At 32.0% G+C, this 50407-nt stretch carries 49 protein-coding genes; 13 read left to right on the plus strand and 36 right to left on the minus strand.

The features are described 5' to 3' along the window. Window positions 1–207 precede the first annotated feature (207 nt). The 5 genes from COE53_RS21370 to COE53_RS21390 all read right to left on the minus strand — a co-directional run bounded on the left by COE53_RS21370 (window position 208) and on the right by COE53_RS21390 (window position 4498). Entirely contained in the window at window positions 208–771 is a 564-nt protein-coding gene (locus COE53_RS21370; protein WP_091024045.1) for a GNAT family N-acetyltransferase, read from the minus strand. Between the two features lie 336 nt (window positions 772–1107). Further along, complete coding sequence (locus COE53_RS21375; protein WP_098948692.1) at window positions 1108–1740, minus strand: LysE family translocator; 633 nt, start codon at window positions 1738–1740, stop codon at window positions 1108–1110. Window positions 1741–2058: 318 nt separating this feature from the next. Beyond that, complete coding sequence (locus COE53_RS21380; protein WP_353616547.1) at window positions 2059–3522, minus strand: flavin monoamine oxidase family protein; 1464 nt, start codon at window positions 3520–3522, stop codon at window positions 2059–2061. A gap of 456 nt (window positions 3523–3978) precedes the next feature. Continuing rightward, a complete protein-coding gene (locus COE53_RS21385; protein ID WP_069032946.1) occupies window positions 3979–4251 on the minus strand; it encodes a GNAT family N-acetyltransferase in 273 nt (90 codons plus the stop codon). A gap of 1 nt (window position 4252) precedes the next feature. Further along, window positions 4253–4498 carry a (4Fe-4S)-binding protein gene (locus tag COE53_RS21390; protein ID WP_084006805.1) on the minus strand — a complete coding sequence of 82 codons (246 nt, stop codon included), beginning with the start codon at window positions 4496–4498 and terminating at the stop codon, window positions 4253–4255. A 545-nt stretch (window positions 4499–5043) separates the two neighbouring features. On the opposite strand from COE53_RS21390, the gene COE53_RS21395 reads away from it, so the two are divergent. After that, the gene (locus COE53_RS21395) at window positions 5044–5541 is read left to right on the plus strand and encodes a DinB family protein (RefSeq protein WP_091024049.1); all 498 of its coding nucleotides are present in this window, start codon (window positions 5044–5046) and stop codon (window positions 5539–5541) included. Window positions 5542–5708: 167 nt separating this feature from the next. On the opposite strand, the gene COE53_RS21400 is transcribed toward COE53_RS21395, so the two are convergent. The 8 genes from COE53_RS21400 to COE53_RS21435 all read right to left on the minus strand — a co-directional run bounded on the left by COE53_RS21400 (window position 5709) and on the right by COE53_RS21435 (window position 15602). Then, window positions 5709–5945: a hypothetical protein gene (locus COE53_RS21400; protein ID WP_069032943.1), complete on the minus strand. Its 237-nt coding sequence runs from the start codon at window positions 5943–5945 to the stop codon at window positions 5709–5711. A gap of 240 nt (window positions 5946–6185) precedes the next feature. After that, complete coding sequence (locus tag COE53_RS21405) at window positions 6186–6761, minus strand: competence protein ComK (RefSeq protein ID WP_098948693.1); 576 nt, start codon at window positions 6759–6761, stop codon at window positions 6186–6188. Between the two features lie 292 nt (window positions 6762–7053). Beyond that, window positions 7054–8343, minus strand: a complete 1290-nt coding sequence (gene aceA / locus COE53_RS21410) for an isocitrate lyase (RefSeq protein WP_091024148.1) — start codon at window positions 8341–8343, stop codon at window positions 7054–7056. A gap of 18 nt (window positions 8344–8361) precedes the next feature. Next, the gene (gene aceB / locus COE53_RS21415) at window positions 8362–9948 is read right to left on the minus strand and encodes a malate synthase A (RefSeq protein ID WP_098948694.1); all 1587 of its coding nucleotides are present in this window, start codon (window positions 9946–9948) and stop codon (window positions 8362–8364) included. Between the two features lie 414 nt (window positions 9949–10362). Continuing rightward, the gene (locus COE53_RS21420) at window positions 10363–11640 is read right to left on the minus strand and encodes a M48 family metallopeptidase (RefSeq protein WP_069032939.1); all 1278 of its coding nucleotides are present in this window, start codon (window positions 11638–11640) and stop codon (window positions 10363–10365) included. A gap of 546 nt (window positions 11641–12186) precedes the next feature. Next, a complete protein-coding gene (locus COE53_RS21425) occupies window positions 12187–13719 on the minus strand; it encodes a fatty acid--CoA ligase family protein (protein ID WP_098948695.1) in 1533 nt (510 codons plus the stop codon). Between the two features lie 148 nt (window positions 13720–13867). Continuing rightward, window positions 13868–14857 carry a lipoate--protein ligase gene (gene lplA, locus COE53_RS21430; RefSeq protein WP_069032937.1) on the minus strand — a complete coding sequence of 330 codons (990 nt, stop codon included), beginning with the start codon at window positions 14855–14857 and terminating at the stop codon, window positions 13868–13870. Window positions 14858–14870: 13 nt separating this feature from the next. After that, complete coding sequence (locus COE53_RS21435; protein ID WP_098948696.1) at window positions 14871–15602, minus strand: MBL fold metallo-hydrolase; 732 nt, start codon at window positions 15600–15602, stop codon at window positions 14871–14873. 192 nt (window positions 15603–15794) lie between these two features. Between COE53_RS21435 and yhfH the strand changes: the two genes are divergently transcribed. Then, window positions 15795–15914, plus strand: a complete 120-nt coding sequence (yhfH, locus tag COE53_RS21440) for a protein YhfH (protein ID WP_407920504.1) — start codon at window positions 15795–15797, stop codon at window positions 15912–15914. Window positions 15915–16055: 141 nt separating this feature from the next. On the opposite strand, the gene hemY is transcribed toward yhfH, so the two are convergent. The 4 genes from hemY to COE53_RS21460 form a co-directional block, all read right to left on the minus strand. Continuing rightward, window positions 16056–17477 (minus strand): protoporphyrinogen oxidase, encoded by a 1422-nt coding sequence (gene hemY, locus COE53_RS21445; RefSeq protein WP_069032935.1) that lies wholly within the window; start codon window positions 17475–17477, stop codon window positions 16056–16058. Between the two features lie 27 nt (window positions 17478–17504). Beyond that, the gene (gene hemH, locus COE53_RS21450; RefSeq protein WP_098948697.1) at window positions 17505–18437 is read right to left on the minus strand and encodes a ferrochelatase; all 933 of its coding nucleotides are present in this window, start codon (window positions 18435–18437) and stop codon (window positions 17505–17507) included. Window positions 18438–18460: 23 nt separating this feature from the next. Then, window positions 18461–19504: a uroporphyrinogen decarboxylase gene (hemE, locus tag COE53_RS21455; protein WP_091024159.1), complete on the minus strand. Its 1044-nt coding sequence runs from the start codon at window positions 19502–19504 to the stop codon at window positions 18461–18463. Between the two features lie 403 nt (window positions 19505–19907). Beyond that, a complete protein-coding gene (locus COE53_RS21460) occupies window positions 19908–22043 on the minus strand; it encodes a transglycosylase domain-containing protein (RefSeq protein ID WP_098948698.1) in 2136 nt (711 codons plus the stop codon). A 197-nt stretch (window positions 22044–22240) separates the two neighbouring features. Between COE53_RS21460 and COE53_RS21465 the strand changes: the two genes are divergently transcribed. After that, entirely contained in the window at window positions 22241–23440 is a 1200-nt protein-coding gene (locus COE53_RS21465) for a M20 family metallopeptidase (RefSeq protein ID WP_098948699.1), read from the plus strand. A 42-nt stretch (window positions 23441–23482) separates the two neighbouring features. Here COE53_RS21465 and COE53_RS21470 read toward each other — a convergent pair whose 3' ends face one another. Genes COE53_RS21470 through COE53_RS21480 form a run of 3 tightly spaced genes read right to left on the minus strand, consistent with a single transcriptional unit; the run spans window position 23483 to window position 26178 of the window. Next, window positions 23483–24211 carry an EcsC family protein gene (locus COE53_RS21470; RefSeq protein WP_098948700.1) on the minus strand — a complete coding sequence of 243 codons (729 nt, stop codon included), beginning with the start codon at window positions 24209–24211 and terminating at the stop codon, window positions 23483–23485. A gap of 12 nt (window positions 24212–24223) precedes the next feature. Further along, complete coding sequence (locus tag COE53_RS21475) at window positions 24224–25444, minus strand: ABC transporter permease (protein WP_098948701.1); 1221 nt, start codon at window positions 25442–25444, stop codon at window positions 24224–24226. Beyond that, complete coding sequence (locus tag COE53_RS21480) at window positions 25441–26178, minus strand: ABC transporter ATP-binding protein (protein ID WP_098948702.1); 738 nt, start codon at window positions 26176–26178, stop codon at window positions 25441–25443. The genes COE53_RS21475 and COE53_RS21480 overlap by 4 nt, the downstream gene beginning before the upstream one ends. 1898 nt (window positions 26179–28076) lie before the next feature. Here COE53_RS21480 and COE53_RS21485 point away from each other — a divergent pair. Beyond that, window positions 28077–28514, plus strand: a complete 438-nt coding sequence (locus tag COE53_RS21485; RefSeq protein ID WP_069033845.1) for an HIT family protein — start codon at window positions 28077–28079, stop codon at window positions 28512–28514. A gap of 353 nt (window positions 28515–28867) precedes the next feature. Next, window positions 28868–29428, plus strand: a complete 561-nt coding sequence (locus COE53_RS21490; protein ID WP_069033846.1) for an HTH-type transcriptional regulator Hpr — start codon at window positions 28868–28870, stop codon at window positions 29426–29428. A 283-nt stretch (window positions 29429–29711) separates the two neighbouring features. Here the strand turns inward: COE53_RS21490 and COE53_RS21495 are convergent, their stop codons facing one another. Together COE53_RS21495 and COE53_RS24530 are read right to left on the minus strand one after the other, a co-directional pair. Beyond that, on the minus strand, window positions 29712–29801 hold the full coding sequence (locus tag COE53_RS21495; RefSeq protein ID WP_097973758.1) for a YjcZ family sporulation protein: 90 nt from the start codon (window positions 29799–29801) through the stop codon (window positions 29712–29714). A gap of 98 nt (window positions 29802–29899) precedes the next feature. Continuing rightward, complete coding sequence (locus COE53_RS24530) at window positions 29900–29983, minus strand: YjcZ family sporulation protein (RefSeq protein ID WP_084006891.1); 84 nt, start codon at window positions 29981–29983, stop codon at window positions 29900–29902. A gap of 430 nt (window positions 29984–30413) precedes the next feature. Here COE53_RS24530 and COE53_RS21505 point away from each other — a divergent pair, with 430 nt between their 5' ends. Continuing rightward, a complete protein-coding gene (locus tag COE53_RS21505) occupies window positions 30414–31235 on the plus strand; it encodes a peptidylprolyl isomerase (RefSeq protein WP_069033847.1) in 822 nt (273 codons plus the stop codon). Window positions 31236–31263: 28 nt separating this feature from the next. Here COE53_RS21505 and COE53_RS21510 read toward each other — a convergent pair whose 3' ends face one another. Together COE53_RS21510 and yhaM are read right to left on the minus strand one after the other, a co-directional pair. Beyond that, entirely contained in the window at window positions 31264–31467 is a 204-nt protein-coding gene (locus tag COE53_RS21510) for a sporulation YhaL family protein (RefSeq protein WP_056472082.1), read from the minus strand. Between the two features lie 68 nt (window positions 31468–31535). Then, the gene (gene yhaM, locus COE53_RS21515; protein WP_069033848.1) at window positions 31536–32474 is read right to left on the minus strand and encodes a 3'-5' exoribonuclease YhaM; all 939 of its coding nucleotides are present in this window, start codon (window positions 32472–32474) and stop codon (window positions 31536–31538) included. A gap of 338 nt (window positions 32475–32812) precedes the next feature. Here yhaM and COE53_RS21520 point away from each other — a divergent pair, with 338 nt between their 5' ends. Beyond that, window positions 32813–32998, plus strand: a complete 186-nt coding sequence (locus COE53_RS21520; protein ID WP_069033849.1) for a YhzD family protein — start codon at window positions 32813–32815, stop codon at window positions 32996–32998. Here the strand turns inward: COE53_RS21520 and COE53_RS24160 are convergent. From COE53_RS24160 to COE53_RS21545, 6 genes are all read right to left on the minus strand, one after another. Beyond that, the gene (locus tag COE53_RS24160; RefSeq protein WP_175403491.1) at window positions 32984–33151 is read right to left on the minus strand and encodes a hypothetical protein; all 168 of its coding nucleotides are present in this window, start codon (window positions 33149–33151) and stop codon (window positions 32984–32986) included. The two genes, COE53_RS21520 and COE53_RS24160, sit on opposite strands and share 15 nt — an antisense overlap. Window positions 33152–33183: 32 nt before the next feature. Continuing rightward, on the minus strand, window positions 33184–33732 hold the full coding sequence (locus COE53_RS21525; protein ID WP_254664595.1) for a YrrS family protein: 549 nt from the start codon (window positions 33730–33732) through the stop codon (window positions 33184–33186). Window positions 33733–34105: 373 nt separating this feature from the next. Continuing rightward, window positions 34106–34894: an enoyl-CoA hydratase gene (locus COE53_RS21530; protein WP_098948703.1), complete on the minus strand. Its 789-nt coding sequence runs from the start codon at window positions 34892–34894 to the stop codon at window positions 34106–34108. Window positions 34895–34966: 72 nt separating this feature from the next. Then, window positions 34967–36454 carry a coproporphyrinogen III oxidase gene (locus COE53_RS21535; protein WP_098948704.1) on the minus strand — a complete coding sequence of 496 codons (1488 nt, stop codon included), beginning with the start codon at window positions 36452–36454 and terminating at the stop codon, window positions 34967–34969. 124 nt (window positions 36455–36578) lie between these two features. Continuing rightward, the gene (locus COE53_RS21540) at window positions 36579–37448 is read right to left on the minus strand and encodes a Cof-type HAD-IIB family hydrolase (RefSeq protein ID WP_069033853.1); all 870 of its coding nucleotides are present in this window, start codon (window positions 37446–37448) and stop codon (window positions 36579–36581) included. 381 nt (window positions 37449–37829) lie between these two features. Further along, window positions 37830–38186: a YlbF/YmcA family competence regulator gene (locus COE53_RS21545; protein WP_069033854.1), complete on the minus strand. Its 357-nt coding sequence runs from the start codon at window positions 38184–38186 to the stop codon at window positions 37830–37832. A 173-nt stretch (window positions 38187–38359) separates the two neighbouring features. On the opposite strand from COE53_RS21545, the gene COE53_RS21550 reads away from it, so the two are divergent. The 6 genes from COE53_RS21550 (at window position 38360) to COE53_RS21575 (ending at window position 45480) form a co-directional block, all read left to right on the plus strand. Further along, on the plus strand, window positions 38360–39454 hold the full coding sequence (locus tag COE53_RS21550; RefSeq protein WP_091024169.1) for a YheC/YheD family endospore coat-associated protein: 1095 nt from the start codon (window positions 38360–38362) through the stop codon (window positions 39452–39454). A gap of 18 nt (window positions 39455–39472) precedes the next feature. After that, entirely contained in the window at window positions 39473–40558 is a 1086-nt protein-coding gene (locus tag COE53_RS21555) for a YheC/YheD family endospore coat-associated protein (protein ID WP_069033856.1), read from the plus strand. Continuing rightward, entirely contained in the window at window positions 40558–41913 is a 1356-nt protein-coding gene (locus COE53_RS21560; protein ID WP_049813562.1) for a YheC/YheD family endospore coat-associated protein, read from the plus strand. Before COE53_RS21555 ends, COE53_RS21560 begins: the two co-directional genes overlap by 1 nt. Then, complete coding sequence (locus COE53_RS21565; RefSeq protein ID WP_098948705.1) at window positions 41910–43085, plus strand: YheC/YheD family protein; 1176 nt, start codon at window positions 41910–41912, stop codon at window positions 43083–43085. Before COE53_RS21560 ends, COE53_RS21565 begins: the two co-directional genes overlap by 4 nt. A 236-nt stretch (window positions 43086–43321) precedes the next feature. Beyond that, window positions 43322–44251: a PucR family transcriptional regulator gene (locus COE53_RS21570; RefSeq protein ID WP_069033858.1), complete on the plus strand. Its 930-nt coding sequence runs from the start codon at window positions 43322–43324 to the stop codon at window positions 44249–44251. A 131-nt stretch (window positions 44252–44382) separates the two neighbouring features. Further along, a complete protein-coding gene (locus tag COE53_RS21575; RefSeq protein WP_025568535.1) occupies window positions 44383–45480 on the plus strand; it encodes an ABC transporter ATP-binding protein in 1098 nt (365 codons plus the stop codon). A 48-nt stretch (window positions 45481–45528) separates the two neighbouring features. Here COE53_RS21575 and COE53_RS21580 read toward each other — a convergent pair whose 3' ends face one another. The 6 genes from COE53_RS21580 to COE53_RS21605 all read right to left on the minus strand — a co-directional run bounded on the left by COE53_RS21580 (window position 45529) and on the right by COE53_RS21605 (window position 49974). Then, complete coding sequence (locus COE53_RS21580; protein WP_025568534.1) at window positions 45529–45780, minus strand: hypothetical protein; 252 nt, start codon at window positions 45778–45780, stop codon at window positions 45529–45531. Between the two features lie 77 nt (window positions 45781–45857). Further along, window positions 45858–46067, minus strand: a complete 210-nt coding sequence (locus tag COE53_RS21585) for an alpha/beta-type small acid-soluble spore protein (protein ID WP_025568533.1) — start codon at window positions 46065–46067, stop codon at window positions 45858–45860. A 190-nt stretch (window positions 46068–46257) separates the two neighbouring features. Next, a complete protein-coding gene (locus COE53_RS21590; protein WP_025568532.1) occupies window positions 46258–46992 on the minus strand; it encodes an amino acid ABC transporter ATP-binding protein in 735 nt (244 codons plus the stop codon). Window positions 46993–47006: 14 nt separating this feature from the next. Next, complete coding sequence (locus COE53_RS21595) at window positions 47007–47693, minus strand: amino acid ABC transporter permease (RefSeq protein WP_098948706.1); 687 nt, start codon at window positions 47691–47693, stop codon at window positions 47007–47009. After that, window positions 47680–48477, minus strand: coding sequence for a transporter substrate-binding domain-containing protein (locus COE53_RS21600; RefSeq protein WP_025568530.1), 798 nt, complete (start codon window positions 48475–48477; stop codon window positions 47680–47682). Before COE53_RS21600 ends, COE53_RS21595 begins: the two co-directional genes overlap by 14 nt. A 615-nt stretch (window positions 48478–49092) precedes the next feature. Next, window positions 49093–49974: a hemolysin family protein gene (locus COE53_RS21605; protein ID WP_142350427.1), complete on the minus strand. Its 882-nt coding sequence runs from the start codon at window positions 49972–49974 to the stop codon at window positions 49093–49095. Window positions 49975–50407 lie beyond the last annotated feature (433 nt).

Here is a 50407-nt window from a genome sequence, read left to right on the forward strand (position 1 = left end):
AAAATTGCTCGAACATATTAACATTTAAAACCATGAAAAGATCATCCAGAAAAATGATAATTTCATCATTAATTATTTTTCTTATTGGCTCTGTTAAATTAAAATGTTGATTTTTGAAATTAAAAAAGGCTATCAAATAGACAACCTCTAGGAACTCTTATCTAACTATCGCTGTAATAGTTGTGCAGGGGATTTTAAAAATTAAGTCTAATTTACCTTTGCATAGATACAAGTATCAACTAGATTTTTACCGTCAGCTGAAAGATCTTCATTACGTAATATCCCTTCAAGCTCAAAACCTAGTTTTTCAGGGATCGAACGACTTTTAGTGTTTTTAGATTCACATCGTATTTCAACCCTTCTAAATTTGAATAGTTGAAAACCAAGGTTTATTAACTCACTTACTACTTCTGTCATATACCCATTGCCACTAAATTGCGTGTTAATCCAGTATCCAATTTCACATTTAGAAACCTTCCAATTAATTCCGTGAAGACTAGCAGTTCCAATAAAATCGTTAGTATCCTTATGATAGATAAGATAGCGAAAGCTTTCTCTTTTCAAAAAATCTATATGGGCATTTCTAAGGAGAATTTCCGTTTCTTCAACAGTAGGAATTGACTGGAATAATTGCAACCATTGCTTTAACTCGCTAATTGAATCCTTAATAGCTTGGTTTACTACATTCCCTTCACCAGCCTGAAGTGGTGCTCGAAGAATTAATCTGTCTGTTTCTATTTGTAACGGAACATCTAATAAAATAGGATTCATATAATTTCCCCTCTCGAAAATGCATACCAAGTATATCCGGTATTACAACATATTCTTACAACGAAGTAATCTTTTACTTGATATACAGTAATACAGTAAATCTTATCTTCCAAAAATTGGTTAATAATAAATATATATTCAATTAATCACCTAGAAATCCTTTTAATATTGAGAACTAAACTACCAGTTGGTAAAATAAATAGGCTACCGAAGCAGCCATCTAGTTGCATAACAAATATGAAAAAATTCCTTCAGATATCGTTTCTGAAGGAATTCTTTATATTTTTATTCGACATAAACTCATATATTTTAGGGGGCATCAGGTATTTAATAAGTTTAGTTAGGAGCTTTTATTTGAAGTAGCTTAATCCCCATGCCAATAAAGATTATTCCAGTTACTTTGTTTAAAACCCTTCCAATTTTCTGGTTTCCTCTTAGTTTCTTTGTTACATAAGAAGAAAAATAAGCAACAAATAAACACCATAACAACCCTGTTGCTGTAAAAGTGAGTCCTAAGATCAGAAAAGGAATCGGACCAGAAGCCTTTGTATCGATGAATTGTGGAAGGAACGAAAGAAAAAATAAAGATACTTTGGGATTTGTTAGGCTCGTTAAAATACCTTGCACATATACTTTGGATATATTTAATTTATCAACTTCGGTTGTTCGAAACGCAGCATTTGATTTATCTAGTAGCATACGTATCCCTAAGTATACCAAATAGATAACACCTAAAATCTTAATCGTATTAAATAAGAAAACAGATTTTAATAGTATAAGGGATAATCCAAACGCAACCAAAAGCGTATGAATTAATGAGCCTGAAATGATTCCTAAAACGGAAAATACTCCTGCTTTTCTCCCTTGAGAAATACTTCTACCTACGATATACATCGTATCTGCACCTGGAATTAAATTTAACAAAATTCCTGTTATTAAAAATACTTCGAAATGAATAATACCATACACTTTTATGCACCCTTTCTTTTTTTAAGGTGCCCTTATCGATATTACAGTATCATGTATGATTTTGAAACTATTTTTTTCTATTTTGTGGTAATTTCAAAATAAAAAGGAAAAACTTCTGATTTGTTTATTGAACTAACGCACTGCGTTAGCCATCCATGAATCCACAGATTCACAACAGTGAATGGTAGTTTATTTCGTACTCCCATGGTAGTTGAATAATGATGATTAAATATTCGGTAATTTTTTTTAAAATAATTCCACTAAAAGTAAATAAAAGATAACCTTTTAGGGGAAATCATCCTTTAATGTTTAAAAAATTTACCTATTATTAACTTCATAAGCTGTTCTAACTCCTGCTTCAATCGCACCTTGAATCCAACCTGGTGTAGTAGAAGAATGTGATCCCGCGAAATGAATTCTCCCTTCTGGTGTACCAATATATTGACCAAATTCTTTTAATTGGTCGGGTTTATACATGACAAAAGCTCCTCCAGAAAAAGGAAATTGAGACCAATTATGTGAATATCCAATTAAAAACTCTGAAAACACCACATTTCCAAATATTTGTGAGAGATCATTCAAAGCAATTTTAATCCGTTCTGCTTGTGTCATATTATCCCAGATACTAGAATCGTCTTCCCATGTGTAGCTAGCTAATATGATCCCTGTGTTGTCTGACGCTTCTTGACCATGACTAGGAAAATACGCAAACTTGATTGGTAGATCAGTAGTTATTTTCCCACCATTTAATCCATATTTTTCCCAAAATCTCGTTTTAAACTGAAGACCTATTTTAGTTGAATTTGCATAATGTATCTGTCTTATGACTTTCCGCTTATTATATGAAACAGACTCATAGGGAAGTAACTCTACGAAATTCAATAAAGTGTAAGGAATTGTTGAAATTACAAAATCGCTTGTAAGGCGATGCTCAGTATTAAGTATATAATTTTCTGAATAGATCGTTACGTTTGATTCATTTTGTATAATTTTTTTCACTCTTTGATTCGAAATAATATTATCTTTTAGTTGTGGTAAAAACCCATTAATAAGATAATCTGTGCCTCCTGTAATTTCATAAAGTTTTAAATCCTTTGTTAGAAGTACTAAAACTTCTCTTAATATTGCAGTAAATGCAAGTTCAACAAACCCTTCTAATCCAACCATTGTTTCTATAAAGTTGATTGCTTCAATTGATAATGATACACCAACAGGATTATATTTTAAAAAGTTATACATTGAATAATGATCATACATATTAATAACTATTTCCCAATTTTTTTCAGGATTTTGATTTATAAAATCAATTACTGGACCAACTGCTAATAATAGTAACTCTGTTGCTGTTTTTCCTTTTTCACTTGGGGAGACATTAAACTTTAATTGGTCTGGATTTGTTTTATAATTTTTTTCATCTGTTAATACATTATTAATGAAAATTAGATCATTAGGAGTACTATTAATAAATTCATTTACTTGTAAATTGAATTTTTTTATATATTCAAAAACTAAATAGTGAAAAGAAGGTATCCGCATTGCACCAAGATCTATATATTCATGATTAATAAAAGGTTCCCTTTTTGTGTAAATTCTCCCCCCTATTCTGTTATTTGCTTCTATAATAGTAACTTGATGTCCAGCTTCTTTTAAGAGTGAGGCAGCTACTAAGCCAGATATTCCTGCCCCTATAATAGTTACATGTTTTGGTGAATTAGTTTTTTGCAAACCATTTTGAATTATGTATATCATTTGATCCTTTGAAAGAAGTAATTTTTGAATCAAAGATATCCCCCTCCTTGCAAAAAATAACTATCAATAAAATGTTATTCGATTTCAAGTTGAAGTAGAATGTTGACTGTGATTAATTTAATTAAGATACAAATTAAAAGTAAAAACTTATTGAACTAACCTGACATTTAGTGCAATAAAAAAGAGTTGCCGAAGCAACTCTTTTTGTACAACTAATGCATTGTTATTGAACAAGGATATTTAATAAATTCTGCAAAAACTAATAGCTCCATTGTATAGCTTATATCTTTCTATAAGCCACGCCCAAGCTGTGAATCCCAAATTATAATGCTTAAATGTCCATCTAATTTATTCTATCATTAATCATTTTAACTCCCCTGACTTTTCTATACATCCCTTTTTGATACTCATATGTAATGATGTTAACATGATGGATAGAAAAAAATGTAAAAAGGGTCGATTGTTACCACCATTTAATAATGTGTATATTTACGCAAGCATATCTTGATATTCCTTTTTGCGTTCGAATTCAGCCTTAGCAAATGGACAAAGTGGCACAATCTTTTTGTCTTGTTCTCTCATCTCTTCTACAACAGAAGCAACAAGTTTACTGGCAATTTTTTGTCCTCGCAAGGATTCATCGACAAAAGTATGATCAATGATCACTCTTGATACTCCAGCATGTACAAATGTAATTTCAGCGACGATTTTCCCTTCTTCATTCTCAATGAAGTGTTTTTTCTCTGTCTTTTCAATATTCATATTATTTATCATCCTTTTTATAAATATATTGTAGTGCGCCACTTGGACATAAATCGATCGTTTTCATAGCTGAATCTACTTCTCCATTATCAGCAAGAATCCATGGCTTTCTTTTTGTATCAAACACTGTCGGCATTGTCCTTACACAATTACCTGAATGTGTACAGATATCTTTGCTGAAATAAACTTCAATCTCTTCTCCTGAATATTTCCGATATCCTTTATTTAGTAGGTCTTCTTTATTCATTTCATTCTCTCTTTTCATTTTGTACCTCCAAATTGTCGATAATTATTTATACGACTTTTGGGGTGTTTTTTCCTTTGTCTGAGTTTTTTTTTTGACCGGAACCAATACTATATAAGAATTTAGCTTGCTAAAACAGTTATAATAATTGACTCTACAGAGAGCATTAAACAAAAAAAGAAATGTAATCATTTTAAATTTATTTTTTGGTTTAGTAGTTGTTAATTCTTTATAGTCCTAACGCAATGCGTTAGTTGAATCAGAGTACAAGTCTCTGAACTGGCTTTTTATATTGGATTATTTGGCAGAGTAGTTAAAGAAGAAGTAAGAGCTTTTAATCATTCATTTATCTATTGACTTAGAGTTTACTCTAATCAGTATAATTAAAAAAAATGAAGATGTACTGTAATCAGTTAAAGATTGGTTGCTTTATCTTCAAATGATTTAGATGAAAAATTAGAGTTGACTAATGTGAACAGTGATTTTTTCGATAATAGAAAGTAAAAAAAATTCAGTGAATTTGAACTAGAATGTTGGGAGTCGGTTTTATGGAGCAATCAAATAAAGCGTTTAGTGACACATTAATAAAATCATTAAGAGGAGAACGTGGTCATCTTCCTATCAAGAATGCTTTGTTGGATATAAACATGGATCTTGCAGGGAAAAGAATAGAAGAGTTACCTTATACTATTTATCAATTAGTCAAACACATGACATACTGGCAAGAATTTCTCTTATTATTCGCACAAGGGGAGAAACCAGAATTACCTTCCGATGTAAAAGAAAGCTGGCCTATTGAAGAGGGGCCAAGTAATGAGGAAGAGTGGAAACAAGTTATTCAGCATTTTCTTCAAGGGATAGAACAGGCATGTTCGATTGCCCAAACTGTTCAATTAGACAAATCATTGGAGAAATGGCCAGGCGAATCACCAGGTGGTGTGCTACGCAATATTGCATCTCACAACTCCTATCATTTAGGTGAAATCGTACTAATACGCAGATTATTTAGCGCTTGGCCACCACCAACCGGAGGATATCCAGCCTAAACTTTGGATCAATAGTAATTTCATAACACATGGGAGTCAATGAGGCTCCTATTTTTCCTGTTTGCCCTTTTTTGAATAAGAAGTGATATAAGTGTTTATAGAAATTTAATTAAAAGTAGTAGAAATTCTTATATAACTAATGAATCGTTAGTTGAATAAACAATCCATTACGAAAAAATAAAATAACAAATACAAAATATGCATAATCCCAAGAAAAGAAGCATAATAAATAGCTTTTTTAAATACCAAGGTAAGAAATCAATGATATTTAATAATATATCTCCTAAAACATCTGAAGTGCCTACATCGATACTTTCATTTTGATAAAACTCTTTATTTTTAAATGAAAAAAATATCAAACCAAAAAATGAAAAAACAGCAAAAATATACATAAAAATAGTCATGTTGACTCCTCTATGATTCCCTCTTTTTCACATTATTTTATCATATTTATTCAACTAAACTGCCAGCTAGTTGAATAAGAAATCAACAATCTACTTTAAAAGCTCCTTCTAATTAAGAATCAAAAGGACTAAATTTCTGAACTTCTCAATAATCTTTTCTTCTACATATTTTACAAATAATCCCCATAAAAAAACTACTTTACTAAAATGTTAAGTAGTCAAAATTTTAATCTTTCATTTTTATTTTTCGTGTATTGAAATTCCTTTTATATAGGAGGTAATTTCGTTATCAGGGATTAATTTATAAGATTTCTGTTGGGTATTTTCAGGATTTAGTCGGTCTTCATAAATAGCTCTTAAATGTGCAGTTCGGTATAATTGGTTTTCAAATGAACCACGAGATATTTCTAATGGAAGTTCAACACCATTGAAAAATTCAACGACTGAACGATTGTATTTACCGCCTCTGAAATTAGCAACATGATTGTAGGAGATCCAAGAACATTCTACTTTTAAAGAAGATGAAGTGGGGAAAAAGAAAATTTGATTCATTGAGCTGATTGCTATTGGTGGTTTATGAGTGATGGAAATCATTTGTTTCGTTCCTTCACGCCTACCCCGGTAACTACTTCCGAAGTAAGCACAGCTTCTTTCAATAATTTCAATCGGTTTCATTAAAACATAAAAATTATCATCTGTTTCGTATACCTTTGAAATCACAACTAAATCGACCGTAAATTCCGGAATGATTGCCATTGTTGACTTATTAATCTCGTACTCATTTAATACTTTAACTTGTCCTTTCACATGATTCATCTTTACAACTCCTTCTGTTATTAGTATTGAAATGTTAAATTTTGTTGGCTTCAAGAATATTTTTTAAAGTTAATTTAAGACCAACAATTAAGTTTAACAACATCAGATAAAGAAATTTTTAACATGAAGTATAGTAGCAACATTGATGTTAGAGAAATAATATCATAAATCTTTATTTGTAAAATCATTTTTTAAATACTTTAACAAAAGTGTCATTGTTTACTAAATTTTAGGATAAAAGCCAATAGAAAAACCACCTTTCTCACAAGTGAAAAAAGTGGTTTTTTACTAATTAATTAGATGAAAATTGTTGTTCTTCAGTAGAGCCTTTAAGAGCTGTTGTTGAAGAAGTTCCTCCAGTAATAATTTGAGCTACTTGATCAAAATATCCTGTTCCAACTTCGCGTTGATGTCTTGTTGCAGTGTATCCAAATTGTTCACTTGCAAATTCAGCTTGTTGAAGTTCTGAATATGCTCCCATTCCACGATCTTTGTAATTTCTAGCTAATTCAAACATGCCAAAGTTTAATGCGTGGAAACCAGCAAGGGTAACGAATTGGAATTTATAACCCATTGCTGCAATTTGTTGTTGGAATGTCTCGATTGTTTCGTCATCTAGTTTCTTCTTCCAGTTAAATGAAGGTGAACAGTTATAAGCTAGTAATTTACCTGGGAATTTAGCATGAATAGCGTCTGCAAAACGTTTTGCATCTTCTAGGTTTGGCTCTGACGTCTCACACCAAACTAAGTCTGCATACGGTGCATAAGCAAGACCACGAGCAATTGCTTGATCTAACCCCGCTTTCGTACGATAAAAACCTTCAGGTGTTCTTTCACCTGTAATAAATTGTTTGTCGACTGGATCAATATCACTTGTAATTAAATCTGCTGCATCTGCATCAGTTCGTGCAACAATAAGTGTAGGGACTCCCATTACATCCGCTGCTAAACGCGCAGAGATTAAGTTACGAACCGCCGTTTGTGTTGGTAATAATACTTTCCCACCTAAATGGCCACATTTTTTCTCCGAAGACAATTGATCTTCAAAATGTACACCTGCCGCTCCCGCTTCGATCATACTTTTCATTAGTTCAAATACATTTAATTGCCCACCGAAGCCAGCCTCTGCATCTGCCATAATCGGTGCGAAGTAGTCGATTTCTTCTCCACCTTCAACATATTGAATTTGATCTGCACGTTGGAAAGCCTGATTAATTCGTTTTACAACTGCTGGTACAGAATTTGCCGGATATAAGCTTTGATCTGGATACATTTGACCGGAAAGATTCGCATCAGCAGCTACTTGCCAACCACTTAAATAAATAGCCTTCAAACCTGCTTTTACTTGTTGGATTGCTTGATTTCCAGTTAATGCTCCAAGTGCATTAACATAACTTTCTTCATTTAAAAGCTTCCATAATTTTTCCGCGCCTTTTTTTGCCAGTGTTTGTTCAATATCGATTGATCCTCTTAATTTAATTACATCTTCAGCAGTGTATGTTCTTGTAATGCCATTCCATCTAGAATCAAGCTCCCAGCTTTCTTGTAATTCAGCAATACGCTTTTCACGATTTTTCGTCATATTCAATTCCTCCTAATTTTATAAAAAGTTATATCCTTTTAAAGTCAGAAAGTCAGCAAATTCATCGTTGCTAATTAACTCATCAAATAATTCAATTGCTTCATTAAATCGTTTTGCTTCAAATTGTTCTCTCCCAATTTCTAGTTGAAGCTTCATCATTTCTTCATTTTTTAATGAATCCACTAACTGTAAAGTAATGTTTGTACCATCCTCTAATACACCTTTTTCATGACGCACCCATTGCCAAATTTGCGCACGCGAAATTTCAGCAGTCGCAGCATCCTCCATTAAATTGTATAGCGGCACCGCACCTCGACCACTTATCCATGCTTCAATATATTGAATCGCAACTGTTATATTTGTTCTGAGACCTTGTTCAGTAATAACCCCACTAGGAATCTCTAAAAGATCGGCCTCCGTTACATTAACATCCTCACGTTTTCTATGAATCTGGTTTGGTGTAGGCATATATCGATTAAACTGTTCAAGAGCTACAGCTACTAAACCAGGATGAGCTACCCAAGTACCATCGTGTCCATCCTTTGCTTCACGCTCTTTATCTTTTCTTACCTTCTCAAACGCAACATCATTTCGCTCTTTATCATCTTTAATTGGAATTTGAGCTGCCATTCCTCCAATTGCTGGAGCATTTCTACGATGACAAGTTTGAATAACTTTTTGAGAATATGAACGCATAAAAGGTACTTCCATCGTCACAACAGATCGATCAGGTAAAATAATTGATTTGTCGTATCGCATCATTTTGATAAAGCTAAAAATATAATCCCATCTGCCGCAATTAAATCCTGCTGAATGATCCTTTAATTCATAAAGTATTTCATCCATTTCAAATGAAGCAGCAATTGTTTCGATTAATACAGTTGCTTTAATCGTTCCAACAGGTATATTCAATTCATTTTGAGCAAATAAAAAAACATCATTCCATAGTCTTGCTTCCAAATAACTTTCCATTTTTGGTAAATAAAAATAAGGTCCTGAGCCGTTTTCTATTGCTTGTTTCGCATTATGAAAGAAATAAAGTCCAAAATCTACTAAGCTACCAGACATATTTTCACCATTTACAGTGATATGTTTTTCTTCTAAATGCCAGCCTCTTGGTCGTACTAATAGTACAGCTGGCTTCTCTTTTAACTTATATGTTTTTCCATTTGAATGAAGTGAAATTGTTCGGTTCACAGCATCTCTTAAATTAACCTGACCTGAAATGATATTTTCCCAAGTTGGAGAAGTAGCATCTTCAAAATCAGCCATGAAAACAAACGCATCAGAATTCAATGCATTAATAATCATTTTTCGATCAACTGGTCCTGTTATCTCTACTCTTCGATCTTGTAAATCCGTTGGAATAGGTGCAATTGTCCATTCACTTTCACGAATGTGTTTTGTCTCTTTTAAAAATTGGAGCTTACCCCCATTTTGTAAAAAACTCATTCTTTCTTTTCTGTTTAATAACAGCTGTTGTCTACGTTGATCAAATTTCAGATGTAATTGCTCTAAAAAACTTAATGCTTCGGTCGTAAGAATGTCAGTTGAACCCTCTACATGATTACCTAAAACTTTGATTTTTGAAAGTTCAGTTGTCATATGATCCCTCCATTCAGTTATATAACAGATATTGTTTACTTATGTTATTATATAACAGTATATTCGGATTTGATATTAAATTCTGAAAATATTTCCAAAAGAATTTTCGACAGCTCAACTATTTAAATAATGGATGTTTATATCAATTATTTAAAAAAACACCCCTTAAGGATGTTTTTAGACGAGTGTCTATCTTATCTCGGTAATCCACTGATACCCAAATTATTTTATTTAAATCGAGAGGTCCCACCCATTGTCTTTAATAAAGTTTAGTAAAAGTATAATAAATGAATATGACACATTTATAGTAGTTGATCCTATTTATAATTAAGACAAATGAAGGGCTTTTCTATAATACAAAAAAAGCTTGTAGATATTGGTACAATACCAATCAATCTACAAGCTAATTTTAATCTATTTATTATTGTTTCTTTTTTCAGCAGCTTCTAAATACTGCATTCTTTCCAACATTGTCGGATGATCATATCTAAACAATTTCACTAAAAATGGTGGATTTACTTGAGACAAACTGTTTTTGGATAACTTTTGAAACGCTATAATCCCTGCCTCTGGATCATGTGTTAGCTTAACTGCATATAAATCTGCTCTTTTCTCGGCACTTCTAGAAAATGCATTTGATATCGGATCAGAAATAAAGCTTACAATTCCACTAATGATTAAAAATAAGGTTAGGATGACCGCCATTTTTTCGTTTGAATGACTGCTCCTACTCTTTGATAGTACATACTTCATCAATAAATGAATGATATATAGACCGACTAAACTACCTGCTAATATACCAAACATTGATTTATAGATGTCTTTATGGACGTAATGTGACATTTCATGCGCCATGATGAACATAATTTCATCTTCAGTAAGCCCTTTGAGAGTTGTATCCCATAATACAATCCTAGCGTTTTTACCTATACCAGTAACATATGCATTATATGTAGTTGTCTTAGTGGACATATTTACTTCATATACCCGATGTGCAGGAATATTTGCTTCTTTAGCAAGGGTAATAATTTTCTTTTCTAAATTTTTATCTTTTAGTGGATAAAAATCATTATATAAGGGATCAATTACTACAGGCTGAATAAACGTTAAGAAAATCGTAAAAGGAATACTTAATAGCCATGCAGTTAGCCACCATTTCTTTGGTTGTTTTTTGATTAATAAATATACAACATACATTACAAAAAACATCATTGCAAAATTTATCCAAAAACTAATCATTTCATCCTTCATCCACGCATTAAATGATTGAACAGATAATCCGTATTTCGTCGATAATTTAAAACGATATAAATCAATTGGAAATGAAACGATATATGTAGCGACCGATACAAAGAAGAAATATAAAAAAACTTGTATAAACTTAAATCTAGTCAATTTAGATAATGAGTCACCTAATCTTTCAATTGATCCACTTAATAATAAAAGTGATAATACAATCCAATCAATCGGTAAGCTAATAAAGTAAAGTACATTTTTTAAAGTGCTATAACTAGAGCTTAAATTAGCTTCCTTATGATTCATGAATGTATGTGGATCAACGAATGTTCCTTTATATTTTGAAGGTAGGTCAGAAGTCGTAAAAACATAAAAGTATAACAGGACTAAAATGATATAAATGAGATAACCTAGACAGATGAATTTTGTTAATTTAGATTTAGTTGCTTTTTTCATAAAATCTCCCCCCATTCTATATTATCAACTTTGTCCAATTTTTTAGAACTTCAACCTATTATATTTTTTAAATACTTCTTTCTCTTATGCTCTATTAAATTAAAGATGTGTCCTTTATCAGACGTACAAAGATTCGTCCAGTTCTTGGGTGAAAATTTGAGTTATATTCTTTCAGAGTTAGGTGATGAATAGTCCTGTATCAATTTTTCATTTAATTTTACAAGAATTATTGCTATTTGCTAGATTTTCATTTGAAAGGATCAACTTATGTCCCATTTTTAATGTGTAATACCTTTACTGGTATGGGTTATCGTTTATCTTAATTGCGGTTTTCTTGATTTTAATTGCTGTTTTGACAATTTTTATTGCAGATTTACTATTTTTATTTGCAGTTTTAATAATTTTATTTGCAGATTTCCTATTTTTATTTCCAGTTGCCTTTTATTTGCAGTATTTACTTGTTTATTTGCAATTTAGATTTTATATACTAATTTCCAATGCAAAAAGAGAGAGCATCAAAAAGAGCTCTCTCCTCTATACCACGATTTATTGTCTAACGGAATCTTTCAATGCTCTTCTAAGTATTTTACCAGTTGCATTTTTTGGTAGCTCTGGAATGAACTCTATTGATCTTGGTATTTTATATTTTGCTAAGTGCGCCTTGCAGTACTCTGCCAAGGTTTCCACACTTAATGATGGATTTTTTGAAACAACATAGGCTTTTACACTTTCTCCAAAATTATCGTCTGGTAGCCCAATCACCGCACATTCAACAACATCTGGATGATTGTAAATTACCTCTTCGACCTCACGAGGGTATACATTATAGCCGCCAACAAGAATCAATTCTTTTTTTCGATCGACGATATAGAAATAACCATCTTCGTCAATTCTTGCTAGGTCACCAGTATATAACCAGCCATCTCGAATGGTCATTGCCGTTTCTTCTGGCATATTATAATAGCCTTTCATTATATTTGGTCCACGGACGATTAATTCACCCACTTCACCAACTGCTACTTCTTCACCAAGAGCATTTACAACTTTATTTTCTACATTGCTAATATTTGTCCCAATTGATCCTGCTTTTCTAGGACGGTCTAATGGATTAAACGTCGTAACAGGTGAGGCTTCTGATAATCCATAACCTTCAGAAATAATAACTTTAAATTTCTTCTCAAAATTCTCTAATAATGCAACCGGCAAAGATGAACCACCTGAAACGCATAGTCGGATTGACTCAAAGTCTTCTGTCTTTCCTTCAGGGAATTGATATAAGAAATTATACATTGTCGGCACACCTGCAAATACAGTTGCTTTGTATGTACGAATAATATCAAATATTTCTTTTGGGCTAAATTTAGGCACTAAAATAACAGTAGCTCCATACATTAAAGGCGCGTTTAAAGCTACAGTTAAACAAAATACATGGAAAGCTGGTAAAGTTGCAATAACCTTTTCTGTATTTGAAAAACTTAAGAAGTGTCCAGCATCCATAGCATTCGAATATAAGTTTTTATGCGTTAACATAGCTCCTTTTGGTTTTCCTGTTGTACCAGAAGTATATAAAATGACTGCTAAATCATCTTCATGTAATTCAGGTCCTTTGAAGTCTATATCTCCAAGTCCAACTACATTTGTAAACGATTTCAATTTATTGTTCTCAAATTCATAAGGATTTTCTTGTTTTGTTTCACAAATAATGAAGTGATCGATATTAGGAAGAATCGGTGAAGCTTTTTCTACTAGTGGAAGAAATAAGTCTAAGGTGATAACTGCTTTTGCGTCGCCGTTTGTTAATATGTATACTAATTCATCTGGTGCATATAGAGGATTGACCGGTATTACAGCCGCTCCAACCTTCAGGGCACCATATAGTGCTATAATAAAATGAGGAGAATTACCAACAACTAGAGCTACTTTATCTCCTTTTTCAATCCCTAATTTTGAGAGGCCACTCGCAAATTTTGTAATATAAGTCTCAAGTCTTGAGTATGAAAATGTCTGCGCTTCAAAGATAATAGCAGAATGTTCAGGATGCCTTAAAGCTGATTGTGACAGTGTTTCAACTAAATTCAATAAAAACTACCCCCTTTAAATATAAAAATTTAAAATATTCTAAATATATTATATTGCTAGAATACAATTCTGACAAGTGAGAAAACTAGCACTTTTTAGACTTCTAATTTTTTAACAAACAAAAAAAGAGTAGTTCCCTACTCCTTTTTTAAAATAATAAACTCATAAATTCTTCTTTCGTTACATTACCAAAGTAATGGGTAAAATTCACTTCATTTAGTTTATTTTCAATCTCTTGTTGATCAAATTTACTACCAATCAGAAGCTGTTCTATATCAGACACATCCCCTACCCCAAAGAAATCACCATAAATTTTAACGTTCTCAATGATTCCTTTGTTTACATCTAGACGAATGTCAATTGAACCAGCTGTAAATCTTTTACTTTGTTGAATATTGCATTTAGGAGATTTCCCAAAATTCCAATCCCAATTTCGGTATCTACTTTCAGCAAGTTCTTTAATATTTTTTAAATCCTCATCTGTCCATTCATATCGTTCTATTTTTCCATGTTCTTTAAAAATAGATTGCAAAATTAAATCTTTAAATTCTAGGATTGTTAAATCGTCTTTTAAAAATTCCTTAATGTTTGCCACTCTACTTCGGACTGATTTAATTCCTTTAGATTGGATTTTTTCTAGCTTTACGTTTAATGCATTGACAACTTCATCTATATCACTATCAAACAATAATGTACCGTGGCTAAACATTCTACCTTTAGTAGAAAATTGTGCATTACCTGAGATTTTCCTACCTTCTGCTAATATATCATTTCTTCCACTAAGTTCAGCATTCACACCGAGTTCCTTTAATGCCTCGATTACCGGCTCAGTAAACTTTCTAAAATTATGAAAGCTGTCACCATCATCTTTTGTAATAAAACTAAAGTTAAGATTTCCTAAATCATGATATACCGCTCCACCACCAGATAATCTACGTACTACATGAATATTATGTTCATTTACATATGAGGCATTAATCTCCTCGGCTGTATTTTGATTTTTACCAATAATGATTGATGGCTCATTAATATAAAATAAAAAGTATGTATTTTCAGGATCTAGGCTTTTTAGCGCATATTCTTCCATCGCTAAATTTAATGTTGGATCCGTTATTCCCCTATTATCTAAAAATTGCATGTGTATCCTCCTATCATTTCGATTTCCATTCAAATCCTGTATAAGCTAAATGAACAAGTCCATTATAATACTTTTGGGCCTCACTTATTAAATCTTTTGTATTTCCGCTATGAGGAAGATGTGATAATAATAATTCTTTTACGTTCGCCTCACTTGCAATTGTTGCAGCATCTTTGCTACTCATATGGCCCACTTTGGCTCCATCTTGATTTTCAAACAGATTACAATCACTTATAAGCAAATCCGCGTTGGAAGAAAACGGTATGAAGTCTTCTGTAAAGCTTGAATCAGCTGTATAGACTACTGAGTAAGTTGCTGTTTCAATTCGCATGGCAAAACAATCTACGGGATGAACTGTCTTAATAAATCGAATCGTAAATGGACCTAGGTCGAGAGCTTCATTTGGATGATATTCATATCCTTTTGTTGCTTCTTTATATGTTAACGAATTAAATTTTACATTATCAAAGTTATGTCCGTATATAGGTAAAGCAAACTTATCCTTTCCAGCATTTACAAGTTTGAAGTATTGTAGTACTCCTATATCTGCAATATGATCATGATGATAATGTGACAGGATTACAGCATTTAAGCTATTAGGATCTATGAAATTTTGTAATGTAGCTAATGCTCCTGAACCACAATCAACCAATAGATTAAAATTTTTGGATTTAAATAAATAACATGAAGTTGCTTCACCTTTACCTGGATAGCCGCCCCAATAACCAATAACGGTTACTTTCATAAAACAAACACACTCCTTTATACTTATTATTTCTATGAAAATTTAAATTTATAAGCTTGTCCATACTGTTTTAAAAAAATAGGCGTTTAGATTATTTTTTAAAAATTGTACTAATACAGATTGACACAAAATAAGTTGTAGTAATACAATACTAATAAGTTAACTAAAGGAGAGGGTAACATGCTTGTAAAAATGTCCGAATTTTTGAAACTATTACCAAAGAAATTATGTAAACACTGTAATTCGACGATTGAAGAACAACATGATTGCTATAGTAACACTTGTTCAAATTGCTTAAAAGATAGTTTTTAAGTGAAGTCTTTTAGGATCAGCAATTTTTCTTAACGAAATTATTAGACATAGAATTAGTACAGAGACATAATAAAAAGAGCAACCTAAAAGTATCGATCTACTTTTTTGGTTGCTCTAATCTTTACTAATTGTTTAAAAGCCTTAATAGCTCCGAACAGCTTGTTCTTCATGTGAGAACAAGTATTCAATTGTATCTGAAACTGCTTTTTCACCTTGATCTATACAGTCTGGTAAGCCCGACCCATAAAATGAGCAACCGATTACTGATACACCAGGCATTTCTTTTTGTAAATATTGTTCCATATTTTTCGTACGCTCTTTATGATTAATCGTATATTGAGGCATAGCATCTTTCCATCTTGAAACAATATAAAACTCTGGTTTCTCAGTGATATCCATCGTTTTTCTTAAATCTTCTAAAACTATTTCAACAAGTTCTTCATCCGTTTTATCGACTATTTCCTTATTGTATGGTCGTCCAACGTAACAACGTAATAGAACCTTACCTTTTGGACATGCATGTGCCCATTTTTTATGTGTCCAAGTACATGCTGTTATATTATAGTCATTATTACGTGAAACAACAAAGCCTGTACCATTTATATCCTTCTTAATTGCATGCTCTGGAAATGCAAGTGCAACATTCGCGACTGATGTAGAAGGAACTTTTTTGAAAGGCTCAAATACAGGTTTATTATTAAATAGTTGTGGAATGAAACGATGAGGTACAGTAACGATGATTGAATCTGATTCGATTTTTTCATTATTGCTAAGTAGTAACTCATATTTTTTTCCAATTTTATTTATATTAACTACTTGTACACCTTTTAAAACTTCCTCTTGATCTAACTCTTCTTCAATTCGTTCTACAATTGTTTGAAGACCTGTACTTACAGTCTGGAAAATTCCTTTTCTCGGACCTTTTGATTTCTTCACAGGCATCTCTTTTTTCATACCAAGAACAATACTTTGATGTTTTTGTTCAATTTGGAAGAATTGAGGGAACGTTGCCATTAAACTCATTTGGTCAATGTCGCCTGAATAAATACCTGATAAAAGGGGCTCAATTAGATTCTCAACTACTTCATTACCTAGTCTTCTTCTAAAAAATTTACCTAGTGACATATCCCCTTGGACATGCGTTTTTGGTAAAACAAAATCTAAACCTGCACGGATTTTTCCTGCTGGTGAAAATAGACCTGAAAAAATAAAAGGCTTGATTTGTGTAGGAATCCCCATGTTTGAACCTTCTGGCATACCATGTAATTTATTATGGGCTAATACATATGATTTTCCTGCAGAGTTAAAAACGATTTGATCTTGGATACCTAAGTTTTCAGCTAATCGATATGCACTCTTTTTCCTTGCCAAAAACGAGTCAGGGCCACGTTCTATTACGAATCCATCTTTTCGAATTGTTTGGATTTTTCCTCCAAGCCTTGATGAACCTTCAATTAATTGAATATCAATTGGAAGATTATTTTTTAATTTTTCTTGTTTTAAATAGTAGGCAGATGTCAATCCAGTAATACCGCCACCAATAATGACAACCTTCTTATTCACTTCTTTACCTCCTATTTCAAAACCATATTATTGTTCGTTTAATTTTCTTAATACAACCGTACTAAGTCCACTAATAAATAATGGGGCCGTATTAGGCATCGGTGGACGAACATATGCTTTTTGAATTTCATCCGTTACTTGTTTACATTCTATATCATTATCGTACAGTACTTCTAAATGCTCACTTACAAATCCTAATGGTAAGTAGACGTAAGTTTCAAAATCATAATTTTCATCTAACTCACGTGTTAAATCTTGTACATCAGGTCCAAGCCAAGGGTCTGGTGTGTTACCAGCACTTTGCCATCCTAGAAAATAATGACGAATATCAGACTGCTGAACGACTAACTCGGCAGTTTCCTTAAGTTGCTCTGGGTATGGATCACCATAAGTAAGAATTTTTTCAGGTAAACTATGCGCTGAAAAAATAAACGCCGTTTTCACACGTTGCTCTTCATTCATTGGTTCAAGAATTGCTTCTACTTCACGAACCCAATATTGAATAAATCGTTCTTCTTTATACCAGTCATCTACATGAATAATTGTTGGTCCGTCAATTTTTTCTGAATGATTTGTAGCACGTTCGTTATATGACTTTACACTAAACGTAGAATAATGTGGTGCAAGTACGATACTAACTGCTTTTGTTATACCATCTTTTTTCATTTCATCTACTGCATCTTCAATGAATGGTTCAATATGCTTCAATCCAATGTACATTTTGAATTCTACTTTGTCTTGGATCTTATTTAAATCTTCTTCTAATGCTTTTGCTTGTTCAATTGTTATTTTTGCTAAAGGAGAGATACCTCCAATTGCACGATATCGTTCTGTCAGTTCTTCCAGCGCCTCTTGTGAAGGCTTTCTACCTCTACGAATATCTGTATAATAACGCTCAATATCTGATTCTTTATATGGCGTGCCGTAAGCCATAACTAATAAACCGATTTTTTCTTTCATGTCATCACCATAGTCCTTTTATATTAAGCTTTAACCCTTGATGAATACTCATGTACAAAACTTGTTAATCGTTTAAGAGTATCAGGATTTACTTCAGGGAATACCCCATGACCTAAGTTGAAAATATGACCTGGATTTGCCATACCCTCATCTAATATTTCTTTCGCACGTTTCTCAATAACTTCCCATGGTGCTAATAAAAATGCAGGATCTAAATTACCTTGAAGTGTTTTCGTAATCCCTAAAGAGCGAGCTTCAGCAATAGAAGTTCTCCAATCAAGACCAATTACATCTACAGGAAGTTCATTCCATTCATGAATTAAATGGCTTGCTCCAATTCCAAACATCGTTGTTGGAATATGGTCTGCTTTAAGTGCTGCAAAAATCTTTTCCATGCAAGGTTTAATATAAATGCGATAATCATTTGCATTCAAAGCACCAACCCATGAATCAAATAATTGAATTGCACTTGCCCCTGCTTTAACTTGTGCTTTTACGTATTTGATTGTCATGTCTGCTAAATGATCCATTAAAGCAAACCATGCTTCTGGCTCTGCGTACATAAATGATTTGGTTTTATTATAGTTTCTAGAAGGTCTACCTTCGATCATATAACTAGCAACTGTAAAAGGTGCACCTGCAAATCCAATTAATGGAACAGAAAGAACCTCTGTTGTTAATAATTTAATCGTTTCATAGATATATGGAAGTTGCTCTTCTGGATGAATATCAGTTAACTTTTTTACATCTGCTAATGAACGGATAGGATTGCTTATTACCGGTCCTACTCCTGATTGAATTTCTACGTCTACTCCAATTGCAGGAAGTGGAGACATAATATCTTTATATAAAATAGCTGCATCAACATTATATTGGTCTACTGGAAGCGCTGTTACGTAAGCGCATAATTCAGGTTGATGAGTAATTTCAAATAAAGAATATTTTTCTTTTATTTTTCGGTATTCTGGCTGAGAACGCCCTGCTTGTCTCATATACCAAACTGGTGTATGCGTTACTTCTTCTCCTCTAATCGCTTTAAGAAATGTATCGTTAAAATCTTTTTTCATCCTTCAAAGTCTCCCTTTCACTTTTCCAAACTCTACTATTAAATATACTGATTGAACCATTAATTGTATAGAAAACTCGAATTTTGACACATAATGTTCACTGATTTTACAATTTTTCTCAATTAATAGGCCTATTTTACTACCAGACTTTTCCCATTAAAAATTATATCAAAATATGTCTAAAATATCGAATTAATAATCTTTATTTATTAATACTTTTTATTAAATAAAGGAGTTTTATTATTCTTTTTTTAATGTTTGATTAATCGTTATCTAATCGTTCGAAATTCTTAATCTCTTTACTATTCTTTTTTAAGAGATACAGTTTTTACGCTCATAGTTTTAATAGGAAATAAAAAACTCCCCTTCAAATCATTTGATAAGAAGGAGAGCCTTAAAATGTCTATTCCTTATTTCTTATGTTGGGTTTGACAAGTTTAGACCTATCACCTTCTTCTTTTGTTTGAGGATTGTACGGTACTACATAATAAGAAGGGACATTAAATACATTTACAAAGGAATCTTTGTACTCATCTAAACCAGTAACAGTATCTATTAATTTCTCTTTGCCATTTTTCACTCGATAGATTCGATATTGTTGTCTGTGGTCAGTTGGTGCATTCCAATTAATGACGACAGTGAATAATCCAAATGGAGAAAATGATACTTTTGATTGAACATTTGAAATAGGCTCTAAATTTATCGGTGATTCTAGATCGTCTATATTTTTTGGCTTTTTAAATTTGGTAGATGGTTCTCTTCCTGCTTCACTTAAAATCTTTTTAAATAAAATGGTTGGATATGTACTACCATTTCTTAAAAAATGGTCCGAATCTGTCTTATCATATCCCATCCAAATTGCGCCTACAACGTCTGGTGTATAGCCTACAAACCATGCATCTTTGTTTCCATTTGTTTGGCCAGGTATATTTGTAGATCCTGTTTTACCAGCTAAATCGCCAGTAAAACTTCCTCTACTAGCAGTCCCTTCATTTACAACACCTTTAAGCATTTTTGTCATATACCAAGAGGTTTGTGATGAAAACACTTTATATTCCTTAATTTTCGCTTCGGCAACTAATTCATTGTTCCGATCATAAATTGCATTAATAACAAAAGGTTCTAATGCATCTCCATCATGATCAAAAGCACTATATGCTTTTACTAGCTCTAATGGTGTTAAACCAATCTTAAGTCCTCCTAGCGCCATACTTAAACCTTGATCGGGGATATTCAAATCCATTTTTTCTAGATACTCTTTTGCATTATCAATCCCAATATCATTTAATAACCAAACTGCCGGCACATTTGCTGACTGTATTAATGCATTAAACATCGAAATCGTTTTCGTATAAACGCCATTATAATTTTTCGGTTTATAGTCTCCTAACGCACTCTGTTCATTTGGTAATAAAGAATACGGATTGTAGTTTCCTGTTTCAAGCGCTGGCGAATAGACAAGTAAAGGCTTCATTGTTGAACCAGGTTGTCTTTTCACGTTAATACGATTTAAACCTTGAAAATAATAATTTCTGCCTCCAATTGCCGCCTCTACACCGCCTGTTTCAGAGTTTATTAATACGAATGCTCCTTCAGCATTTTGATCAGTTCCCGGAAAATAGTTTCCATTTTTAAAATATTTATAGGCGGTTAATTGTGTCTTTTTATGAATTGGTACAACAACTTTGTATCCACCATTTAAAAGTTGGTCATATGATATGCCATATTTCTCTTTTGCTTCTTTTATAACCATATCAATATATGTAGCGTATCCGTTTTCAAATTTTTGTTCTGTAATATGTAATACTGTTGGTTTGCTTTTAGCTTTCTGATACTCTGATTCAGTTATATAATGCGTATCTAGCATTTTATAAAGAACTAGATTCCTACGCTCTAAAGATCGCACTGGTTGTGTGACAGGATCATAATGTGATGGTGCTTTTAATAAGGCTGCTAACGAAGCACTTTCCTCAATAGATAAATTTTTAACATCTTTCCCGAAATAATATTTTGCCGCTCCGCCTATGCCATATACCCCGTGACCGAAATAAACCTGATTTAAATACATTTCTAGTATTTGATCTTTTGTATACTTTCTTTCTAGATTAATTGCTATAATTACTTCCTTTGTTTTTCTCATAAATGTTTTGTCGTTCGTCAAAAAAACATTCTTTGCAAGTTGTTGAGTAAGCGTACTCGCACCTTGTACTTTACTAAATGCTTTTATATCATTTACTATAGCCCGAAAGATCGATTGTGTATCAATTCCATGGTGCTTATAGAAACGTTCATCTTCAATTGAAACGACTGCTTGTTTAGTATAATCAGGTATATCATTAATTGAAACGATTTGATGATTTTCATTATATAGCTTTGATACAAAATTCCCCTCTAAATCTACCATTTCCGATGATGAATGGACGACTAACTTATCTTCATCTATCACATAATTACCTAAGAAAACGATTAGTAAAAATCCAACAAAGCTAATTAACAGGACACTTAACAGTCCTATTGCTAAATATCCCCATTTTTTCAATTATTTCACCTTCATTTCTCTTACCATATAACAAATAGTATATCCATTTATTCCCATGAATAAGTCATTATTTCCTTTTTTTCGATGTATATTTCCTTGGAAATACATTTTTCGTCATTTCTTAATTGAAGTTAATTTTGAAGGATATCAATTACATTTCTTGAATAGGTTATATAGATAGTAAGTAGGAGGGTGAAATAATGGCAGATTTATTTTCTTTATTAGATTCATATTATCCGGAAATGATATCTACACGTAGATACCTACATGAAAATCCTGAGCTTTCATTTAAAGAATACGAGACAGCAAAATTCATTCAAAACTTTTATCAACAATTAAATATCCCATTCAAATCAAATGTCGGTGGAAATGGTGTTGTTGCCACAATTAATGGTCGTAATCCTGGAAAAACAATCGCACTGCGAGCTGATTTTGACGCACTACCTATTCAAGATGAGAAAAATGTTCCTTATTCCTCAAAAGTGCCTGGCGTTATGCATGCATGTGGTCATGATGGTCACACTTCTACACTTTTATATTTAGCAAAGGCACTTCATGAGCAAAAAGATTCATGGGACGGTAAGGTAGTGTTACTTCACCAACATGCAGAGGAATATGCACCTGGTGGAGCAATTTCTATGATTGCTGATGGCTGTTTAGACGGTGTTGATGAGGTTTATGGAACCCATTTGTGGGCAATTGAAGAATTAGGTACAATTGGTTATCGTAAAGGACCAATCATGGCAGCAGCTGATCGCTTTTCAATCACAATCCAGGGCCAAGGCGGTCATGGTGCAGAACCCCATCGAACAAAGGACAGCATTGTAATTGCTAGTCAACTTGTTATGGCACTTCAACAAGTAGTTAGTCGAGAAACAAATCCAATTGACACTGTAGTGTTATCGATTGGAAGTTTCGAAGCTAAAAATGCTTTTAATGTAATCGCCGATCGAGCAACTTTAATAGGAACGGTTCGTACGTTCAAAAAGGAAACACAGGAAAAAGTAAAAAAACAAATAGCTAGAATCATTAAAGGGATTTGTCTAGCAAATGATGTTACATACGAATATAAGTACGATGATGGATATCCGCCAGTAGTAAATCATGAAAAAGAAACCGATTTATTAGTTAAAGTAGCCGAATCAATTGATGAAGTTAGTCTATTAAAAGAAATGGACCCTAAAATGGGCGGAGAAGATTTCGCATACTACTTACAAAAAGTACCAGGAACGTTCTTCTTCACAGGAGCTAAACCACCTCATGTTACAGATGCATACCCTCATCACCATCCAAAATTTGATTTTGACGAAAAAGCAATGCTAATTGCAGCAAAAACACTAGGGTCTGTGACATTAGCTTCATTAAAACAATCACAAAAATTAGTTGAGCAAAAATAAAAAAAGGAGAACTTTTTAGTTCTCCTTTTAGTATGTAACTTCTTAGATGATATCTTCCTTTTTCTTCATATACCTCATTCGATAAGCATTTTTAGCTGTTTCACCTAATTGTTCAAGAAGTTGATAATTTACATAAGCTCCAACCGGTGCTCCAATAATAGGGACTAATTGCAGAAGTTTTGCTAAATCGATATGATCTCGATATTCTAGTTGTAATTGCTCCCAATTGACTTGGGGATTTTCATCTACTTTATCTTCCCACTTTTCAATAACTTGGAATACTTTTTTCCGATGGGTATCACTTGAAAAAGCAAGTTGAAAAATATACAGCATAAACTGTCTTTCGAGCTCATCTTTAGGTGAGTAACCATATATTTTGGCTGCCTCAACTAAAAATCTAATTTTTATTCCAAGTAGTAACGGAAAATCGGCAAGACCGAGTAAAATTCCACCCGCTCCTGTACCAGCACCTTCTACAGCTGAAATCTTTTTGTACTCGTTTAACTTTTTATCTAAAATTAAATCTCTTTCTCTAAGTGTTAATGCTTCATACTCCTCACCACTGCCATTAAATACAGTGGACCCTCCAATAAATAAAACCATCATATTTTTAACGGTTTTTGTAAGCAGATCTTGGATTTGTTCTGGTAATAATGATTGAAGCTTTAATTGAACTTTTTTTGCAGAAGTTTGAAAAATATTTGAATCGGACATTACTTTTTGTTTCCATCTAGATAGTTCGTACTGAATACGAAGTTCATAAGAATCCATTTTGTCCACCCTTTACAATTTTTGTGGCTTACTTAACCTTTTATGCACATAAAATTTAATTAACCACATTGAAAATAAAGTATACACAACAATTGCCATAATAAAGTTAAAAATTGACAAGCCCTTTATTAAACCAATAATACTAAAAACTAGACTACATATTATCAGTAGTATATACAAAAGTGTCGAAATAGATTTTTTATTTTCTTCATTTATATAAGGATAAATTTTCCACAACAAATGATAGTTATACTGTTTTAAAATTGACATATTCTGTAAGGAAATTACATAAAGAAATAAAATGCCAATCAATATTTTCCCAATTGTAGTTGGCACTAAGTAAACTACAAATCCTCCTACGAACAGTTGTCTTAAAAACATACTTAAAAAGTTACCATTCCTGATGAATGTACGAACTAGTAAATAATTCGCAGCATTTCTCATTTTAATTTTATTAATGATTGGATCCGCCCATTTTCTTCGCTTAACTTGTTGTTGAATAGACGGCACATCAGTAAACATATTCGCAAATCGATAAAAAGTCGCTAATCTTGAAGTGTCAAGTTTAACATTTCTTTCCCATTGCACTCTTTTATTTTTACTACCTATTTGAATAGATAATGCATAAACTGCTAAGATTACGATGATTATTACAAGGAAAAAACTGCTCCATTTACTTAATAAACCATAAATAAATAAGAAAGTACCTAGCAACCTAAAACAATAATCAAATGCTCGGTTTAAAACACCGCTATTTGTAAGGTGTAAGAATGAAACAAAGAGATTGTATCCTTTTAATAAGAAAATTATTACCATAAAGACGATAAAACTTGTTGTTTGTCCTAGTGAAAATTTCTTATAAATTGGATAAATCACACCTAACATCATTAACATTAAATATACTTGAAAGATGTACGTAATTAAAAAGGAGCGGACAAAGTAACTTTTCATCTTTTTTTCTAATGGTAATAAGTAATGTAAATCAGGTCCTTTAAAAAAAGTAGTTACTTGACCTGTTACAACAAGAAAACTAAAAAGAATAGCGATTAGTAAAATAGCTGGAAAGTCTGGAGAAATTGTTTTTAGCATTTGTTGATAATAATATGCTCCTCCTCCAAATCCAAAAACAATTACAAATTTTATATGATCATTAAAGATATACCGACCATATTTACTCATTTCTTTAATGAAGCTCCTAAACCGTGCTAACCATAATTCTTTTATCGTACTCATATTTCTTTTTCCTTCGTTGCAAAAATATAAATTTCATCTAATGAAGCATTTGGCATATTATATTGAGTTTGTAATTCGTTTAATGTACCTTTTGCAATAATTACTCCTTCATGCAAAATAATAAATGAATCACAATAAATTTGAGCAGTCGATAAAATATGAGTAGACATTAAAATGCCTGCTCCTTTTTCTTTTTCATTGTTCAAAATCTCAAGTAAATCATTTATCGCGATTGGATCTAGTCCTAAAAAAGGTTCATCTATTATGTATAACTGTGGTTGGACAATAAGGGCACAAATGATCATTACTTTTTGTTTCATCCCTTTAGAGAAGGTCGAAGGAAAATATTTTCTTTTGTCATATAATCTAAATGTTTTTAATAGCTCTTCACTACGTTTTTTAAAATCTATTTCTGGAATATTATATGCCAAGGCTGTTATTTCAAGATGTTCCTGTAAAGTTAATTCATCATAAATCATCGGTGTTTCAGGAACATATGATATGCTAGCACGATATGCAGTTGGATCTTTCTCAAATGATTCACCATTAATTAATATGTCGCCTTTAGATGGTTTCAAAAGTCCTAATATATGTTTTATAGTCGTACTCTTACCGGCACCATTTAACCCGATTAACCCAACAAGCTCATTTCTATTAATCGTAAATGAGACATCTTTAATGACAGGCTGTCTAGTGTATCCACCTGTGACATCTTTTACATGCAATAAAGTCATTCTTTACAAATCCTTTCAAATGTACTTTTCCTATAAATTTTATTGTATCAAATAATATTCTTAACTTCCTTATTATCCTATTTATGGAATACTAAAAAAAAATCCTTCTTTTTTTGAATACTATTTTAGGTTAAGGGTATTATAATTCATGAAGGGAAAGCAACACACTTTCTTAGTTCAAAATTTGAAATGAGGTGTGTGTTAAAGGAAATTTAATTTGCGTTCAAACCTAAGTCGGATAATTGTTTAAGTGAAATGAGGTATCTCCAAAGATTAACATCGTTGTCATATACAGCAATGCAAAAATCTAAGGAGATGGTGCGCTTGAACAGGATCTATAAAAACAAAGGTCATTAGTATACCAATTTGTAAATGAGGTGTCTCGAGCAGAACATATAATTTATTTATAGGTGTACCAATTTATTGAACATTAAAGCAAATGAGGTGTCTGTTAAAGACAATTTAACTTATTAACCTAAAATCTTTTCTAAAATCTTTCCCCTTCATCAAGGAGCAACTATTGGTTGCTCCTTGTTTTATTTTGTTGATGTCACGTGGTCATTAACTTCTTGTATCTCGCCCATAGTTAATCTTTTTTTTAACTACTTCCTTCTATTATCTATACTTTTTATGGTCCCAATTTCCACATTAACTGGGATCTCTTCCAAACATCTTCTACTTTCCTGTTTTAATTATCTCTCCCTGTCTTAACTACTTTATAAATTTTTTTATTGTTTTTGCATACTTTCTTTACCGCAGGGCATCATAATTCTTGAAGGGAAAGCAACACACTTTCTAATTCAAAAATTTGAAATGAGGTGTGTGTTAAAGGTAATTTAATTTGCGTTCAAACCTGTGCAAGGTAACTGTTAAAGTGATTGTCTCACAAGATAATTCATCGTTGTATAAAACAGCAGTGAAAATATCAAGGGAGATGGTTAGCTTGAACATTATTACTTAAAAACAAAGGTTTTAGTATACCAATTTGTAAATGAGGTGTCTCGAGCAGAGCATATATATTTATTTTAAGGTGTACCAATTTATTGAACATTAAAGCAAATGAGGTGTCTGTTAAAGACGATTTATAATTACTCCATTAATCTTTCCTCTTCATCAAGAAGCAACTTAGGTTGCTTCTTGTTTTATGTTGTTGAAAAGAAGTTGTAATTTAAATTAGTAATGTCAAGATGATTGCTCCACCTAGGTTTGTTCCTACGAGCGCTCGGCCTTCCCGTTCCCCCTGAAAACATTTTTTAAAAATATAACTTCAATTATCTATACTCTTGATGATCCAAAATAAATTTAGTCTTAACTTCCACTTAAATCCTCATTATTAAGCTTGTGTTTTTGTTTTGTTTCTGAAATTTCCTGATCTTTAATATTCTCTCTCTGCTTTTCAAAGTTTTTTATTGTTTTTGCATACTTTCTTTAATACAGGGCATCATAATTCTTGAAGGGAAAGCAACACACTTTCCAGTTCAAAATTTGAAATGAGGTGTGTGTTAAAGGTAATTTAATTTGCGTTCAAACCAATGCAAGGGTAGTTGTTGAAGTGAAGTTTCTCCATAGATAAAACATCGTTGTATAAAACAGCAGTGAAAACATCAAAGGAGATGGTTAGCTTGAACATTATCACTTTTAAACAAAGGTTTTAGTATACCAATTTGTAAATGAGGTGTCTCGACCAGAGCATATAAATTTCTTATAAGGTGTACCAATTTATTGAACATTTAAGCAAATGAGGTGTCTGTTAAAGACAATTTATAATTACTCCATTAGTTTTCCCCTTCATCAAGAAGCAACATAGGTTGCTTCTTGTTTATTTTCCCCTGCCCCTATTTCCCCTTTAACATACGCCTATGTTAAAATAAGGAAAAAAGTGAAAGGAAGTATAAAAAATGGCACATGACGCTAATTGTATTTTCTGTAAAATTGTTGAAGGTAGCATTCCAGCATCAAAGGTATACGAGGATGATGATATTTTAGCTTTTTTAGATCTAAGTCAAGTTACAAAAGGACACACATTAGTCATTCCAAAGGATCATGTTGAAAACATATTCGAAATGAGTGAAGAGACAGCTAGTACATACTTCCGAAAAGTACCTCACATTGCTAATGCAATGAAAGAAACTTTTAATGTTCAAGGAGTAAATATTTTAAATAATAGTGGTGAAGTTTCAGGTCAAACTGTATTTCATTATCATATGCATATTTTACCACGATACGGAAATAATGATGGCTTTGATGTAAAATGGCTTTCAAACCAAAATCAATACACAAATGAAACGCTACAAGAGATTGCAAAATCTATCGAAAATAACATTATTAAAAAATAATAAAACCATCCCTTTTAAATACGAAAACAGGAGAGTGCATATCTCCTGTTTTTGTTTTTTTTATGTAATTTTAATCTAAATCCTGCATTTTACACTATATTTTTATAGATTTATATTATATATTTACTATATTACCAATAATATTTTATCGACAATCACTCTATAGTTTCGTTAAAATTATTATATAAACATAATTTTCACAACCCGCAACACTTAATTATAATATAAAAATGTAGAATTTTATTAACTACTTTGTGAAAATTTTTAAAAATTCTAACTAAAAGTTCTTTATTTCTTCACATATTATTGGCATAATAATAAATAGATAGTTAAATAGAAAAGAAGGTGAATTGATGAAAACTGAACAAAAATTATACACAATGAAAGAAGCTTTGATTTTTAGTCAAAGAATTGCCCAAATTTCCAAAGCATTATGGAAGTCAGTTGAAAAGGACTGGCAACAATGGATTAAGCCCTATGATTTAAATATCAATGAACATCATATTTTAATGATCGCCTTCCACTTAAAGGGTGCGTCTATTTCTGAAATTGCTAAATTTGGTGTAATGCACGTATCAACTGCTTTTAACTTCTCTAAAAAGCTAGAAGAACGTGGTTTATTAGTGTTTTCTAAAAAAGTAGAAGATAAACGTAATACGTATATTGAATTAACAGAAAAAGGTAAAGAAATGCTATTAGAGATTCTAGGTGAATTTGATCCAGAGACAAATTCAGTTTTTCAAGGTACCTTACCATTAAAAGAATTTTATGGTAAATTTCCAGAAAATATGGAAATTATGGCTATTTTACGTAATATTTATGGAAAAGATTTTATGGATATATTTGAAACAACGTTAGGTAACATAGATAAAGAATTCATCGAAGAAGATAATCGTTTAATTAAGAAACCTTAATATCTTCTTTAAAGCTACAATTTCAGTTTATATGTCATTTGAAATTGTACAAATAAATAGAAGCGGGGTAAGATTAATTAAATCCTTCCGCTTTTTATTTCGGCCACTTTTGTTCAAAATTTCACATAAATACCTCTTTGAAACCCTCAGGTTCATTTTCCTTTTCATTTATTTCTAAATTTCAATAGACAAAGAATATGTACATCATTAATTATTTCAATCTGGAATAAAAACTCAACCGGAGGTACAATACCTCCGGTCGAATATTTGTCTTATTTACAAATTAGATGCAAGCTGCTCCTACGATAATTAATAAGATGAACAATACAACGATTAACGCAAATCCTCCACCATGGAATCCTACGCCCATCATTCACACCTCCTTTTGCTACATATCTTATCTTATGCGTGTAGTAAAAAATGGTCTGGGCAAATGTATAAATAACCTTCATTTTTGAAGATTCATACTACTTATATAAATGAACACCCAATAATGATTAACAAAATAAACAGGATCACGATTAATACAAATTCACGCGATGCTTTCCCCTCCATTTTTCCACCCTCCTAACAGTAATCCATAATAATATATAGACGAATGCCTTAAATGATTGGGCGAATGTCACGATTGACAAGTTTTTAATTTGCTGGATAAGCATGGTTTTTAGGCAAAGTCAGGTGTTAAAATATAAAAAATAGAAATCTCCATTCATTTATTACCTCATCTCATAGTGCCTACATTTCATTTAAAACTAGTTCAAGTTTCCTTAAAATTAATTAATTTTTTATTAAAAAGCATACCAAATTATTCTTTTTTTGGATAAACTTTGTCACATTGTAGAAAAATATGTTATATTAAGTGAAGTAATTTCCAGTAAAAGGTATGTCTAAATACAGGAAAAATTAAGATTTAAGCTCCATACTTTAATATGTAAAATTTTTCTTTATAAGAAATCATTTTAAATTTTTATTAGGAGATGTTTAAATGAAAAAGTTAATCGTATCTGCAGTTTTAGCTACCTCAGTATTCGGACTAGCAGCATGTGGATCTGCTGGTGTTAGTAACGATGTTGTTGCTACATCTAATGCTGGAGATATCACATCTAAAGATTTATATAATAAGATGAAGGATACAGCAGGATTAGCAATGCTTAAGCAAATGGCTATTGAAGATTATTTAAAGAAAAACTACAAAGTTAGTGATAAAGATGTTGATGCTAAGTTCAATGAGTATAAAACACAAAATGGTGACCAATTTAAAGCTTTCTTAGCACAGTACGGATTTAAAGATGAAGCAGCATTTAAAGATCGTGTTAAAATCGATTTATTAACTGAAAAAGCTGCTGAAGCTTCAGTAACAAAAGCTGACCTTGCAAAATACAAACCAGAAATTAGAGCTAGCCATATTCTAGTAAAAGATGAAGCTACAGCTAAAAAAGTCGAAGATGAATTAGCTAAAGGTGCAGATTTTGCAGCAGAAGCAAAAAAATATTCTACTGACACTGGTTCAAAAGATAAAGGTGGAGATTTAGGCTATTTTGGAGAAGGTGCTATGGTACCTGAATTCGAAGCAGCTGCTTATAAATTAAAAGTTGGAGAAATTAGCCAACCAGTTAAATCACAATTTGGATACCATGTTATTAAATTAACTGGCAAAAAGACTGCTAACGAAAAAGATGCTCGCAAAAAAATTGCTGAGTCTAAGTTAAGTCAAGAAAACTTCCAAGCATTCTCTGATGAACTTCTTAAAAAAGCTAAATTTAAAGTAAAAGATAAAGACTTACAAAGCCAAGAGAAAAAATCATAAAAAAAAACCTGCCTTAATGGCAGGTTTTTTAATTAGATGAAATCTCAGAGTTAATAAGCAATTGTTCTCTTCGTTCTCTTTCTTCTTTAATTCTTTGTAAGTAAATTTCTCCCTCTTTTTCAATGAATGCTTCATCAGCATCTCTTTCTTGTTTCGAGGTATAAAGCACCATAAATCCACTTACAAAAATTCCTAAAATCACAATATACATCCAAAATGGTAAAATTGGCATTGATTTTCCTCCTTAGTAGACAAGCATTTGCTTCATTATATGGCTAATAAAGAGGAAGTATGATTAATTTAAAATTTTGGTTTGTAAAAACTACGATTTTCTAATGGGAAAATACGCTCTGTATATTCTCCTGGTTCGACTCTTTCAAGTGCGCGGTCTAACATATTCATTTTTGCATCAATATTATCAATATAATGTAAAATTTCCGCTTCTTTAATTAAAGGTAGTTTTGGACTACCGTACTCATACTTACCATGATGACTTAAAATAAGATGCTGCAGAACAGTAACCTCTTCTCCCTCAATACCTAGTTCAATTGAGGCGTTTCCAATTTCAATTGCCATAAGCGAGATATGGCCTAACAAATTACCTTCTACAGTGTACTTTGTTGAAACTGGACCAGATAATTCTCTAACTTTTCCTAAATCATGTAGGATGATTCCAGCATACAGTAAATCCTTATTGATCGAAGGATATAAATTCGCAATTGATTCACCTAATTTCAACATACAAAAAACATGGTATGCTAAACCAGAAACAAATTCATGGTGATTCTTAGTTGCCGCTGGATAATCAAGAAAATCCTCTTGATTTTTTAATACTAGATACTCAGTAAGCTTTTTAAGTTTTTCATTGGTCATATTATTTATATATGAAGTAATTTTCTCATATAATTCTTCTTTAGAAACTGGTGCTCTTGCGAAAAAATCTTCTGGATTAACTTCGTCTGTATCTTTAGTTGGACGAATTTGGCGTAATTTAAGTTGAAGTTTTCCTCTATAGTCGTGTAGCTCCCCTTCAACTTTTACAACAGTACCTTCTACATATGCTTCTTCTTGCTCTGAAGAAATATCCCAAAGCTTCGCCTCAATATCTCCACTTTGATCTTGTAAAGTTAAAGATAAGAATGTTTTTTGATTACTTGCTACACCTTTAGTAACAGCTTTGACAAATAAAAATGTTACAAAACGTTCGCCAACTTCATGATCATATACTTTTTTATCCATAAGTACCTCCATTTTGTATATGCTTCCTTAAGCTCTACTTAAGTAAATAGCTTAAAATATTTTGGAAAATTAATTTCACAAAATAAAAAAAGGAAAATCAAATTATGTATTAGTCGTTTTACTTATCCTATTATACGTTAAAATAGATGCTTAGCCCAACAATGTTCATACAAAAAATTAAGACATAATCTAACATTTCTTAAAATCTGTTCGAACCTACAAATGTCAAAATTATAAATCTGCACTGAATTTTTTTATAATTCAAATTATTACTTTACACAGCTTTTCAATCTATGCCAAAATAGTAATATCGCAACTACTTTAGGGAGGTCTAGGACATGGCAACATATCGAATTACTGCTTTTGAAAAAAGTGGCGAATCAATTGTCGATGAACAATTTGAAGCTAATTCTGACTTAGAAGCAAAAAAAATTGGTACAGAAAAACTTACTACACTCGGTGCACTTGATAAAACACACCGTTGCATTAACCAAACTGGTAAACTTCTTTTATTTCATCCATAATAAAACAAGCTGCGAAAATTGATCGCAGCTTGTTTGTTTTTGATCTAAATTAATGTTTAAAGTACCAATCAAAGTTTCAACATTTTCCAACTTCTGCTTGGCGTGGAACGATCCTTTTAAGAAAATAGCTGTCGGGAATTTCTCGACAGCCATAGGATTACCTCTAAGTGCATCCTATTTACATTTTATGAAGCAGGTTCAACTTTTGTAGCTTTATAGCCAGAGCCATCCCACATGAGATATACTCGATATTTTTGCGAGCCTTTTGTCTTTGCTGATACAGTCCCGACTGAGCCACCTGGGTTGCTTTTGTCACTTCCTAAAAACCATACAGTCATATTGCCTGAATCTATTCCAGCAGCAGAAGAGATTGTTTGTAGCATTGCCTGCCAGTCTTGAGAATTTCGATCATAACTTGTAACATGCTTCCCACCAGTTTGTGCACCCGTTTGTTCTGGTGTTTCCGGTGCAGTGCCATCTGAATCTTCATCATCAATTGTTTGAACCGTTGTTGATGTTTCTTTAACACCGTTATCATCATTCTTTTCACTGTTTTTGGCCGATGCATAGTCACTTTTTTTAGATCCTGCCTTACTATCATTCGGCGAAAAAATGGAATACGAAATAAACGCTATTAGTATTAGTACGATTCCAATTGATCCAAATAAAATGAGTTTTGTTTTTTTTCTTTTCGCTCTTGACGTTGTACGTGAATTGCTTTGAATCTTTTTCAATCTAACCACTCTCCCAAAACTGAGAATGTCAACATTCTACCATGAGTGGAGAAAAACTTATAGTCTTGTATTTTAAAATTAACCATTTCGTAAAACAACTGTTAAGTTTTTTTCATTGTCAGACACAATTTAACAACAAAGACTAGTGCATAATAGAATATAGACAATCTAATTTTTAATGATTTATTCTTTTTTATATTTAAAACATTGGATTACAGAAAGAAAATAGTGTGTGATATTCAATACTATATTTTTTTTTGGATTGTTAATTACATTTCAGGTTATTTAATTGTACTTTTGTTAATTTTATTTGTACATCTTTTCTTTTCCTCTAATCAAAAAAATCGACCGAATCCAGTCGATTTCACAATCCTTATTTACCAGTAAAAACCGGCAGTCTCTTTTGTAAAAAGGCCTGTACACCTTCCTGATGATCTGCTGTTCTTCTCATTGCACTTTGTCCTTCTTTTTCAAATAAAAGTACATTTTTTAAGGACTCTAAGTTACCGTTACTATAGATTTGTTTTGTTTGGATCATCGCACTTACTGGTTTTTGAAGAATAGACTTCACGCGTTCATTAATTTTTTGTTCAAAGTCCCCACTAATTACTTCATCAATTAAACCGATTTCTAGCGCTTGCGCTGCATTTAGTTTTTTACCTTCCCAGATTAGTTGCTTAGACTTTGTTTCACCTAGTCTTTTTTCTAAGAAATAATGTGCACCACCATCAGGAATTAAGCCAATTCCGATAAAGTTCATTGCCAATACACCTGATTCGTGAGCAAGAACGAAATCACTAGCAAGAGCAAAACTAAGTCCTATACCTGCAGCTGGCCCATGAATAGCACTAATAACGATTTTAGGTAAAGTATATAATTTAACTACTACATCTGTAATTAAATCCATTACTGGACCAAAGGCAGACTCATCTGTGTTACTTAGCATTGATTTTAAATCTCCACCTGAAGAGAAACCTTTTCCATTTCCACATAGAACGACTACATCAACGTCTGAGCTAGCAATTTCATCTAGTACATCTCGAAATTGTCTGAATGTATCTTCATTCATTGCATTCAATACTTCAGGTCGATTAAAAACAACAGTCGCAACTCGTCCCTCTTTTCTTAATAAAACATGTTCTGCCGTGTTCGAAATAGACATAAAAAAATCCCCCTTGTTTTCATGGTTAATTTAAACATTAAACATCGCAAGGGGAATTTCCTTTATTTTTCTTTAATTTGATTGATTAGTTTTCGAAAATAATTCATCTAAAATCTTAATTTTGGCATTTGTATAATGCTCATAACCATCATTATATGATTTAGGATCTTTCGCATTAGCAAAACGAGTTATTTGACGGGTTTCTGGATTTACAAACTTACTAGATGCACCACAACCTAAACCTATAATTGTTTGTTCTTCTTCCATAATTAATATATTATACAAGCTTTCTTGACCATCAACAGAGTAACCAATGTTCTCAAGATTACCTAATATATTTTTTTGGCGATATAAATAGTAAGGATGATAGTTATGATTTTTTGTCCATACCGTTGCTTCATTCATCATTTGCTGCACTTCATCTCGATCTGCAACTTTATATTTTTGTTTGTTTTGCGTCATTTCTGAGGCTCTTTTAAATGAAAGTGTATGAACAGTCAATGATTCAGGCATTAACTTTTCGGTTTCATCTAAAGTATATTGAAATTCTTTTAACCCTTCTCCAGGTAAACCAATAATCAAATCCATATTTATATTATTCATACCCATTTCACGGGCTAAATGGTACTTTGTTATTGTTTCATCTACAGTGTGATGTCTACCAATCGCTTTTAAAGTTTCTTGAATATAGGATTGTGGATTAATACTAATTCGATCAATATTCCATTTATTTAAAACATCTAATTTTTCGGGTGTAATTGTATCAGGTCTACCAGCCTCTACCGTAATTTCACGAACCTGCTTCATATTTGGAAATGAATCGTGCATCTTAGCATACAGTAAGTCCATTTCTTCTGCTGTAATACTAGTAGGTGTCCCTCCACCATAATAAATCGTTGTAATGTTAATTCCACGTTCCTTTAGAAATTCGCCGATTTTTTCCATTTCGTAATGTAATCCATATAAGAATGAATCGACTGCACCTTGTTTCCCTTGAATAGCATAAGCTGGGAATGTACAATAAGCACACTTAGTAGGGCAGTAAGGGATACCAATATAAAGACTAACTTCATTTTGTAAGTTATATAAATCTGGTATTACTTTTAATTGACGATCAACGATTGATTGCATTAATTCAATTTTTTCGTCATGGATTAAATAGTCATTCCGTAACTCTTCATGCGCCATTTCCTTTGACATACCAGATTTAAGTTTTGAATGAAGGAGCTTAGTTGGTCGTATACCAGTTAAGATTCCCCACTTTTGCTGTATTCCAGTATGCTCTTGTAGTAATGATAAAAAGACAAAGTTGACTGCTTTCTTTTTAAATTTAAATGATTCTCGATCATCTTTACCATCTACATAGCTTGTATTTGCTTCGAAATTCGGATCTAACTTACCTGATACTTTTTTATTAACTTCATCTAGTACAAAACTTACTTCTATATCAGCATCTATTTTTTCTAACGATACATCACAGTCTTCAAAAAATAATTGAGCTAATAGCTCTAACGGTCTTTGAAAACGAATATCCTCTAAGCCTTTAATATATATTTTCATTTTTTTATCACCTTTTTAAGTTATCACTTAAGTATAAAATTAAAGAGTAGCGAGGTCAATTATTTAAAATTCACTGAAAAATCCTGGTTTTCGAAGAGGATTCTCTTGAAAACCAGGCTTTTATTTATTTTTCGATTTTTAAATGTGTTTTTAAGAATGGCAGTGGAAATTGTTTCCTGAAATGCTCCTTGATCATATATGGAACACCATTTTGATCATTTGATCTTGTAATCCAGTCTGCAACTTTTTTAATCTCTACAGGAGCATTTGACATAGCAACTCCTAAACCTGCATGCTCGATTAATGGTAAATCACTATAATTATCTCCGATTACAACCATTTCGTGATAAGAAATTCCTAAATGCTCTCCTAATCGTTTTAATCCTGAATATTTTGAAATTCCTTTTCGGACGATTTCAATTTTACGATCTTCATCACATAAATAATCAAGATGTGGATACTTTGCATTCAATTCTTTTTTCACTTTATTTTTCTCTACTTCATCAGAGAAATAACATTCGATTTTTAACGGTGATATTGAATTTTCCAGAATGCTATCTGAAAGTGATTCAACAAATTGGATTGGATAAAAGACAGGATCAGCATTTGATAAAACTGCTTTTGCCACTAAATTAGATTGTAATTTTTTTCGATTTCCAATTGAAAAATGTTCATGTGACAATCGAATATTACAATCATATTTTTCTAGTTTTTTAACGATGTCATAAGCTTCTTCCTCTTCAATTCTCTTTTCAAATAATGGTTCATCAAGCTTTGAAGAGATAAAGGCACCTGAGTGAGAGACCAAAAGATTATTAACCTTAAGAGCTTTTGCGATTTTTTTTGTAGCTTGGAAATTTCTACTTGTATATAAGGTTACATAAATCCCTTTGTCTTGAACGTATTCAACAGCTTCTTTCGATTCTTTTGAGAGTTTTCCATTGGATTGCAATAAAGTACCATCTATATTAATTGCAAGTAACTTATAAATCACTTAATCTCCCCCATTTCGCGAAGAAATACCTTACTATAATATATGACATGCTTCATTTAATTAGAACATTATAGGCTGTTATTATATCCATTCTTATACTAAAAAAGACTCCATTTCAATGAAGTCTCAGACTGTTGACAAACGCTCGCTTTCTTCGTTGCTTCGCCTGTCTGCGGTGCTCATTACCGTCTAAGGTAACTCCGCTCCTCATCAGACTTCGCGCCTCGAAAGACAAGCGCTTGCAATCAGTCTGAATATAAATTTTTTATATTTCATTTATACTCCATTTCAATGAAGTCTCTCTTATGATAAAAGGGTTTTAAGAAAGGCAGGAAAAAGTAAAAGAATGAATGATCCTCTTCTTATCCTGCCTTTTAAGTATTAAAGTTCAAGTAAAGATTTATAAAATTCTTCTAATGGACTCATGACAATTTTATTTACATCTTGAATGACTAAATTTAGTCTTTGTTCAACTTGCATTAAGTTTGCAATTAAAGGGTTTTGAGACACTCTTGCAACAATTTCTTGTCCTTTTGCATTTTCTTCAGGTGTAACCGCTTCACCTTGATACATTTTTTGTTGCATCGCCTTTTGGAAATTTTGAAACTCCATAAATAATGGTTTTGCATTTGGATCAGCTAATACTTGTGAGTAAAGTGATTGTAAGTTTTTAAATTCTGGTTGCTCCTTAAAAGCGTTTTGTAGTGAGTATGCAATATCATAAATATTTACAGCCATGTTACTACCTCCTATAAACTTTTGTATCTCCACTATAGCAAACATTCTATTATATGTCAGTCTTTCTAAAACAAATCAAACTTTCTTCCCTAAAAATTTCATAAAGTCATTCACCAACTAGGCGAATATCACATAGTATACAACGACAATTATTTTGGAAAGGAGGAGAATCATTGCAATCTTTTCCTAAAAATCAAGAACCCCAATCTTTTGTTGTAGTAACTGATTCAATCAATGAGGAGTCATTAAATCCGCTCGGTTCAATAACGACACTTTGTGAGGAACTATCAGAGTTATGCGGAGATTCTGAAATTGATTTCTATGTAACTACATTTAAAAAGCTACTAACGAATGAATTAAAGGGATATAAACGTTCAGAAAATGGCTGGACTTTAATGAATGTACCTGCCCCTTCAATCATTCATAATCGTATTCATTCAAGAAGACTTGAACGAACGAAAGAGTTTAAATTACTTAATTCTTCGCTAACAAGTCAGCAAATACCTTTTTTTAATGCTCGCTTCTTAAATAAGCTTGAAGTATTTAAAGCTCTGATTGATTCAGCCTATATAAAGCCATACGTTCCATACACTGAGGAATGCTGCTCAGTCGTACAATTAGAGAATTTTATTCAAAAATATGAAACGGTTTTTATTAAACCAGTTCATGGTAGCCAAGGTAGAAACATTTTTAAGGTTACAAAAGATAAAGATTTGTATCGTTTGAAAAATAGCCAAAACTCCGAAGTAGAAGTTGAATATAAATCAATTTCTCAACTATTTAATCCAATTAAACAGCAATTAAGTAAGCGGACTTTTATCATCCAAGAAGGCTTACCTTTAATCAGTAAGGATGATCGACTTGTTGATTTTAGATTTCTATGTCATAAAAATAAATTTAATAAATGGGAAGTAACTTCAACTGTAGCAAGGATTGGTCACCCTACGCAGTTTGTAAGCAATTTAGCCCGCGGAGGAGACCTTCAAAAAATTGATGAATTTTTAAGTCACTATTTACCAAAGAAAGAGCGAATTCACTTTAAAAAGTTAATGATTGAATTAGCCATCGAATGCTGTATATGTATAGACTCCTCCTTTGATGGATTATTCGCAGAGTTTGGTGTAGATCTCGCTATAGACAATCAATTTAACCCTTGGGTTATCGAAATAAATTCAAAGCCATCTAAGGATTTACATGTTTCAGACCCAATTCAAAAAATTAGACCCTCAACAAAAGCTATTTTTTCTCTTGTTCAATCATATTTATAAGTACAAGGAGTGAAAAGAATGAGAATAGGTTATTTATCTCTTAAAGAAAGACAAGAAGGTGAATACGTTCAGCATATGGCGAAAGAAGCAAGTAAACTTGGTTACGAATTCGTTCAATTTACCCCTTTCAATATTCAACCAGCTACTGAAGAAATTATGGGCTGGAAGTATATAGCAGAAACAGAACAATGGGAGAAAACAACATTTGAAATACCGAATTATATTTATGATCGTTGTTTCTATTCCCCAAGTATTAAAAGTAAGCAGGCAAAGCCTATTGTTGACTGGCTAAAAAAGCGTAAAGACATCACTTTTTTAGGATATGGACTGCCAGGTAAATGGGAAACTTACCAGGCTCTAGCAACTGATGAAAGCTTAAATCCATATATCCCTAAAACAAAGAAACTATTACATTTAGCTGTATTTTTTGAAGAACTTAGAAAAACGCGCAAGCTCGTCATTAAACCGATTCATGGTTCAAGAGGAATTAATATTTATTTTATTACGTTAAGTGCCTACTCAATTAGTGTTTCAACACAAAAACAAAAGGAAGTAATTGAAACTGTTTACGAAACACGAGATGAATTTTTTGAGTGGCTTCAACCAATTGTTGAATCAAAAGGATATGTTTATCAAAATTATCTAGACCTCCAAACAAAATCACGCGAAGCATTTGATTTAAGGATCCTTTTACAAAAAAATGAAAAAGGCGAGTGGCAAGCTGTTGGAAAAGGCATTCGCATTGGTCAGCCTAATTCAATTGTTGCAAATTTAAGTGCGGGAAGTAATGCAGTTCCATTTGAAGAATGGATTACTCAATTTAATCAAAGAACTGCTTTAATATTACAGCAAGATATTGAGACAATTTGTAAACAATTACCTATCACACTTGAAAAGAATTTTCTTCCTTTATTTGAAATAGGTTTAGATTTAGGCATCGATTCAAATCAAGCCATCTGGATTTTAGATGTTAATTCAAAGCCTGGTAGAAAAGTTTTACTTCAAACCGACCCTTCTATCCAACAAAAGCTTTACTCAGCACCTATTCAGTATTGTTTACATTTACAATCGAAATCTAAAAGTGAAAGAAGTGAAATTAAATAATGAATGAAGTTTATAAAATCGTTACTCATCGACAGAGTAAGAATCTAGTATGTATACCTGAAGAGCTTACTACTTCTAGAGATATTGAATATATTGCTTTTGGTCAAAAAAAATATCCTTGTCAACTAGTTACGATGAATACACTTCACAATATTATTTCGATATCAGAGCATTTAGTCGAAATGCTCTGTATACCTTTTGAAGGTTCTATTGAGCCCATTATTATCGGAAATACTTTACAGCTTGGGCCACTTGTCGGAATTTTCACTGCTGGCTTTACTGAGTCATTACTTCGCCCTATCGGAGATCGTAGCTTTATGTTTGCAAACTTAATTGCAGAAAACAATCACAAAAATAGTTTTATATTTGTATTTGGTACTCACGGGATCGATTGGGAATCTGAAACCATTCAAGGTTATTTCTTTACGAATAAGCGATGGACTAAAGAAGTAGTTCCTTTTCCAACGGTTATTTATAATAGATTACCAAATCGAAAAGTTGAGGTTCATAAATCAATTAAACGCGTACGTCAAAAACTTGAAAAAGAATACAAAATTCCATGGTTTAATCCTGGATTCTTCAATAAATGGGACTTATATGTAAAATTAAAAAATGAAAAATCAGTTGCACATTATCTTCCGAAAACAGTAAAGTTCCATAATTTTGACACGATTGAAGAATTATTATCGAAATACCAATTTGTATACGTTAAACCTGAAAATGGTAGCCTCGGTTCAAGAGTCATTTTAATTCGTTACCACCGAGAAGAAGGAATTTATTATTGTAGATATCGTGATTTTGAAACAAATAAACTTCAAAAATTCTCATCACTCCAATCTTTAATTAATCATGTTTTTCGTAGCACCAAGTTACACGACTTCATTGTACAACAAGGTATTTCACTAACACGCTACGAGCATCAGCCTGTCGATTTCCGAGTTCATACAAACAAGGATGCTTTAGGAAAATGGCATGTAACGGTTATTGCTGCAAAAGTAGCAGGAAAAGGTAGCACAACTACTCACTTAAATAACGGTGGTCGAGTGAAAACTCTTGAAGAATTATTTGATCAGGAAAAAGCGAAAAGAATACATGATAAATTATCTACAGCAGCATTAAAAATTAGTGAATCTTTAGATCGTCAAGTAGATGGTCATATCGGAGAAATTGGATTTGATTTAGGGGTTGATAAGGATGAAAAAATTTGGCTGTTCGAAGCGAATTCTAAACCTGGAAGATCAATCTTTTCAAATCCTAGTTTCCAAGAAAATGACAAACAGATTAAAAAACTATTTTTGGAATATGCTACTCATCTTTCCAAGAAGGGTAATGAACTCGAGGTTTCAATGAAATGATCTCTGTTTTTTATCATCTTGATAAAAATACTTGGTCACATGACCATAGTGAATCAAGATATTCCATAGGCCATAATCGGCTTACTATATTACCATCACAAGACGATCGTTTAAATTCCATACAATTTCAGGTAAAAAAAACCGGAACACATTTAGGTCCTATTATCGGTATTTTAACAAACGAAGATCGGCTACCTTTTAGTGGAAACATTAAAACCTTTAAAAGAATTTGTAAGAAGGTATTATCTGATGGCGGTATACCTATCATATTAACCCCTACCGCCCTTTCTGGTCATTCGGTTAAATGTTATACGTTTTGTTTTAAAACAAAAAAATGGCTTACGCTATATTCCCCATTACCAGACGTAATTTATAATCGGATCCCATCTGTACAGTACGAATCTAACGATGATTATAAAAATTTCCGAGATAAAATCTCACAACTAAACATTCCATTTTTTAACGAATCATATCTCTCAAAAATACAAACAGCGTCAATATTATCTTCAAACGACTTTTTAAAAAGTTATATACCAAAATCAATCGATTTATCTAGCGAAAAAGATTTATATTTCTATTTAAAAAAATGGAAATTTCTATATATAAAGAAGCATAATTCTTCAAAGGGATTTGGCGTGTTTAAGCTCTCCTTGAAAAATGATAAAGAAGTCATAATCCGAAATGCATTTCATGTAGAACTGGTGAAATCAATTAGTGATTGTTGGAAATTTCTTTGTTCATTAAGCGAGGATTTTATTTGTCAACAAGGGATACTGAGCGAATTACCAGATGGAAGAAAGTTTGATCTACGAATTCTTGCACATAAAAATGAAAATAATTATATTCTTTCCGGTATCGGTGTAAGAGTAGGAACATTTAATGCTATTACAACTCATGTACCTAGAGGTGGTAGCATTATTACGATTGAAGAACTACCGATCGAATTAAATTTTTCATTATTACAAGAAATAGTCACACAAACAGGAACTGCTTTAAATATGGATGATGCGCATTTTTATGAATTTTCAATGGATATCGGAATTCAAAACAATCATTACTATATTTTTGAAATTAACTCTAAACCAATGGTCTTTGACGAAATTGCGATAAAAGAACAAGGACTCGAAAACTTAATTCGACTATTTTATGAACTTTCGAATTTTAAACAGTAGTTTATAAGGAACTCTATCAATGTATAAAAAACTTAGGTCTCAGACTGATTGCAAGCGTTTGTCTTTCGAGGCGCGAAGGCTGGTGAGGAGCGGAGTTACCCTAGACGGTAATGAGCACCGCAGACAGGCGAAGCAACGAAGAAAGCGAACGTTTGACGGGCAGTCTGAGCTACTGTTCTTTTTTATTTTTACCAACAATGATAAACTAAAATGAAAAATGCTTCGGAAGGTAATGAATGAAAATGATTGATAAAATTAAGACATTATTTGGGAGTGAGTCTGTTTCAATCACGCCTGATGAAAGTACATATATGGATTATTCTTGGTTTTCTACTGAGAATCAAGAAATTTTCGGGATTAGAAAAAATTCAATATCAGAAGAACAGAATAACCTACTGGAATGTCTTTTTACAAAATTAGAATCAGATACAATTCTGATGCCATCAGCACAAACCGAATGGTTTCAATATTTATTTTTCAGTAAAGGACATAATCCTTTCTCTTTCGAAACCGATATTTCTCTCCCTACTTCAATACGTTTTATTCACTTTTACAGCAATCAGTTATTTTCTAGTAAAACTGAGTTTGAGGAAGCAATTAATGCATTCTTTCATAAAGAAGTAATAGTGGTTTGGAATTCTGCTAAGGAAGGCGTCATTATTGAAAAAATAATCGATCAACCATTTAACAAAGAATTTTTAGAGCATATGCAAGAGATCATTGCAGCTGACTTGTACCATGACGTTACCTTTTTTGTAGGAAAACGCTATTCACCATTAGCGAATCTAAGCCTTTATTTTGATATTGAACATCAATGTTTTAAAAAAGCATTATCCGTAAAAAAGCAAAAAAATATACTTTGGTTTTCAAAAGAAATGCTTTATTATATCCTTTCCTTTATACCAGATGATTTACAAAAGGAATTACCTAATTTATTTTTGAATGATATGAAAATTGATGACCCAATTCTTTCAACGGTAAAAATCTTTCTTCAACAAAATTTAAATGTTACTGCTACTTCAAAAAAAGCTTTTTTACATCGAAATACTGTTCAATATCGACTTGATAAGTTTTCGGAACAAACTGGTATAGATTTAAAGCATTTTGAGGATGGATTAGTTATATTTTTAGCCATTCATCTACTTGAGAACGTGAATGAAAATTAATTTACGCCTATTTTGTGCACCTTGTACAAAGTAGGCTAATTTTTTTGTGAACCTTTGCCATTGTTTAAAAACGTTTAAATGTTTACAATTTAATCAATGAAACCGATTACAAATAGTTGGAGGTAATACTAATGGCAGAATTAAAATTAGATCACATTTATAAAATTTATGATAATAACGTAACAGCTGTAAAAGATTTTAATCTACACATTGAAGACAAAGAATTTATCGTATTCGTTGGTCCTTCTGGATGCGGTAAATCAACAACACTTCGTATGATCGCTGGTTTAGAAGATATTTCAAAAGGTGACTTCTTTATTGACGGTAAGCGTGTAAATGATGTTCAACCAAAAGATCGTGACATTGCAATGGTATTCCAAAATTACGCATTATATCCACATATGACAGTATATGATAACATGGCTTTCGGATTAAAATTACGTAAGTTTGACAAAGCAGAAATTGATCGCCGTGTAAAAGATGCTGCACGTATTTTAGGTCTTGAGGAATATTTAAATCGTAAACCAAAAGCTTTATCTGGTGGACAACGTCAACGTGTAGCTCTTGGTCGTGCAATTGTACGTGATGCAAAAGTATTCTTAATGGACGAGCCTTTATCAAACTTAGATGCTAAATTACGTGTTGCAATGCGTTCTGAGATTTCAAAATTACATCAACGTCTTCAAACGACAACGATTTATGTAACACACGATCAAACAGAAGCAATGACAATGGCAACACGTTTAGTAGTAATGAAGGATGGTATTATTCAACAAGTAGGAACACCAAAGGAAGTTTATGATCGCCCTGAAAATGTATTCGTTGGTGGATTTATTGGTTCTCCTGCAATGAACTTTGTTTCTGGTAAAGTTGAAGATGGTCACTTTAACTTAGGCAGCAAAAAAGTTGCTATACCTGAAGGAAAAATGAAAACATTACGCGATAATGGATATATTGGAAAAGAAGTTATTTTAGGTGTACGACCTGAAGATTTACATGACGAACCTGTTTTTATCGAAGCATCTCAAGGTACAGTTCTTGATTTAAAAATTGAAGTAGCTGAGCTTTTAGGAGCAGAATCAATGCTTTACACTAATTTTGAAGGAAATACATTAGTAGCAAGATTAGATGCACGTTCAACATTTACACATGGTCAAGTAATTAAATTAGCAGTAGATATGAACAAAGTTCATTTCTTTGATAAAGATACAGAGTCTCGTATCCGATAATTTAAAAATGAATTAAAATAACGCGGTACCATTTTAATTGGTACTGCGTTATTTTATTTTCTCAATAATTTTAAGAAAACCTTCGTTACAATCTGGACAATTAAACATATGAGTACAATACTGATTTGAATTTTGCTCAGTTAATCCATCAGCTTTTGCTGAAATATCATAATCTAAATATGGACTATATTTATCTTCGTAATCAACAGCTCTGCCTTTATCTTCACAATGATTTTCACAAATAGGGCATTTTAGTTTATACTGTTCAATTCCATTGCAAAGAGGACAAATACCATCCATAAAAAGCTCACTCCAATCTCATTTACTTCATTAAGAAAGGATGGAGATTAATCTCCATCCCTTATTAGCCATAGATATTATTTTGAATAACCACCTAAGCTTTGTTCAGCCATTTGAACTAAACGTTTAGTGATCTCACCACCTACAGAACCGTTAGCACGAGCTGTAGTATCAGGACCTAAGTTTACTCCAAACTCAGAAGCGATTTCATACTTCATTGCATCTAATGCTGATTGAGCACCAGGTACTACTAAGTTGTTGCTGTTTCCGCTGTTGTTGTTTGCCATGTTGTCTCACCTCCTTAAGTAGTGTAATGATAGTATGACTCTAATCGATTAACATATGTATGTTTAGCTAATGTAAATTTTGGAAAAAACAATTTAATTTGTTTTTCTACTTTTTTACATAAAAAAAAGCACTAGATCAACATCTAGTACTAGTTTTCTACACTACTTTATAAAATATTTTATCTAAAAATTACTGTATTAATTGTAAAAATTGTTTTGTTCTTGCATGTTTAGGATGCTCTAAAACATCTTTAGGATGACCTTGTTCAACAATATAACCACCGTCCATAAAAATGACTTCATCCGCTACATCTCGAGCAAATTTCATTTCATGTGTAACGACAATCATTGTCATTCCCTCTTCGGCTAACTCCTTCATTACCTTTAGAACTTCTTGTACAAGCTCTGGATCTAATGCTGAAGTTGGTTCATCAAATAAAATGACTGTTGGTTCTAAGGCTAACGCTCTAGCAATCCCCACACGCTGTTGCTGACCACCTGAAAGTTGATGAGGTAATAAATTTATTTTCTCTTCTAATCCAACTTTAGTAAGTATGTCAATTGCTTTCTTTTTTGCAACATCTTTTTTTACTTTTTGTACTGTTACTAAACCTTCCATAACGTTTTCTAACGCTGTTAAGTGAGGAAATAAATGATGTTGTTGAAAAACCATACCTGTTTTACTTCTTAAAGAAATAATTTCTTTTTTTGACACCTTATTTGAAAAATCAATTGTCTGTTCATCAATTGTTATTTTTCCATCTGTCGGTTGCTCTAAAATATTAATACATCTTAAAAATGTAGTTTTCCCAGAACCAGAAGGGCCAATAATAGCTGTAACTGTACCTTTTTCTACATTTAAGCTTACATCTTTTAATACTTCTAATTCACCAAAACTTTTTTTAATGTTTTCTAGTTTTATCATAAGTTCTTCCTCCCTTACTTAGCAACATAGCGTGCAACTCGTGCTTCTAATCGACCTTGAATGATTGAAAGGAAGAAGCAGATTATCCAATAGATGATTCCAGCTTCTGTATAAACAACTAAGAATTTATAGTTAGTTGCAGCTATCTCCTGAGCTGTTCTAAACATCTCAGTTACTAATATTAAGGAAGCCAAAGAAGTATCTTTTACTAAACTTATAAAGGTATTTGATAATGGCGGTAATGAAACTCTCGCCGCTTGAGGAATAATAATTCGTTTTAATGTTTGATTATATGTCATGCCTATTGATGAAGCAGCTTCCCACTGCCCCTTATCAATCGACTGGATTGATCCTCTAATAATTTCAGATGCATATGCACCAACACTTAATGAAAAACCAATAATAGCAGAAATATAAGGTGATATTGTTACATTTATTGAAGGTAATCCATAAAAAATAATAAATAATTGTACTAAAAGAGGTGTTCCTCTAATAATTGAAACATAAAATCTGGCTACACCATTTAAGAATTTATTACCTGATAGACGGAAAAGAGCGGTAATAAATGCTAAAACTATACCAACTATAAAAGTAATAATTGTTAATGGAATAGTACCGAATAAAGCAGTTTTAACCATTGGAAGGAAAGAATCCTTCGCAATGGTTAAATTTTCTTGGCTGAATATACTATTTAAGTCCATCTTTACCGAACCATTTTTGTACTATTTCATCATACTTTCCGTCTTTTTTCATATCTGCAAGTGCTTTGTTCACTGCTTTTACTAATGAATCATCATCTTTACGGAACATAAATCCACTGTTAGAAGCATCATTTTCTAAAGCTGCAATTTTAACTTTATTGTCACCAGTTTCTTTTAAATAGTTTTGAATTGATAATTTATCGTTAATTGTAGCATCAGCACGGCCAGATTCAATTAATTGAATTGCTTGGCTAAATCCTTCTACTCCAACTAATTTAGCTCCATATTTTTTAGCTAAATCGCCATAATTACTTGTTAAAGATTGAGCAGCATTTAAACCTTTAATATCATTAAATGATTTAACTTTTGAATCTGATTTTACAACTAATGCACCTGATGAAGTGATATATGGATCAGAGAAATAATATTTTTTCTCACGATCTGCTCTAATACCAACTTCATTTGCAATGATGTCAAAACGTTTTGCATCTAAACCTGCAAACATTGCATCCCATTGAGTTTCAAAATATTTTGGTTTTACTCCTAGACGTTTTGCAACTTCATTTGCTAAATCAACATCAAAGCCTGTTAATTTACCAGATTTATCATGGAACGTGAAAGGTGCATATGTACCTTCAGTACCAATTTTTAACTCTCCGCTATCCTTCACTTGAGTTAATAAATCTTTTCCTTTTGCAGTTTCTTCTTTTTTATTTGTATTACAGCCTGCCATAACACCTGCTGCTAAAAATAACGAACCTAATGTTAAACCAATTTTCTTAATATTCATTCTTTAATCTCCCTTAACCTTATCGGAATTGTTTGTTTTGAATTGTGTGTCTTAAATATATTGCATGTATTAAAAAATTACAACAAAAAAATCTTATATTTTTATTATTTTTCTTTTTGCCATTTTAATTCTATTTTTATAACTGAAAAGCCCAATTTCTAAAAACTGAGTATTTCACTTTGTTTTTAGTTCGAAAAAATTAATCATATACAAATAAGTATATGTGGTTGATTTCCACTACGGGATGCTCGCTTTCCATGGGGCNNCATAGGAGTCGAGCATCCCTTCGTTCCAATCAACTTATTCATCAAAAAAAGTGTAAAATTTAAAACGTTTAAAAATTCCATTAAGAGGAAGTGTATTACACTCTCCAAATAAGTTTTCACGAATCTTGATGGAATAGAGTAAAAGAAAGATAAAAAATTAATATACATTAATCTCCTCAAAATATTAAGGTCAAAGAACGATTCAAACTTTTTACTCATACTTTTAGCGTCACATATATAAAACTCATTTTTATACCATTAAAGTTCAAAACTTGATCCAATTTCACCTATTGTTCTATTTTTCAATAAAGACTGTATTTCAACACATAAAAAAACTCGGCTCTTAAGACCCGAGTTTACTTTGCAAATTTTGGTGGTTTATTTTTACAATTACACTTTGTATTCTTCTATTTTGAACTTCTTTAATGATGAAGGTTAAATTTTTATATTGAAGTAATTCTCCATTTTTTGGTATATGTTTAAAACTTTCAAATAACCATCCACCTAATGTTAAATATCTACTACTAGGTTTTTTTATGTTAAATCGATTAAAAAAACTCGATAAGTCAATTGAGGCTTGGAATTGGTATTCATTCTCATTTATTTGGAAAAAATCATCCTCTTGCTCGTCAAATTCATCTCTAATTTCGCCAACGAGTTCTTCTATTATGTCTTCAAGCGTGACGATACCAGAAGTTCCTCCAAATTCATCCATAACAATAGCTAGATGTGCATTTTGTTTTTGAAGAATTTTTAACACTGTAGAAATTTTCATTGTTTCCATAACAAAAATCGGCTCTCTAATCAGTTCATGAATATTAACTGTTTGCTTTTGTATTTGTTGAGTTAAAAATTCCCTTTCAGAAATTACACCAATTATATGATCAATATCCTGCTCATAAACCGGGATTCTAGAATACCGTTCTTGTAAAAACAAATTACATATATAGTCTACAGATTCATTTATATCAATCGCTACCACATTTGTTCGGGGTGTCAAAATGTCATTTACTTTTTTTTCTTTAAAAGTGATTGTTCTTAAAAATAATTCATCTTCGTACAAGTTAAATTGTTCCTCTTCAACAACATCAAACAAATAATTATGAGTTAAAAGATGTTTTTCTTTTGAATCTACATTTTTTCGATCCTTTGATTCCTTTAAAAAAAGTCGGTTAATAAAGTTAAAAAAATCTTTTATACTATTTCCCGAGGGAGCATCTGACAAGCACTTCACACCCCTATAACAAATTTTTAAATTATTAACTATCGACAATCCTTTACAAATATTTAATTTATATGTATTCAATAAAGGTAAAATTATGCAAAAAAAAGCCTCTTACTTTAGAAAGAAGAGGGGGGAAATGAGGTTTTGTACGAAACGATTAAAAAATAAGCTGAATGAAATAGTTAATAACATAACTAGTAGAAGAATTTGAACTTCTGCTCAATTCAACCTTACAACCTTATTTTATAATAAAATGAATTGAATTGGAGTTGTAAGTTGTTAACGTTTTGTGAATTATTGTACAAAGTATAACTCTATAATGTATTAGCGTTAATTTGTTTTAAGAAACAAAAAAAGAAGGTATCCAGAATGATACCTTCTTTTCACGCTGTTGAAAAACAACCTTGTTAATGACATTACCAAATTTTCGTAA

It is taken from the genome of Bacillus sp. AFS029533 (assembly GCF_002585125.1).
GTDB lineage: Bacteria > Bacillota > Bacilli > Bacillales > Bacillaceae_G > Gottfriedia > Gottfriedia luciferensis_B.

Coding starts and splice junctions, on each gene's coding strand:
- COE53_RS21370 (WP_091024045.1), bottom strand. CDS start 771: ATGAATCCTATTTTATTAGATGTTCCGTTACAAATAGAAACAGACAGA.
- COE53_RS21385 (WP_069032946.1), bottom strand. CDS start 4,251: ATGAATATTGAAAAGACAGAGAAAAAACACTTCATTGAGAATGAAGAA.
- COE53_RS21390 (WP_084006805.1), bottom strand. CDS start 4,498: ATGAATAAAGAAGACCTACTAAATAAAGGATATCGGAAATATTCAGGA.
- COE53_RS21395 (WP_091024049.1), top strand. CDS start 5,044: ATGGAGCAATCAAATAAAGCGTTTAGTGACACATTAATAAAATCATTA.
- COE53_RS21400 (WP_069032943.1), bottom strand. CDS start 5,945: ATGACTATTTTTATGTATATTTTTGCTGTTTTTTCATTTTTTGGTTTG.
- COE53_RS21405 (WP_098948693.1), bottom strand. CDS start 6,761: ATGAATCATGTGAAAGGACAAGTTAAAGTATTAAATGAGTACGAGATT.
- aceA (WP_091024148.1), bottom strand. CDS start 8,343: ATGACGAAAAATCGTGAAAAGCGTATTGCTGAATTACAAGAAAGCTGG.
- aceB (WP_098948694.1), bottom strand. CDS start 9,948: ATGACAACTGAACTTTCAAAAATCAAAGTTTTAGGTAATCATGTAGAG.
- COE53_RS21420 (WP_069032939.1), bottom strand. CDS start 11,640: ATGAAAAAAGCAACTAAATCTAAATTAACAAAATTCATCTGTCTAGGT.
- lplA (WP_069032937.1), bottom strand. CDS start 14,857: ATGCAATTTTTAGATAATAGGGGAATAACGGATCCAACATTAAATTTA.
- COE53_RS21435 (WP_098948696.1), bottom strand. CDS start 15,602: ATGAAAGTAACCGTTATTGGTTATTGGGGCGGCTATCCAGGTAAAGGT.
- yhfH (WP_407920504.1), top strand. CDS start 15,795: ATGTCCGAATTTTTGAAACTATTACCAAAGAAATTATGTAAACACTGT.
- hemH (WP_098948697.1), bottom strand. CDS start 18,437: ATGAAAGAAAAAATCGGTTTATTAGTTATGGCTTACGGCACGCCATAT.
- hemE (WP_091024159.1), bottom strand. CDS start 19,504: ATGAAAAAAGATTTTAACGATACATTTCTTAAAGCGATTAGAGGAGAA.
- COE53_RS21470 (WP_098948700.1), bottom strand. CDS start 24,211: ATGGATTCTTATGAACTTCGTATTCAGTACGAACTATCTAGATGGAAA.
- COE53_RS21475 (WP_098948701.1), bottom strand. CDS start 25,444: ATGAGTACGATAAAAGAATTATGGTTAGCACGGTTTAGGAGCTTCATT.
- COE53_RS21480 (WP_098948702.1), bottom strand. CDS start 26,178: ATGACTTTATTGCATGTAAAAGATGTCACAGGTGGATACACTAGACAG.
- COE53_RS21485 (WP_069033845.1), top strand. CDS start 28,077: ATGGCACATGACGCTAATTGTATTTTCTGTAAAATTGTTGAAGGTAGC.
- COE53_RS21490 (WP_069033846.1), top strand. CDS start 28,868: ATGAAAACTGAACAAAAATTATACACAATGAAAGAAGCTTTGATTTTT.
- COE53_RS21495 (WP_097973758.1), bottom strand. CDS start 29,801: ATGATGGGCGTAGGATTCCATGGTGGAGGATTTGCGTTAATCGTTGTA.
- COE53_RS24530 (WP_084006891.1), bottom strand. CDS start 29,983: ATGGAGGGGAAAGCATCGCGTGAATTTGTATTAATCGTGATCCTGTTT.
- COE53_RS21505 (WP_069033847.1), top strand. CDS start 30,414: ATGAAAAAGTTAATCGTATCTGCAGTTTTAGCTACCTCAGTATTCGGA.
- COE53_RS21510 (WP_056472082.1), bottom strand. CDS start 31,467: ATGCCAATTTTACCATTTTGGATGTATATTGTGATTTTAGGAATTTTT.
- yhaM (WP_069033848.1), bottom strand. CDS start 32,474: ATGGATAAAAAAGTATATGATCATGAAGTTGGCGAACGTTTTGTAACA.
- COE53_RS21520 (WP_069033849.1), top strand. CDS start 32,813: ATGGCAACATATCGAATTACTGCTTTTGAAAAAAGTGGCGAATCAATT.
- COE53_RS24160 (WP_175403491.1), bottom strand. CDS start 33,151: ATGGCTGTCGAGAAATTCCCGACAGCTATTTTCTTAAAAGGATCGTTC.
- COE53_RS21530 (WP_098948703.1), bottom strand. CDS start 34,894: ATGTCTATTTCGAACACGGCAGAACATGTTTTATTAAGAAAAGAGGGA.
- COE53_RS21535 (WP_098948704.1), bottom strand. CDS start 36,454: ATGAAAATATATATTAAAGGCTTAGAGGATATTCGTTTTCAAAGACCG.
- COE53_RS21545 (WP_069033854.1), bottom strand. CDS start 38,186: ATGGCTGTAAATATTTATGATATTGCATACTCACTACAAAACGCTTTT.
- COE53_RS21555 (WP_069033856.1), top strand. CDS start 39,473: ATGAGAATAGGTTATTTATCTCTTAAAGAAAGACAAGAAGGTGAATAC.
- COE53_RS21560 (WP_049813562.1), top strand. CDS start 40,558: ATGAATGAAGTTTATAAAATCGTTACTCATCGACAGAGTAAGAATCTA.
- COE53_RS21565 (WP_098948705.1), top strand. CDS start 41,910: ATGATCTCTGTTTTTTATCATCTTGATAAAAATACTTGGTCACATGAC.
- COE53_RS21570 (WP_069033858.1), top strand. CDS start 43,322: ATGAAAATGATTGATAAAATTAAGACATTATTTGGGAGTGAGTCTGTT.
- COE53_RS21575 (WP_025568535.1), top strand. CDS start 44,383: ATGGCAGAATTAAAATTAGATCACATTTATAAAATTTATGATAATAAC.
- COE53_RS21580 (WP_025568534.1), bottom strand. CDS start 45,780: ATGGATGGTATTTGTCCTCTTTGCAATGGAATTGAACAGTATAAACTA.
- COE53_RS21585 (WP_025568533.1), bottom strand. CDS start 46,067: ATGGCAAACAACAACAGCGGAAACAGCAACAACTTAGTAGTACCTGGT.
- COE53_RS21590 (WP_025568532.1), bottom strand. CDS start 46,992: ATGATAAAACTAGAAAACATTAAAAAAAGTTTTGGTGAATTAGAAGTA.
- COE53_RS21595 (WP_098948706.1), bottom strand. CDS start 47,693: ATGGACTTAAATAGTATATTCAGCCAAGAAAATTTAACCATTGCGAAG.